This is a genomic window from Nostoc sp. UIC 10607, from assembly GCF_047228265.1.
Classification (GTDB): Bacteria; Cyanobacteriota; Cyanobacteriia; order Cyanobacteriales; family Nostocaceae; genus Nostoc; species Nostoc foliaceum_A.
Genome location: NZ_JBIQNW010000006.1, coordinates 57672 through 115342 on the forward strand (window position 1 = coordinate 57672; position 57671 = coordinate 115342).

The window sequence follows — 57671 nt, forward strand, 5'->3', positions numbered from 1 at the left end:
TGTTTTACAGTTTCTAAAACTTCCTGGCGATCGCTTTCCATTTGTTCAGCGATTTCTTTCACCCTAGCTTCGCTAATATCACCCCGTTGGTTTAGCAAGTTGGCGAAATATTCTTGATTCAGTTCTTCCAACTCACGTTTCACGGTTGTCAGATCTGCATTCACGTCATAGATGACTTCTTTAAATTCATCTCTTAGGGTAATGCGGTTAAAATGCCAAGGAAAGGAATTTAATATGTAGTCTTCTACATCTGCCTTAATCGTGTTTTCAAGCGATATTGGCAATCTTGCAGATACTTGCTCAGTTGCTTGCTCTCTAAGCTTCTGAAGTTGTTCTGTGATTTGATCGACATCGACATCTTGAACTTTTTCTTTCAGCTTTTGCAACTGAGTTGTAATTTTGTTCACATCTATATTGGAAAGGTTGACCCGATCCAAGACTGCTGGTACAGCAGCACTCAAGCCATATCGCATAGCTTGCTTCATTACACCATTACTTTGCTTGCCATTACCACCTCCGACTGTAACCAGTTCTTGAAGCCGTTCCCCTAATTGCTCTGAATTCAGTTCTTCGGGAGTAGCAGACTTGAGCAAATTAATTACTTGTTCTGTGGGATTTTTGCGGTTTAAAGCTTGTTGCCAAGCGCCTTCAAATTGATCAGCAATGCGATTTATATCTTCTTTAGATAAATCTGTACGATTGCTGATTAAATCAACAAATGTTTGGCGATTAATGTTTTGCAATAGGTCGCTATTAGCAACAGATTGCAAATCTGTATCTTTAAGCAACTGGTCAAATTGACTCCGAATTTCTTTGATGTCCAGCTTTGGCAATTGCAAAGAACCTAAGGAACTTTGGAGCGTATTTCTAATACCTTCAGGATCAAAACCTGAAGTTAATTCCCGCCGGACTGCGGCTGTAATATCTTCAGCAGTAGAAACCAACTGTTTTTTTGCAGTATTAGCACCGATACCAGCAGTTGCTGTACCCATCAGAGCTTGAAAACCTGAAGTAACAGTATTAGCGATAGAACCAATTAAAGAACCTACTGCCGATGAACCTAACCAAATTACCAGTGAGAAATAGGTAGACCAGATGACTACACCAATAATTGCTCCTAAAAATGCACTTTCGATTAAGCTAAGTTTTACCGCTAGAAAACAAGCAATAAATAATGCAATGCTAGCGGTTATTAATGCCCAAGAACCAACCTTGGTTTGAACATCACGAATTTTACTACCCAAGCTTTCTGATTCATCATCAGAATCTGAATCAATTTCCCAAGATGAAATTCCTACAGCGACTGAAAAGTTTGTGAATAACAATTGAAAGGCAAATGCCATTAAGACCCCAGCCACCAATGCTACCAAAAATTTAGGGCCAGAAAAAAGAACTGATGTTTCTTCTGGCGTTAGTACTTCCTGGGCTAAAGTTATTGGCGCTAATCCCAAAGGCAGCCAGTTCCATCCCCAAATAGTTAAAACATTTTGAAACATAGAATTTTCTCACTTGCTATCATTTAAATAACCATTGATAAAATGGCTTACCTATCAATTTAGTTCTCAGTTATATAATCTGGCACTTTCTTAGGTAAGAAGTTTGTTTGCCAAAAGTCGTATTTTAGAAAAAAACATATTGTTTTATTAGTTAAAAATAAAATAAAACAATATATGTCTTGGTAACTTTTTCACAATTTTATGAAATTAGCTAAATTGGAATTGGTGTTATTTTTTACCTAAAAAAACCAAAGTCTGTTTTATAAAGTGGAGCTTAACCCAGCTTTATGAAGAGAAGTAAGGGGTATAAAGCCTGAAGATATCAGCTTTTTCGGTCAATATCCAACCTAATTCTGCTCGTTAAATTAAATTTTATTTTTATAAAGCATTTTCTCCATAAAGTTAAACCTAGATATAGTTGAACGCCTTTGTTGTAACTTATATTCAATAAATAAGTTTTTAGTGGAATTCAATTAGTTAAAAAACTAATAATGATAGTTAAAATTTAATTTTGTAAGACATGATTTATTTAATACTTAAAGCTTTCTACTAACTTTAGATAAAAACACCTATGTCTAATGATAGAGATAAAAATTCTTCCAAGCGATTGATGAAAATGAAATAAAAACATGTATAAATAAGGGTTATTAGGAGCTATAAATTAGTGAATAATTGATTTTTGCTGAGGAGACAAAATAATGGTTGTAGGTGTACATAAACGTGCTGTAGGTGTATTTTCTCATCGCCGAGATGTTGAACATGCGCTACATGAATTAAAAAAAGTTGGCTTTGACATGAACAGAGTCTCTGTCATTACGCAGGATGGGGACAAAGATGATATTGCTGGTGCTGAAGTGCGCGATCGCGTTGGTGATAAATCTGACGAAGGCGCTAAAGTCGGAGCAGCTACAGGTGGTGCTTTGGGCGGATTGACTGGCTTATTAGTCGGTCTTGGTACTTTGGCAATTCCTGGAATCGGGCCAATTATGCTGGCTGGAGCCGCAGCAACCACCTTAGCTACTACTCTCGCGGGAGCAGGTATTGGCGCAGTAGCTGGTAGTTTGCTTGGTGCATTGATTGGTTTAGGAATTCCTGAAGAACGAGCCAGAGTTTACGACGAACGCGTGAGACGAGGACACTATTTAGTGATCCTAGATGGTACAGATACAGAAATTGCCAGAGCAGAAGCAATTTTGCATCAGCGGGGTGTCGAAGAGTTTGGCATTTATGACAACCCAGATGCTAGAACTGCAAATGCTGATTATGTTGCTCCAACTTCTAATGTTGCTCATAGTGGTGTTGCTAGACGCGCGATTGGAGTCTTTTCTCATCGCCGAGATGCAGAAGCAGCACTAACAGAATTACGAGATGCAGGTTTTCCTTTAAATAGAGTCTCCATCATTGCCAAAGATACAAGCGGTCATGGGATCGCTGGTGTAGATGTAGATAAAAATGTCGGGACAGGAAATAAAGCAGACGAGGGTGTAAAAGCTGGAGCTGCTACAGGTGGCGTACTAGGTGGCTTGACTGGTTTATTAGTTGGTCTTGGAACTTTAGCAATTCCTGGAGTCGGGCCTGTGATTGCAGGTGGTGCAGCAGCGACCGCTTTGGCATCAACAGTGGCTGGCGGTGCGATTGGTGCAGCGGCTGGGGGTCTTGTTGGCGGACTCGTTGGCTTGGGAATTCCTGAAGACAAGGCGCGAGTATATAATGATCGCTTCCAAAGAGGCGACTACTTGGTAATTATCGATGGTACGCAAGCTGAAATCCACCAAGCTGAAGCAATTCTCAACCGTCGTGGTATTGAAGAATTTGCCACCTATGATGCTACTGATTTAGGCGAACATCGCTCAGGTTTAGACCGAGTGACGCATCATGATACCGCAGTTAGCGATCGCACCAATTACTCAACAGACCTTCATAGAGACGATCCTGCTGTAGTCATTGTTGACCGTCGGGATGAAACTCTCTAACCCAAGCTAGTTGTCACTCACACCAATTTCCTGAAATTACAGGAGCAAGTAAATAAAAGCTTTGCTCCTCACTTATGCCGTGAATATCAACAAACTCCACAAATTTCACTTTCCGATTCAGAATTAAACATATGCAAAAGCTAACTCCTTTCTTAATTAGTTGCCTTCTAGTTTTTGGTGTTGCGGCTTGTGATAACGCTTCTAAAACAACTGTGACTGCGCCCGCTCCTGACGAAGCTCCACAAGCACCAACTGCACAAACAACACAAGCGGCTCAACAAGACGCTCAAAGTGAAGTTCGCAGAAGACAGCTTGATTCTGATATCCGTGCCCGCGAACAGCGAAATAATGCCACTGGCGGCGATACACAAAGAGCTACAGGTGACCTAGCAAGTGAAGTTCGCTCAAAGTTGGAAGCAAACATACCCAAGGGTCAACTAACAGTTGATGCAGCAGATGATGGAACTGTCACTGTCGCAGGAACTGTGAACAATCAGCAGGAATTGGCTAAAATTGAACGTTTAGCTAAGGAAATTAAAGGTGTTAAAACTGTAGTTGTTAAAGCAACTGTTGCACCTCCACAAAGCTAAGGCAGTTAACAATAAATCCAAGTGAGTATGTAGGCATAAATAAATCATAAATAAATTTAGATGCCCCTACTCAGTTTTAGTGGTCAGTTATACTTATTACTGACCATTAATAATTGACAACTGACGACCTTAATAATTATATTTATTGACGATCAGTCAGTTATAGAAACTCTTGTAATTGCCGAAAATAAAACTATGGAAACTGAACAACAGCAACGTGAATCCATTAATGCCTCCTTCTCAGAAGGTACGCTAGCACTTGAAGGTACAGATACTGCAAACTTGCCAAAGTTACCACCAGCACCTGAACCTGAATCACAATGGCAGCAAATTAGCAGACAAGTTTCTCAATTTTTGGAGCAATTCCCTGAATACTTAGGTCGATTTTTTCAAGATTACAAGCAGCCTCTAACAACTGTTGGTTTAATTTTGGCGGCGATTGTTACGGCCAAGGTAGTACTAGCACTACTGGATGCAATCAATGATATTCCGCTACTATCACCGACTTTTGAGTTAATTGGTATTGGTTACGCCACTTGGTTTATTTCCCGTTATCTACTTAAAGCTTCAACTCGGCAAGAATTAGCTGATGAAATTCAATCGCTGAAAAACCAATTTGTAGGCGAATAAATTTCCAAACTATTAAACTAGTTCACTGGGATGGAAGTTTGTCTATTTGTCTACTTTGGCAAGGGGCTTAATGCCCCTTGTTTTGTTAATTAAGGTAAATTACAAGTATTTAACCGGACTTAATCTTAATCTTTCGGATACATCAAAAGATAGAGAACATAACATTATATTTAGTTTAAAATCCCTTCTAAAGATAGTAGAACGGAAATGAAAAACAGCCTAATCTAGGTTTTGAAGTTATTTAATAGATTCTTTAACGAGGACATAAATTATGGCTAATGAAGCAGTTAAGAGAGATATAGATTCATCTGACCGAGCTGAAGTAGATACATACGATCGCGGCATTATCCCAGCCGAAACAGCTGCTCGAATGGAAAGAGAGGGAAATCTCTACAAAACACTCCCCACAGAAGAAAGGGAGGCAGATGCCCCTACGGATGACCAAACTGATCCAGGAAGTGTACGCACCACTGATGGATATACCGTGGACAAAGAAGGTTTGTTGAACAACTATGCAGTTGAACCGGAAATGTACTACGAAGAACCGGGCGATGCACGCAAACAAGCAGCAGAAGATACCGCCCAACGCGTTGAAGAACTCGGAGAAGTAAATCAGGACGAGGAAGGGAAGTTGACCGATAAAGGTGACAAACGCGGTAGAGGCCCAGGAATAATTTAATTAACATCATCCTTTTTGTTGGATGCAATTAACACTTCAGAAGGCTAAATAGGCGATTTGTAGAGACGCAATGATTGCGTCTCTATTTATATTTATGGGGCCAATATTTCGAGAAGTATGTTACTAGATAATCAAGGGTTCAAGTTCACGATGATGCCATTGCCGCTGATACCATTCGGCAACCAAGGGACGGACAATGAACTTGGGTTGACCATCGCCTTTAACGTCAATGCGTAAACCTGAGTAAGGTCGTCGCTTCTGAGAACCTTCACCGTTGCGACCAATGAAGAGATGCGATCGCGCCACTAATCTATTTTCATTGCCAAAAGTCTCCATCAAATCTGCTCCCTCAGTCCGCTGGCGGCGCAAACTAAAGCCGCTACCGCCACAAACAATCCAGTGGATATGAGAATCAGCGTGTCCTGTATCCATTGTCTCTAGATGTTCCAAGCAGTGGGCGTGACCGTTTAATACCAAATCGACCAAAGAACGCCCCTGTGTTAGGGAACCTATTTCTTTAGCTACCGCATCCAGCACACCACGGAGGCGATCGCGAATTATCAGAGTTTGTGCTTGTTGCCACTTTGTCGCTTCAGTTACATAGGGAGGATGATGGAAATAAATCACTCTTCCCCGAACTTCAGAATTATTCCAAGATTCAATTAATCTTTGCTTGAGCCAGTCTAGTTGTTCAGTGTCAGTCAGCGTGGTTTTATCAACAGCTAATTGCTTGTCGATATCAACAATAATTTCTTCAATTTGTGACAGTTTGGCGTGAAAGTCGTCTAATTGGTCGGCTTCGCTGGGGTTTTCTGGACGAAGCTTGGCGGAAGTTTCAATGATTTGCAGCTTTTCTTGCTCTAAATCTTCACGACGTTTTTCTAAGATTCTGCGATCGGCGTTACCTTCTTTTGTTTTAGGTAGGGGCGGTGGATCGTTAAATGTATTAGAATCCAAGGCAAAGAAATCAATCCCGTTATAGCGAAAAGTGTAGTAGCGATTGGGAAGGCGGGTAAAATGCCCAGGTTCATAGCAAAGACAACGACCTGTATCTGTCTTGGCTGTGTAGTACTGATCTAAGTGGCTGGCTAACTCTTCTGGAAGTTGAAACGCTTTAAGATAGTCCAGAAACGCCCGTGCATATGCCTTACCAGTTCCTGAGCCATGCAATCCCACATCTAGGTCTAACCGCGATCGCAACAGGCGACGAATGGGTAATGTTGTTAGCGAGGCCAAGCTCAAGAGAATCGGCAAATTATAGTAATCGTGATTTCCCGGTACAGGTAAAATGGGCAGCTTAAAAACCATCTGGTCATAGGCAATTCCTTTGGGATGGTTTCCTCCCAAAATAAACTCTCGATAGGGCTGGATGAAGTTCTGCTGGTAGTATTCACTCGACCCCACTAAATAGATCACATCCCCCATATGCAACATAAAACGGGATTCGTTGTGATGGGGCAGCATCATTTCAGCCACCTGTCGCTGAGGATTGTGTCCCCGGTGCTTGCCGGAACCACTATCACCTACAACTAAAAATGAGAACTCAGAATTGTCTGTTTGCCCATCTTCCAACACCAGCCGAGTTTGGTCGATACCCCGTTCTACAATTAACGGATCTTGCCAGCGTACCCGCTGGTTCATTTTACGAATTTTGTTAGCGATCGCTGGATCAGATACAAGTTTCAATGCAACCTACTCCTGAGTTTTCAATTAGGAATCGGGCAAGAGTCATTTCTCACTTGTTATTCTCGCCCTGCTTCCCCTGCTTTGTTTCACTCCTCTACTGTGTCTTTCATTTCAACAGTCAAATTGGGGAGTCCTTCCAGTTTTTCTGTAGGCTCAACTTCTTCTACTAATGGCACAAAAATTTTCAAACCTGCTGGTACACACTTAATTTCTACTGGTGTTGTGCCTACGATTTCACCATCTAGAACAACTTTTTGTGGTGGCTCAGTCGTAATTTTAAATTGTTTGGCTCGTAGAAAGCCAATATCATTCCGTTCTACGGCGTTACCTGTAGAAGCCGTTTGAAATAGATGAAATGTAGCTGCGATCGCTCCTGCTTTGTTAGCTGGAGCTACAATCGTTAAATCTAGTAACCCATCATCATAAATCAGACCTGCTGGCCCTTGAGCCAAGACTGAAGTGGGAGGCGCAGCATTTGCTACTGTGACTGCACAGGCACTAGTTTTAATGATCTTGTCTTCAGTTTCAATTTCAACATCAAAGTTTTTTAAGTTTCTTAGTTGCTGGATTCCTGCCAAAACGTAGGCCATCATTCCAAAGCGATTCTTGGCATCTCGGTCTGCCAATTCTACAGTTTCAGCTTCAAAGCCAATACCTGCCAATAGCACCATTGGCCGATCGTTGCAATAGGCTACGTCTACATGGTGGGTTCCTCCCTGCAAAATTGTCTGACATGCACCTGCGATCGTGTCAGGAATATTTAAAGCTGTAGCAAAAGCGTTTGCTGTTCCTCTAGAAATGATCCCAAATGGAATGTCACTACCCACTAGAGCCGCCGCCGCCGCCGAGAGGGTTCCATCTCCTCCCGAAGCAATGATTGCATCTACCCCTCGCTCTACCGCTGCATAGGCCAGTTCGTCAGCGTCGATTTCTTCAGTTGTCAGATAAATATCTAGGTCAATTTCTGGCTCTAATATTGCTCGAATTTCTGCCAGTTCTATGTCTGGGTCACCCTGACCGGCAACTGGATTGAAGATGAGACAGGCGGAACGATTCATAAAATATAAAAGCTAAACTTAGATCACTAAAATACCAAATTCTTTCTAGCATTCTTGTGAAATTTCGACTTCCTTCTGCCGACTGGTTTATCTTTTGTAAGCAGGTCAGAAGTCTTTTGTGTCGTAACTTAACAATGCTGACGTGTATTTTAGTATTTTTTGTCCTTACTTAAACAATAAAATTTTTGCCATGCGTCAATTTTTACTAGTTTTAGCAAGTATTCTAACTCTCAGCAGTTTAGATACCCCCACCATGACAATAGCAGGCACAACGCCTAATTTATCCGATATGCGCTTAGTTCAAAAGCTCAACTGCAATAATCCTCAAACTCAAAGAGCAATTAATGAATGCACGAAGTTATCTTATCAAAATGCAGATAAAAAACTGAATCAAGTTTATCAACAATTGCTACCTACCTTAGAAAGGTCTAGAAAACAGAAATTGATTGCTGCACAGCAAGCATGGATTAAGTTTCGGGATACCAATTGTGAGTTTGAAAGAAGCAGATATGAGGGAGGAAGTATTGCCCCTACCATTTATTTTGGTTGTCTAGAAAATACTACTAAACTGCGTACCCAAGAATTACAAGAATATCTCAAATCCGACCCTTAAGTAGTCTAAATACATTATTTCAAAAATTTTTAGCGAAAAAATCGGAAAACTCTGCGTTGAAAAAGTTAATGTTTTTCAACTCAGAGTAAATGCATAGGGCTTCGCCTTCCCACAGGGTAGGAACGCAGAGTTTTGCTAATAGCTGAATTCTTCTGAGGAGGGCTAAATACAACATTTTAGTTGAGTTGTTTAAGACGGTAGCCAATACCGTGAACTGTTTCAATAAAATCTTCAAAAGCTCCGGCTGCTTTGAGCTTTTGACGCAGACTTCTGAGATGAACTTTCACCGCATGTTCTTCTGGAGGAGACTCTAGCGACCAAATATGTTCAATAATCACGCTGCGACTAAGGACACGACGACCATTTCGCAGCAATAACTCTAATATTCCGTACTCTTTTGGGGTTAAATGTAGCATATTTTCGCCGTAATTCACTTCATAAGTGCTGGGGTTGAGGTGGAGATTGCCCCATTCTAAAATCGGCGGCGATGAAACATTACCTCGACGAAGCAAGGCGCGAATTCGTGCAAATAGTTCTTGCAAATCCACAGGTTTAACGACATAATCATCTGCTCCCGCATCGAGTCCGGTGATTTTATCGCTAACGGTATCACGAGCAGTCAGCATGAGAACAGGCATACTGTAGCTGTGCGATCGCAACCGATGGCATAAACTAATTCCATCGAGTTCTGGCAACATCACATCCAGCAGCAGCAAATCATAATCCAGCATTTTAGCTTGATTCCATCCTGCCTCACCGTCTGTCACCACATCAACCATATAACGTTGGTCTGTAAGAGCTTCTGCTAAAGTTTCGGCAAGGCGTACATCATCTTCAACTAAGAGAATTCGCATAGCATTTTTTTTAACTATACAAGTTATGTTTAAAACTATTTGCGAACTCTCCTTGAGAAAATATTGCAAAAAGTAACAATTTCTAGTTTTCGTTGCTTCTTTCCGATTTCTTTACCATTTCCTGAGCGATTTCCTTACTTTTAGTATGTAATTTTCTATTCTATGTAGGTTTCTAATAACCTCCTTTAGACGTTCCTAAAGAACTCTATGTTTAGCCAGGAGATTTTCAGAAAATGGCTTTTAGACCAAGTTCACGTTTAGGTGTCAGCCTGTTTGAAGACACTCACTCAACTGGAGGGGTACCTGGTTATTCGGCAGAAGAACTTGAAGCTCTCATCAGGGTTATATACAGACAGGTTTTGGGAAATGCGTATGTGATGGAAAGCGAACGGCTCACTGTTCCTGAGTCGCAGTTTAAGGGGGGTGAAATCAGCGTCCGCGAGTTTGTCCGTTTGGTAGCGAAGTCTGAGTTGTATCGTTCCCGGTTTTTTAGCAGTTGTCCTCGTTATCGGGCAATTGAGTTGAATTTTAGGCATTTGCTTGGTCGCGCTCCTATTGATTTGGAAGAAATGCGATCGCACAGTACTATTCTGGATGAAAAAGGCTTTGAGGCTGAAATTGATTCCTACCTTGATAGCAACGAGTACCAAGATACCTTTGGGGAAAACATTGTGCCTTATATTCGAGGCTACAAAACCGAAGCCTGTCAGAACATAGTGCAGTTTACCCATATATTCCAATTAGTCCGAGGTGCCTCTAGTAGCAGTCTCAAAGGCAACTTGGCAGGTAAAAAACCTCGGTTGAATAGTTTGGTAATTCAAAGTACCCCTACCCCTGTGGTTTCACCTGCTAGCGATGGTGCAACATTCCGTAATCCACCACTTGGCTCCAGAACCCTTCATGGTGTAGCAGCTAGTGATGAAGGTAAGGTGTATCGATTGGAAGTCACTGGTTATCGGGCAAATACAGTAAACCAGATTTCTCCATTTCGCCGCAGCAACCAAGTCTATCTTGTGCCCTTTAATAAACTATCGCAAGAGTATCAGCGGATTCACCAGCAAGGCGGTGTGATTGCCAGTATCACCCTTGTTAACTAGTAAAATGCCCCATGCCCAATCCCTTTAAATCTCTAGCTTTAATATGCCTATACCTTTGTTAAATTACTCCCCTTCATCTCGAAATCACCGTGTATCTGGATATGAGATTCTTGGCGACGAGCAACCTAGAATTTATACAGCCGAACATCTGCCATCATCAGTAGAAATGGATGCCTTGATTACGGCAGCCTATCGCCAGATTTTCCACGAACAACAGATGCTAGATTGCAACCGCCAACCCTTTTTAGAATCCCAACTGAGAAATGGTCAAATCACAGTCAGGGATTTCATTCGAGGGTTAGCAATATCTGATGCATTTCGGCGACTTAATTACGAAAGCAATAACAACTATCGCTTTGTGCAGATATGCGTGCAGCGCTTCTTGGGCCGTGAAGTTTACAATGAACGCGAAAAACTAGCCTGGTCGATTGTGCTAGCTACCAAAGGACTAGAAGGATTTATCGACGCTTTGGTGGATAGCGGAGAATACATTAGTAACTTCGGTTACAATACAGTTCCCTATCAACGGCGACGGATTTTACAAGGACGCTTTCAAGGTGAATTACCTTTTGCTAGGATGGCTCGTTACGGCGAAGATTATCGTGACAAATTGCCGCTTCCCATCACGAAAAAGGAGATTGAGCCTTTTAATTTACAAACCTTCCTACGCAGTTCTGATAGAGATGTAGTGTTATGGCTATTAGCTTCACTGCTGGGAGTGATTGTCTTGTTTGCTTGGCTAACTGCTTTTGGTTATTTGCCAAAATTCGGCGGATACTAGCTGAGAATTAAGCGGAGTGCGATCGCCGAATATAGCGATCGCACTCAACTTTTGAAAAAGGCAGAATAGGCCATTAAGCGTTTTTCATTGCATCTCTGCATGAAACAAAAATGATTTATGCAAGAAGTTGATTCATATAAAAACCGATGTAAACAATGCATTCATATCAAATTCTTTGAAGCAAAACAATGTTGCCGCCACAAGCGCATAAAAAGCTCCAATGTTGGATAAGAAGTCGCCATTTAATTTGTTCAGGCCATTTTTTTATATTTGAAACTATAGACTATTCTTGCGTTGAGAGATTTACTGAGTGTATAGTCGCGCTAGAAGGAACATTAATTTCTGTTGAGCCGGTTGACAAAATTTGGATGGGCGATCATCGTCAAGTTTTTCTTTATCGTGTCAAAGCCAGCTTATTTACACCTTGTCATCAGTTAAGGCAATACTGGTTTAAGTATGGTGGTTTCTATACTAGATTTGATAAAAATTGTTAAAATTTTTTGATGTCTCGCAACTTCTATACGATTTGCCAAACAACCACTTGATGCGTTGCTGACTCTGATTTCATCTTTAACCAGCTAAAGGCCTGTTCAACTGCCAACTCTAAATCAATACCATCTAAAACAGCCAAGCTATATTCTTTATGACAAAATTCTGGTTGTTGATGTGGTTTAAATACAATAACTGATCGGTCATCAGTATCAATCAACCATCCTAGCTGACAACCATGCTCATGCCGGATTTTAGTACTATCAATCTCGCTCCAATCTGTATTGGCTTTAGCGTTGTTGCATTAGGGACAATTTACTATTTTCTCAACTTAGAAGTAACTAGACGGCAACGGGCAGAAGTGGTGCTGCGGCAACAAACTGAGCGAGAGCGACTAGTAAACCAGATTGCTCAACATATCCGTGAGTCTTTGGAGTTAGAAGAGGTTCTTACTACCACCGTTGCCGAAGTGCGCGAGTTTCTCCAAGCAGATCGGGTGCTAATTTATCGCCTTTGGGAAGATGGCACAGGTAGCGCAATTACTGAAACAGTTCTACCTGAATATACAAAAATTTTAGGAGAAACCTTTCCACAAGAAGTGTTTCCTAGAGAGTATCATCAAGCTTATTCATTAGGAAAAACCCGTGCGATCGCTAATGTTGAACAAGCAGATGTAGAACCATGTTTAGCAGACTTCCTGAAACAGTTTGGTGTCAAAGCAAAGTTGGTAGTGCCAATTCTACAAGAGAATCGGCAAGCGGATAAACAACGAGATAGTAAAACACCTGCTTCTCCCCCTTATCTTTGGGGCTTATTAATTGCCCATCAGTGCGATCGCACCCGCATATGGGAATTTTGGGAAATTGAGTTGATGAAGCAACTTGCAACCCAGGTTGCGATCGCCATCCAACAATCCGAACTTTACAAACAACTGCAAACACTCAACGCTGAATTAGAACACCGAGTTCAACAACGGACTCAAGAGTTAGCTAAAGCCAATGTCTCACTCCGAGCAGAAATTGCTGAACGTCAGCGCACCCAAGCCGCGCTGCAAGCTCTAATTACTGCCTCTCCTCGGGCCATTTTCACACTTGATTTAGAAGGGAATGTGAAAATCTGGAATCCTGCTGCGGAACGCATGTTTGGCTGGACAGAGGCAGAGGTGATCAACCGTCCTAACCCAATTTTTTTAGATGACCAATTAGAGGAATACAATACTCTCCAACAGAGCATATTACAAGGAACAACTTATACCAGAGTGGAATTGCGCCGTTTTAAAAAAGATGGCACTGCGATCGATATAATTTTCTCTGCTGCTCCCTTGCATGATAGTGACGATAGTATCAATGGGATGGTGGCAGTAATTGCTGATATTACACACCAAAAGAAGCAGGAAGAACAGGTACGTTTGCTGCAATCTGTGGTTGTAAATACCAATGACGCTGTAGTTATCACTGAAGCCCAACCCATTGGCGAACCTGGGCCGAATATTATTTATGTTAATGAAGCATTCACCCGAATCACAGGTTATAGCCTGGAAGAAGTTTTAGGTAAAACGCCCCGTATCCTTCAAGGAGCGAAAACAAGTCGGGCTGAACTTGATAAAGTTTGGACAGCGCTATCTCGTTGGGAAACAGTCACCGTTCAGGTAATTAACTACCGCAAAGATGGCTCTGAATTCTGGAATGAATTTAGCATTGTCCCCGTAGCCGATCAAACCGGCTGGTATACTCACTGGATATCAGTACAACGTGACATTACCGGACGCAAGCGGTTAGATGAAATTCGGATGGCACTAGAGCGAGAGAGAGAACTCAGCGTCCTCAAAACACGGTTTTTCTCAATGGCATCTCACGAGTTTCGCACTCCTCTAAGTACTGCCTTAGCAGCTGCTCAATTGCTGGAAAACTGTCAGGATGAATGGGATGACTCTTCTAAGCGACTGAGGAACTTGCAGCGAATTCAACTCTCTGTCAAAAATATGGTTCAAATGTTAGATGATATTTTGACCATCAATCGAGCCGAAACCGGAAAACTAGAATTTAATCCCAAACTCCTAGATTTAGAAGAATTCTGCGGTTATTTTGTGGAAGAAATGCGCCTAAGTACAGATGAGAGACACACACTGAGTTTTGTTTGCCAAGGAAAAGCTGTTCCTGCCTTGGTGGATGAAAGGTTGTTGCGTTCCATTCTGTCTAATTTGCTGCTGAATGCAATTAAATATTCTCCTCAAGGAGGGAATGTTCATCTGGGTTTGGAGTTTAAATCAGATACAGTGATTCTCCAGGTTCAAGATCAGGGTATTGGAATTCCGCTAGCAGATCAAAAGCAGCTGTTTGAGCCGTTTCATCGTGGTAAGAATGTCAGAAGCATTCCTGGTACAGGATTAGGATTGGTTGTGGTGAAGAAGTGTGTAGATTTACACCAAGGTGATATTAATATCACTACTGAAGTAGGAATTGGTACAACTTGTGCGATCGCTCTTCCGTTAGAAGGTAAGTCTAATTAGTATTGTTTGAGATTCCTAAAACCAGCTTTTGGTAAAGAATTGTAATCCAAAATCCAAAATCCAAAACCCAAAAATAGTATGAGTCCCTGACTACGGTAGTCTAGATGAGAGTGAATTTATCGCCTAGTTTGATATATTGTTTTATGACTTCAGTTGTTTCTCCCCCACGCACTATTCGGATTGGTTCACGCAAAAGCCAACTTGCTCTGGTTCAGACCTACTGGGTACAAGAGCAACTCCAGCAAAGCTTTCCTGATATCACTTTTGAAGTCCACACCATGTCTACCCAAGGCGATAAAATCTTGGATGTAGCATTAGCTAAGATTGGCGATAAAGGACTTTTTACTAAAGAACTTGAACTCGGAATGCTCAATCAGGAGATTGACTTTGCCGTTCATTCTCTCAAGGATCTACCGACTCACTTACCAGAAGGCTTAACGCTGGCAGCAATTACTGAACGGGAAAATCCAGCAGATGCATTAGTAGTGCATGAAAAGCACAAAGATAAACAAATCGATACCTTGCCAGAGGGTGCAGTAATTGGTACATCTTCACTGCGGCGGTTAGCACAGTTACGCCACCACTTCCCCCACTTTACTTTTAAAGATGTGCGGGGAAACTTGATTACACGGTTGGCAAAACTGGATGCAGGTGAGTACGATGCTTTGATTTTGGCAGCAGCAGGGTTAGAAAGATTGGGCATGAGCGATCGCGTTCATCAAGTCCTCCCCAAAGAAATCTCCCTCCACGCCGTTGGACAAGGTGCTTTAGGTATAGAATGCCGTGCTGATGATAGTGAATTGCTATCTCTACTCAAAGCGATCGAACATCCCGAAACACGCGATCGCTGTCTCGCCGAACGCTCTTTTCTACGCTCTCTAGAGGGCGGCTGTCAAGTACCTATTGGTGTAAATACAGAAATCTCTGGTGAGAATTTAACCTTAACAGGGATAGTTGCCAGTGTAGATGGTCAAAAGCTGGTAAAAGATACCGTCACAGGGAAAGCTAACAATGCTGAAGGGCTAGGTAAAGAACTAGCAGAACTGTTGCGGCAGCAGGGAGCGCAAGAAATTTTAGAAGAAATTTTTGCAGTGATTCAGCGCGGTTCCTAAGCAATTGGGCAAGCCGATGTGATTAGATAAGAATTGATCGCCGTTGCACCAAAGACGCGACAAATCGCCTTGGTCGGGATCAGAAAGTTAATTTGACAAATATAGAGAGAATCGGGGAAGCAAAAATTACCATGCGGATTCTATTTGTTGCAGCAGAGGCAGCACCCATTGCAAAAGTAGGAGGAATGGGTGATGTCGTCGGGGCATTACCCAAAGTCCTGAGAGAAATGGGGCATGATGTGCGGATATTCTTGCCTTACTATGGCTTCCTGCCAGACAAAATGGAAATTCCCAAAGAACCCATCTGGCGAGGAGCTGCGATGTTCCAGGAATTTGCTGTTTATGAAAGCGTTCTGCCTGGTACTGATGTTCCCTTGTACTTATTTGGACATCCCGTTTTCCTACCCCGCCGGATTTATTCTGGAGATGATGAAGACTGGCGGTTCACCTTTTTTTCCAATGGTGCAGCGGAGTTTGCCTGGAATTACTGGAAGCCAGAAATTATCCACTGTCATGATTGGCATACGGGGATGATTCCCGTGTGGATGCACCAAGATCCTGATATCACCACAGTATTTACCATTCATAACCTGGCTTATCAAGGGCCGTGGCGTTGGTATTTAGAGAAAATCACTTGGTGTCCCTGGTATATGCAAGGACACAACACAATGGCTGCGGCGGTACAATTTGCCAATAAGGTGAATACAGTTTCGCCCACCTATGCCGAGCAAATCAAGACACCTACTTACGGTGAAACATTAGAAGGTTTGCTGTCCTTTATTAGCGGTAAATTATCTGGGATTATCAACGGGATTGATACTGAAGTTTATAATCCAGAAAATGACAAATACATTACTCAAACCTTCACTGCTGATACTTTAGAGAAACGCAAGGCTAACAAAATTGCTTTGCAAGAAGAAGTAGGATTAGAGGTCAATTCCAAAGCCTTTTTGATTGGGATTGTCACCCGATTAGTAGAACAAAAAGGCATTGATTTGATCTTGCAAATCCTCGATCGTTTTCTATCTTATACAGATGCACAGTTTGTGCTGTTAGGGACAGGCGATCGCTACTATGAAACTCAGATGTGGCAATTAGCATCTCGCTTTCCCGGACGCATGGCAACTTACTTGCTGTATAACGATGCCCTGTCTCGCCGGATCTACGCTGGTACTGATGCCTTCTTAATGCCCAGTCGTTTTGAACCTTGCGGTATTAGCCAAATGATGTCTTTGCGCTACGGTTCTGTGCCCATTGTCCGCCGCACAGGTGGATTAGTTGACACCGTAACCCATCACGACCCCGAAAATGCAGCAGGCACCGGTTATTGCTTTGACCGCTATGAACCCCTAGACCTTTTTACCTGTATGATCCGGGCTTGGGAAGGCTTCCGTTTCAAACCGCAATGGCAAGAACTACAAAAACGCGGCATGAGCCAAAATTTTAGTTGGTATCAATCTGCCAAAGAGTATGTGAAGTTATACAGGTCAATTTACGGCTTGCCAGAAGAAGAGGAGACACCACAACCAGAGTTAGTGTTAAACGAAGCAGTCACTAATAGCAAGTCATAAACCTCTGTAGAGGTGTACAGATGTATGCACCTAATTTTTTGGACTCGTGATAGCATTGTTCAGATTAGCCTAATATCTGAAGATGCTAATCATGAGTTTTTTTTGTTTCTGAAACAATCCAAAATCTAAAATCTAAAATTGAATGACTTCTAACTATTGATTACTTGTGGCTTTCGCCCTAATTAACCAGTCACTATCGTGAGCGCAAATTTCCTGACCGGACGAGTCTCCTAAGCGGTCTAATGCCCATAAACAAGCATATTTTAAGTCCCAAATCGGCGTATTTAGGCAAATTTTGAGTTCAGGAATTGCTCGTGAATCACCCAATTCACCAAGAGCGATCGCACAAGCCGCACGGGATTTCTGAAACTGAGGTTCACGGTTGTGCAGGTTTTCTATTAACAAATCATAGGCGGGAGTATATTTCAGCCAACCGAAAAGTTTCATCACATGATAATGAGCGCCATAATCGTTATATCCCTTGTCCAAATAAGTTGCTAGAAGTGCTTCGGGTGCTTCTTGTGCATAGATATCCAGTAAGGTTTTTGTTGCTAAATAACAGCGTCCAAAATCGGTTTCGTAGAGTTCGTTAATCACAAAATCCAGAACAGGGTTAGCATCATACTCATGTACTAGATCCAGGTCATTGGGATGGTCATAGAGTACTTGCTCTAAGTAAGGTTGAATTTCTGTAAAGGTAATTTTACCACTAGGAACGCCTGCATCCAAAAGCATTCGCAATCCTCGCAGCCGGAACACCAGAGATACAGGACAACGGGCAATTTCTGGGATGGCTTTGTAGTAACGTGAATCAATCAGGTCTTGAATGCAACCGCGCCGTGCATTGACGCTGGAACTTTGCAGCAGCGCCATCACCTCAGTGATTTGAGAGTAATCACCTGTGAACCGACAAACTGTAGCGATCGCAGCACTACGGGTAGGTTCATCCTCAACTTGGGTAAATTTCCGTACACGTTCTAGAGACGGTTGATAGTCAGCATTAGCTAGGGTATGAATTATTACTCGATATATTTGACCTGGTTTATCCAGCAATTGCGCCATCTCTTCAAGGATTTCTGGATCTTTAGTCCCGATTTCTCCGATCGCCCACACGGTATTTTCTACAGTATAAATATCATCATCTTTAAGACACTGCCGAATTACAGGTAAAGCTGATTCGGCCTGCAATCGCCCCAGACTTTCTACAGCTTTGCGTCGGACAATCCGGTGATCTAATTCATCAGGGTTACTGGTTTCAATTGCCCGTACCAAAGCTGCGATCGATTGCTCAGTGGGATAATTAATCAGATGGGAAACAGCAATATACTTATCAGAAGCGTCTTCGAGTTGTTCTAATGGTGTATCGATAATTGCGATCGCTTGTTCTTCTGTTAGCCCAAACATTTTAAAAAAACGTTTATCCATTGATCTGTAAATTGCTCTTGGATAATTGCTCAGATGTCACCTTTACTATCGTACTAGGGAGTGGGGACTGGAAAATAGCGGTAAATTATGTTTGGGGATTGAACTACTAAAAAATGCAGTTGCTAGTTAGGTTGGAGTTTACACCAAAATAAAATTCGCTCACTGAGCTAGTCAGTTGTTATTGTGATGTCTAACAACAAGCCACTTTGCGTCTACGCAACCATTTGAGGATGAGAAGAACAAATATGAGTGATTACTTAGATGACTACGAATTTAATAATCTCGATTTTTACAGAAAAAATCATGGGTTACAGCTTTATTACAACTGGTCTGGGGAAATTTTGTGGCAAGAAACACCAGACAAGCCAAAAGAAAAGTTATTTTCTATTATTGGAATGAATGCTACCAAAGTATTTATCAAGCCTGATTCTGAGTACGGCGAAGTCGGGTATCGCATTAATAGAGAATTGGGTTTATTTTGTGACCCGGATACTCAAGAGATTCTCCACTTTTGGAAGCCACCAACAGCAAGTCAATCAGTACCAGTAGTCCACATTGCTAACCGCATTGTCCAAGGCTCAGTCAAACCAAAGAAAATTGTCATACCCAAAGGCAGTGGATATATTACCTCTGTGATGGAAATTCCTTTAGAATACCCGCATCCCTTAGCAGGAGATAGCAAATATTCAGAGTATTGCCCTGGAGAAAAGTTTAAGGGAGTTGAGTACTTTATATCGAATACTTGCCGACCCGATGCAACTGATGTTCCTCCTGCTAAGTGGGCGCGGGACTGTCCTTGGTTGCCGTGGATGAAGTTAGGATATGCCCATCCAGCTAAATTAAGATTTGAAACAACAATATTTAGAGTAGATTCTTTTGAGCAGCTTCATCCTAGCTTAGTCAAGCTGGTGAGGGAAAAAGTCCCTATTTATGAATTCACGCCAACAGAAAGTGATGAACCGAATGTAACGAGCATTCAATACTTTAAGAAAAACTTTGAGTCTTACTTGCGGGGAGATATTTTTCCATTAGAGGAAAGCTGTTGAGCAGTTTTTGTATAGTGCTAGACCATGCTGTGCGATGTCTACGACGGGCTACGCCTACGCGCTTCAATCAAAAAAGCCTAAAATACTTATCAAAACTTGGTTTGATGGCTGTGGTTGAGTTCTATTTTTGAAGATTTCCGTCAAAAGCTTTACCAGTGGTTACGCGATCTGAGAAGATCGGAATATATGCATTTGTCAGCTATTTAGTTAGTTGCCTCTTGCCAATTGTTCAGTTTTATGTAAAGGCTAAGTGCTGGTCTTTAGCAAGTAACCAAATACAAATGATAGTGGAACACTGACCACACATCATTCATATAAACACGCATTTAGGAAACAAAAGTTATGGATGAAACCTCAGAACTCACAACAACCGATAACGTAACCGCTCAAGATGTAGCAGAGGTTATTGCAGAACTTGAGCAGTATCGGGAACGTCTAGTTCAAGAAACTACAGAAACAGCAAAACGGGCTAAGTTGATGAGAGTAAATGTTGTGGCAAAACTGGAGCCTGAGCTTGCTAAGATTGATTCCGCTCTCCAAGAACTCCGTAATCAACAGGCTGCCCTCAGTGCTAGTAATTAGTCATTTATCTTGATAATTTAGCTATAAGTCACATGCTCAACTCCGAAACTCAATCCGGGGCGGATTCATTAAATCTGTCTCAGGCAGAAACTGATGCTTTACTTGCAGCAGTCAGTGAGCAATTAGGCTTAAAAACCTTTAACCCTAATGACCAAGAGCTAGTCAAGCGAATGGTTGAAAGTATGGGAGACTCACGAGGGATGGTTAGGTTGAGTTTTGCAGAGGCATTGGGTAAAATCGGTAAACCAGCGACCCCTTTATTGATGGAAGCTGTGGCAAATCACCCAAACCCAGTTGTACGCAGAGCCAGCGCCAAAACCCTAACACTTATCGCTGACCCGATCGCAGTTCCCACCTTGGTCAACGCCCTGTTAAATGATGAAGATACGGTGGTCAAAACCTCGTCGGTGGGGGGGCTTGCCAAGATAGGTGAGGCAGCTGTGCCAGCATTGCTGAAAATCTTAGCGTCAACCGAATATCCAGAAAGTGCCAAAGGACATGCGGTATGGGCGTTGGGATTTATTGGGGCAGAGGCAAAAGAGCATTTATATCGAGAGATTAACTCAGACTCGGCTGAGGTTCGGGCTGCGGTAGTGGGTGCGATCGCTAAAATTGCTCAAGAAAGCACTGAAGAAGCAGCATTTAATATTTTAGTTAATGCCCTCACCGATCCATCTGAAATTGTGAGGTGTGAAGCAGCATCTGCTTTGGGTAGCCTTAGCTATCAACCCGCAATTCCTAACCTCGTTGAGTTACTGCATCATGCCGATTGCGATACTCGAAAAGCAGCAGCTCTGGCATTAATGAAAATTGGCGATCGCACTGCCTTAGAACCCCTGCAAGCCGCATTAACTGTGGAAGAAGAAGCAGGGGTTCAAGCGGTGATCAAGTTGGCAATTTCTCAAATTGAGAAACAGTTAGAGGAAGATGCTTGGGAATAGGGCGATACACGCTTACAACTTGACATACTCCTCTCGTTTTGAGAGTATTTAATTAGCAATTAGTTTTTTGTTGATTGATAAATATGGACAAAGAACCTAGAGACAAATGCATCTGATTGCGATTCGTAACCTCCGCATTGATGCTGCCCAGTACCCCGATGTCAAAAAGCAAATTAACGAATGGTACGCAATTGTTAAGAAAGTAGAATGGCAGAACTTGGAGGACGTTCGTCAGATTTATCGGGATGCTGAAGCGGTTGGAAATTTTACTGTCTTTAATATCAAAGGGAATGACTATCGCCTGATTGTCGGTATTGACTACGAAAACCAAACGGTTTATTACAAATACTTTCTAATTCATGCCGAATATGACAAAGGTAAATGGAAAAATGACCCTTACTTTTGACCAAGTTGCTTATAGTAGTCTGCTAGCTGAAGTTGCTCCCAAGGTGATTGAGACAGAAGAAGAGTACGATCGCGTCCTAGCTGTAGCAGAGCGCCTAACATTTTGCAAGAACCGCACTCCAGAAGAGCAAGCTCTGCATAAGCTGATAGTAACCCTGATTGAAGCGTATGAGGGACAGAACTATCCAATGGATGAATCTGCACCGCATGAAATTCTCCAGCACATTATGGAAGCCAGCGACACCCGTCAAGCTGACTTAGTGGGCATTATCGGGTCGAGTGGCGTGGTATCTGAGGTTGTAAACGGTAAGCGGTCGATTAGTAAGGCGCAAGCTAAGGCACTTGGAGATTACTTCAAGGTGGCACCCAGTTTGTTCATCTAATATATGCGTCCTACAGGGATTGATAAAGTAATTGTATAAAAGAGCGATCGCTACGTTCTTTTATAGTTAATCACCTGATCTAATCGTGGCAAAGCACTCACTGCGGACTCTCGAACATATGGATCGACGGATTCATCATTTGTCAATGCCGTGAGTAGTTCCACTCCTCGCATATCACCCATCGAACCGAGTGCATTGACGATCGCCACAGCCAGCGCTACATTATCTATAGTTTTCAGAGCCTCTGCCAAAATTTCAAAGGCAGGAGAACCAATTTCACCCAGCGCCATGACTGATGCAATATAAACAACCGCATTTGGATCATTAAGCGCTGTTTTCAATCCCTGTAAGCCTTGATCTGGAAAAGGAACATCTGGATGGTTGGCAGCAACCTGTGCTAACGCCTTAGCACAGCTACCCCGAATAGTCGCATTCTCGCTATTTACTAATGACTCTACCAGTGGTGGTACTGCATCTATACCAATAGCACCTAGTGCTTTTACCGCAGCTCGACGGTAAGTCACATCTTCTTCATCCAAAATACCCATCAGGCGAGGAATGGTATTTTCATCACGAACCTCAGCCAGTTCCCACATGGCTCGTTCCCGCAGATTGGGATTAGGGTGTTTCAACTGTTCAAATAGAGAATCTATGGTCATAAAAGAAAATTTTCCTGTTTCAATCCCCCAAGTTAAATCATGAATTACGAATTACGAATTACGAATTACGAATTAGTAACAACTGAGGGACTCTTGGTCAATCACTCAACCAGATACAGGCAAAGCAACAGACTGAGAGTCCCTGAGTTTTAGAGTATGACTATCGCTCGTCTAGTCAATCCGCGTCACTATGACAGGGAGTTGATTACATAGTCGAGGAGAGCGCGGAACTCACCCAACGCTTGAGGAGACATGTCACGAGGAGAACAAGCGCGATCGCGAGTGTAAGTCAACGCGGTAACATAGGGAGCGGTAGGCAGAGCCAAAGAGCGATAAACTTCACGAGCGCCTGCAATACCCCACTCATCCAGAGGGCCAGTACCGCCCACAACCAAGCTGTAGTTGATCAAGCGTAGGTAGTGCTTGATGTCGCGGAGGCACTTTTCTTGCTTGACTTGGGTGCTGCCAGCTTCGCCTTCTTGGGTCAGGTAAGGATATTTCTTAAAGGCAGCATCATAAGCTTCCTTAGCTACGTTATCGATACCAGCAGCTAGCTTTTCAGCAGCTTCTAGACGAGCACTAGCACGTTGAATGCTACCTTGAACGGATTCTAGGTCAGAGGTGGTTGGAAAACGACCTGCTGCATCAGCAGATCCAATAACCGTAGTGATAACTGATTTCATTGCTTTTTATACTCCAGATTAGATTTGATCGAGTGTTAATTTCAGTGGGCTTGACTAATAGGCTTTAGCCGTTAGGAATTAGCAATTAGCTCAGAGCAGAAATAACGCGATCGAAGTAGCTAGCAGCTTCAGCAGCTAGAGCAGAGCAGTCGCCTTGAGGAGTGTCCAGCTTGCGGAACCTTTTACCAGCGTTAGCTTCAGTGTTGGTGTTGGTGATGTGAGCGACGCTGATAGCCTTCAGGATTTGGAAAGCCCGTACAGATGAGCCAGTGGGTACGCCCAAAGCTGTGTAGGTTTCTTTCAAACCGTTCAAAGCACGATCATCCAATACGGAAGAATCACCAGCCAACAGCGCGTATGTTACATAGCGCAGAACGATTTCAGCATCACGCAGGCAAGCAGCCATCCGGCGAGTGGGGTACAAGTTACCACCAGCTTGAAGCAGACCAGTGTTTTCACAAGCAATCCCAGCAATGGCATCAGAAACTGCACAGCTAGCGTTACTGGCGATCGCATTCACAGCATCAAGGCGCTTGTTGCCTTCAGCAATGAAATTTTTGAGAGCTGCTAAGTCAGCACCACCGATAGGAGCGGTTTTGGCATCAGCCGCAATTACAGCTCTGGAAAAAGCATCAAGAACCATGAGTTCTCCTTAAATATTCACAAATGGCGGATATTATTTCTGGCATGTTCTCGATCAGATTAACTGCGAGTAGCCAAACAAAAACATAGGGGATCAATAGTACCCTAGTCTTTACTATGAGAGACAAAGTAATAATCTGTAATATTTACCTGTAACTTGGCTAGTCTGACAAAAAAGCCAAATTTAGCCTAAATGGGCAAAAAATTAAGACTTACGCGTTTCAATGGAACTCTGCCACTGCGTAAGCCTTAAGTAAAAAATTTTCTTTTTTAGTTGATCAAGCTTGTTTGAGCAGATGTTTAACCAAATTATCTTTCACCATCATCTGCCGCAAAACTTCTAACAAAAATTCCTGAGCCTCTTCTTGGCTCAAATTTTTTACCTGATCTTTCAAATTTTGTAAGCGAAACTGTTGTTCTAAAGTTAGTTCAATTGGAAAGTCCATCATTCACTCCTCGGATTGACTGAATCGAAGGGTATTTGTTTTTACCACTAGTGTGAAGGCGTAGGCTGTCGTAGACATTGCTTTCTACTATTTTAGCACTGAGATATTAAAACGTCTACATTGTCAAGCCATAAGAAATTACGTCCATAAAAGTTTACAATTACATAACAACATATCAATCTCTCCCTTTGTAGGGAGTTTATTGAAGCTGATCACTAATCGCTGTAATGTTTAGAATGTTTATATACCAATAACTTTAAAAAGAAAGAACGCGTAAAACATCATCCGCAGGAGTAATAAGTAGGAGTCAGAAGATTGATAGACGCAATGGAATTTTTTCAGCTAAGTGCTGGTAAGTGGCGATCGCAACGTGCAACTCATCACCTGGCGTTCAAACGCTCAGAGACGGGAGAATCGGATATACAGGTAGAAACTTTAGATGCCAATCATCCAGAAATCATAGAACTGTGCCAGTATCATCAGATTGACCCCAGCCTTTCAGTAGGAGGGTCACGGGTGCGTTGGCTAGGCACAATGGCTTGGGATAGAGAGGATGAAGAGAACCATCAGGGGAAAACCATATTTGCGATCGTGCCTGATGGCGATAACCCAAGGGCTGGCAAATTACTCCGCGAAAGAGGCTATGCCGAAATTGTGCCTGTAGTTGGTCTTTTTCACATGGATGATGAAGATGGACTAGTGTTGACAACCGAATACGAAACAATGAGTTCCATTGAGCGATTCTGGTTTGCCAGCCCAAATATGCGACTGCGAACCAGTACAGTAAAACGGTTTGGTGGCTTTAGCACGGCATCATTTTGTACCGAAACCCGCATTGAAACTTCTGTTGAGCCTTCCAGCACAGAAAAAGTAACAGAAAAACTTGGGGAGGATGTTCTGGAAAAAAGAGAGTTTTATTCCGTTTTGGGCTGGTGAATGATTCTTAAGCAGACCGATGCTTTTACTCGTGGCCGAGATTATCTGCATCGGGTACAGGAACTTGCCCTAGAACCGGGTATGGTGGATGTGTTCGATAACCTGCGCGATCGCATCCCCATTTGCACTTGGATCGGCGAAAATATTAACACAGTTAACGCTCAGATCAACGCCTATCTAGAACTTTGTCATGAGTGCTTTCACCCCCAAGAGCGTCGCCATATCCAAATTTTTGCAGTCCCTATAGCTCAATCCTTCGGCATAGATGGGCTGTGCAACATTCTCACAAACCCAATCACTATTCTGGTAGATGTCGGTCGAATAGCACCTAGAGACTGGTTTGGTGTAGTCATCCATGAATACGCCCACGCCCATCTAGGAGATTTTGGTCACAATCAGCAGTTTGCTAACATCCTATCTCATCTATGTTTAGGGCTGGGATTGGAACCACCCTATTGGGGGGAAGGAATGGAAGCAACTTTGCGTAGCTGGCCTCACTGTAAGTCAACTATAGATCCCCTGGAATTTTGGATAGGTCACTGAAGAGGAGAGGGGGCAGGGGAAAATATTTTTGCTTGTCCCCATTCCCGATTAATTTCTTTTGCTAAATGTTAAAAATTATTGCTTCAGTTAAAAAAAGTGAAACTCAATCTCCTAATCTAAAATATGTAAATAAAGTTTTTTAGTCATTTACGTAGTCATTAAGCTGGAAGCCCCACTTAATTTTATTGATTAGCTATGGGTTAAATCCAGCAGACTAATTGTTCTTCCTAAGAATAGTTAAATTACCCTTAGTTAAGTTTCGTGAAATTTTATCAGAATCTGAGGTTCTGATCCTACTACTCCCTTAATATGTGTTTTAAAGTTGTTAACTTTAATTAAGAACATGGAGGCTTTAGAGTGGCAATTCCTCTGTTAACATATGACCCTTCAAGTCAAAACCAGCGTGTAGCTGCATATGAAGTACCGGGTGATGAACAGCCCAGGATTTTTACTACAGACAACATACTGTCCCCGTCAGATTTAGATGTTCTGATCGAAGCAGCATATCGTCAGATTTTCTTTCATGCCTTTGCTGCTGATCGCGAAACATTCCTAGAGTCCCAACTCCGTAATGGACAAATTACAGTCCGGGACTTTATTCGTGGGTTGTTGCTTTCTAATACCTTTAAGAAAAGCTTCTACGACCTCAACAATAATTACCGCTTTGTTGAGCAAGTAATCCAGCGCGTTTTGGGACGCGACCCATACAGTGAGCGGGAAAAAATTGCTTGGTCAATTGTAGTTGCTACCAAGGGTATTAGAGGCTTTGTTGATGAAGTGCTCAACACTGAAGAGTACCTGAGCAATTTTGGATACTCCACAGTGCCTTATCAGCGCCGTCGCATACTGCCATCCCGCGCTGAGGGTGAGTTGCCATTCAACATCAAATCTCCGCGATACGAAGATTACCACCGTGCCAAACTGGGTTTCCCCCAAATCATTTGGCAGGTCGAAGTCCGCAGATTTATCCCACAAGAGCAAAAGCCCAAGGCAGGCGATCCGGCTCAATTCTTGTCTATGGCACAAAGTGTCAATGCTGTTGGCAATCCACCACAAAGGATCTCGTCATTCAACATCGATATCGAAAAGTCTGTACCTTATCGCCAGCTGGCTGGTATTAAGTAACGATTTTTGGTCTGTGGCTAGCTAATACATCGATTTGATCATTTTATAGCGTGCATAAGTCTTGGGTTATGTAGGAGTTTCATTTAGGTATAACTAGTGGAACAGACTCTATCCCATGTCTAATGCACGCTAGTCGTTTGTTTTACGGTGCAGTTCGTCTTTTTAACATCTCCAAAAGTTTTGTAAAGTGGCTGGGAGGGTTTGCTGTCACCTCAATCAACTCTCCAGATACAGGATGCTGCAATTTTAGTCGCCAAGCGTGCAGTGCTTGACCGGGCAGATTTACCCCTACTGAATGACCAGAACTATAAACTGGGTCGCCGACAATGGGATGACCCATTTTGGCGCTGTGGACGCGGATTTGATGGGTGCGTCCAGTTTCTAGTTGAAAGTGGATTAAGGTGAAGTTACCGAGGCGTTCTAGTACTTGCCAATGAGTGACGGCGGCTCGTCCGCCTTGTTCAACAGGCATAATAGCCATTTTTTTGCGGTCTTGTGGATGGCGACCAATAGGCAAGTCAATCGTGCCACTTTCAACTTTTGGCGCACCGTAAACCACGCCCAAGTATTCTCTCCGTGCGGTTTTAGCTTTGAGTTGCGCTTGTAGGTGATGATGGGCAACTTCTGTTTTAGCGATCGCGATCGCTCCTGTTGTATCCTTATCCAATCGATGGACGATTCCCGGACGTTGGACTCCCCCAATCCCTGGTAAATTGGGGCAATGTGCCAATAGGGCATTTACCAAAGTGCCATCTGGATGGCCGGGTGCAGGGTGGACAACTAAGCCTGCGGGTTTGTTAAGAATGAGTAACTGATCGTCTTCGTAGAGGATATCTAAGGGGATATCTTCTGCTAGCAATTCTAAAGGTTGCGCTTCTGGTATTTCGAGAGTGATGCGATCGCCTAGCCTAACATTGATCTTTTTGGATGTACAAACTTTGCCATTAAGTTGGACGTTACCCTGTTCGATTAACTGTTGGATGCGGGAACGGGATAAATCTGGTAATTCTTGGGAAAGATAACGGTCAAGGCGATCATTGCCTTTAGTGTTGACGCAGTGTATCGTATCCCTGAAGGGAAGTAAGCTAGACGCTGCATCCTCCAGTGGAGTTGACAAGGCATCGCTATTTTCTTGGATTTGTAAATTAAATTCGGTCACAATTGCTCTGGATTATTAATTCCCCATTCTTTAAGTAAAGCGCGGAATCCTTTTAGTTGGGCTTCTAAACTTATCTAAGTCAATTAATACAGCATAATTCAGGAGTCAAACAGGCTTTATATCTTACTTGTGTACTGAACCAAACTGAAATCTGCTGTAAAGTTTACTAGAATCTTCGCGCCATTCGCGTAGCGTTAGCGAATCCTTGACTATCTGACTCGCTAAAATCCTCTATCCTTCTTAGGTCACCCTTTGGGCGTTTGCGTAGCCTACCGCAAACTATTGATGTAGATTTTATGTGGTAACTAGCAATTCCCTCAACAAATATAGGATTTTTAGTGATATTTCTGTAACATTTTGCTCATATAATTTACGGTTATGAGATAATTTTCTACTATTGTTTTACACAAAGTAAATTACTGAATATTCGTATGCCGCAAGTATCAATCCCTAGTGTGGAGTTACCAATTCATCTCTGTGCTAAAACAATTGCTCGACGTTTAATAGTTATAGTTATCAGTCTCACTTTTGCAGGTGTCTTAAGTAGCTATTTTTGGCTTTCAGAGTTTACTTTCCCATCTAGCAAATGGTTTTACGAACTATTTAGCCTTGATAGAGAATTGAATATTCCTGCTTGGTATTCTGCATTCTCTCTATTATTTTGTTCGGGATTACTTAAAGCAATTTCTGTTATTAAGAGGAAAGACAGCTATTCCTCTTACTGGAAAACCCTATATTTTATATTTGTATATTTGAGTTTGGATGAAGCATTTAGTTTTCACGAAATTTTGATCATACCGTCAGTACGGCAAGCGCTTAACCTCAATCCTATATTTTTCCAAACCTGGGTTATTCCTGGTGCAATTTTAGTAGCAGTTTTTGCATTTAAATATCTAAAATTTTGGCTCGATCTACCTCATAAAACTCGATATTTATTTTTTATTGCCGCAGTTGTTTATGTGAGTGGAACATTAGGTATGGAAATGATCGGTGGGCTTTTGATAGAATATTTTGGTCGTCGCAGTTTCATAACATCAACAGGTATAGTTATTGAAGAATTTTTAGAAATGATAGGAATTGTGATTTTTATTTATGCATTGATAACTTACCTTAGCAGCTTGAAAAAAAATATTAAATTGAAAATCTATATATCTGAGAAATAAATTTATACATGCGTAGCAAATATACTGAATACAAAAAATATTAAGCGATCGCTCTACAACATTATTCTTTAATATCTCACCCCCAGACACAGATTTTTTCTGTGAGCCTTTACGCCTTCGCGCGAGTTAATCATTCTATAAATTAGGTGGAATACAAACATCCGGTGCATATAATCCAATCAATTCCAGCGTTGTCACTTCAAGAGTATTCAAATCTACACGGCGGATAGCGTGGTTATTGGTATCACTAATATATAGATATGAATTCATAGCACTCAATCCCGAAGGTTCAAAAAACCGAGTTTTTTTACCCTGGCCATTTTGTAAACCAGCAGAACCATCTCCTAAAACTGTTTGACAATTCCCTGTACTGGGACTCACTAATTTAATTTTGTGATTGTAAGTATCTGCCACCCACAGAAAATCCTGAACATATTCCACTCCTAAGCAGTGTTGTAAACGGGCATTTTCACCTTGTCCATCTACATCACCAAAACCAAATAAACCCCCATTACCACAAACAGTTCTCACTTGGTAAGGTTCTACAATTCCAACACCACGAATTGAGCTAACTTCACTGTCAGCAATATATAGTTCATTCCCATCTGTGCTGATCCCGCTAGGTTGGGCAAATGCAGATTCGGTAAGTGAACCATCAACGCAAGCTTCTGCACCAGTACCAGCATAAGTTTTAATGATGCTATTTTCTAAGTCCATTTGCCAAATTTGATGCGGCCCAGCCATTGCTATAAACAAAGTATTTCCCACTTTCTCTAAATCCCAAGGGGAATTCAACTCGGTTTCTAAACCAGCACCGCCATGAGGACGAATATTGCGGCTTTGTTCACCAGTTCCGGCGAGAGTTTCCACTAGCTGGCGCTTGAGATCAACTCGCCGTAGAGCATGATTTTCTGTATCAGCAACATAAAGAATTTGATTTTCGGCATCAAATGCCATTCCCTGCGGTGCAAAAAATTGTGCTTCGTTAAAAGCACCATCGGTTAAACCAGATTTTCCAGTACCAATCAAGTGCAGAATCTCACCTTCGAAGCTACTTATAATCAGGCGATTATGTCCAGAGTCAGCAATGAATAAACCCGTTGGAGTAGCTAAAACTTTACCAGGAAAAGCTAGGGGTGTGATTAATGGTTGGCGCTGTTTTTCTAAACTCAAGCTGAGTTCTTGAAAACTAATTGTGCCTTTCTCTTGGTGTTGCTGAATTAACTTTTGAATCAATTCGTCTAAAACGTTACGGTTTCCTTCACCAGAAATCTGGCCAATCACGTAACCTTCTGGATCAATAATTATTAATGTAGGCCAAGCACGCACAGCATACTCTTCCCAAACTCGAAAATTGCTGTCAACTAAAACTGGGTGTTCAATGTCGTAGCGCAGGATAGCTTGACGAACATTTTCTGTTTCCTTTTCGTTGTCAAACTTGGCGGAGTGGATACCGATAACAGTAAGACTATCTTTATATTTCTGTTCTAAATATTTCAGGTTTGGCAAAATATGCAGACAATTGATACAGCAGTATGTCCAAAAGTCTAAAATTACGACTCTACCCCTGAGTTCTTTAAGAGACAAGGGTTTATCAGTATTGAGCCAACAATAATTTTGCGGTAATTCTGGCGATCTGACACGGGGAATCATACTAATTTGTAATTCGTAATTCAGAAATGCAAGCATTATGCTTATTAACTATACGTAATTTAACGTGGCTATATCTGTTGTGAAAGGACTTGAAAAATTAACATTATCCTCTTGGATACAACAAGCTAAAACTAAAGCTGAACAGGGACAAGTTGCCGCTCGCATTCCACAATTGGCTGTAGCTAATCCTCATTGGTTTGCAGTTCACATCTGCTGTGAATCGGGGAAAACTATAAGCTTTGGGGATACAGGTTGTGTCTTCCCGCTAATGAGTGTTATCAAGACATTTTCCCTACTTTATCTGCTCGAACATCTAGAAGCGGAAACAGTTTTTGGGTGGGTCGGGGTGGAACCATCGGATAAACCCTTCAATTCTTTAGAGCAGTTGGTTGCCGATCGCGGCCGTCCCCGCAATCCGATGGTTAATAGTGGAGCAATTACTCTCGCTGATAAATTACCAGGAAAGGATGCTAGCCAACGCACTCTTTTATTTTGTCAATGGCTCAACCAATTAGCAGGTTGCCAACTATATTTAGATGAGGTAATGCTGGCTTCAGTGCGATTAACACGCTCAACAGCCAATCAAGCAATCGCAAACTATCTTGCCCAAACAGGTCATCTACAAAATCTGGAAACAGCACTTGACACCTACGAGCAAATATGCTGTTTATCTGGGCGAGTTGAAGATTTAGCTCTGTTAGGAAAACTCCTAGCTTTTGAAAATAGCTATTTAAAATCACAAAACTGCCGGATTGTCAACGCTGTGATGTCAACTTGTGGGTTATATGAAGCTTCTGCCCAGTTTGCAGTCAGGATTGGTCTGCCAATGAAATCAGGGATTGGTGGTGGACTTGTAACAATAGTACCAAGTGAGGGAGCGATCGCTTGCTACAGTCCCGCCTTGGATACGGTAGGAAATCCGGTAGCAGGGCTTGCTTTTGTTGAGGCTTTATCGCAAAAGTTAGAGTTGAGCATTTTCGGATAAATGCTGCTTTTGAATCGGAAGAGAAATGATGAATTCTGTACCACTACCCACCTCAGATTTGCAGATTAGTTGTCCTCCGTGTTTCTCGACTACAATCTGATGACTAATCGAAAGTCCCATACCAGTACCAACACCTCTGGGCTTAGTAGTGAAGAACGTCTCAAAAATTCTTTCTTGAACATCAGAGGGAATACCAGAACCATTATCAGTAATGCGGACAACTACCCAGTTTTTATCTTGAAGTTCAGTAGCGATCGCAATTCGTGGGTTGTCTTGAGGATTGTGCTCTTCCTCCAATGCATCAAGCGCATTGTTGATAATATTCATGAACACTTGATTAAGTGAGCTAGAAAAACCTTCAATACTAGGAATCTCGCCGTAGAAGCGCTCAATTGTAATGCCTTTTTTGATCCGATTATTGAGGATGAGTAGCGTACTATCCAGGCATTCATGTAAATTGACTGCATGTGCTTCTGCTTCATCCAGCCGAGAGAAGTTTTTCAAGCTCAAGACAATTTGCCGCACGCGATCGGCACCAAACTTCATCGATTGCAAAAGTTTGGGTAAATCTTCTTCTAGAAATTCTGCATCAATTTCAGTGGCATAGGCTTGCACCGTTTCAGTGGCATAGGCTTGCACCGTTAGAGGTGGATTAGGCACTTCTTGACAATAAGTCTGTAGCAATACTAATAAATCGTCTACATATTGAATAGCAGAATCTAAATTCCCATAGATAAAATTCACCGGATTATTAATCTCATGGGCAATACCAGCTACCATTCGTCCTAAGCTAGACATTTTCTCACTTTGAAGCAATTGGGCTTCTTGCATTTGCTGCTGAAGAAAAGCTGCTGCTTGCTGTTCTTCCAGTAGACATTTCACTCTATGCAAAACTTGGTTAAATGCAATAGCAAGTATCCCAATTTCATCTGTAGTCATGACAGGTGCTTGCAGGTCAAAGTTAGATTATTTGGTAACTCGCTGCGCCATGTTCGTCAGCATTTCGACCGGATGGGTAATGGTTCGACTCGTGAATAAAGCAAAAAGAGTAGCAATTACCACCGACAACATCACACTAGCAGCAATAATATAAATCCGCATTTGTGCTGCTGTCTTGAACGTAGCCGTCGCTGCTGTTAATTCCTCATAAGAAACCTTAATGACGGTAAGCAATTCATCAGAGATCCCGTCAAACTTGATTGCTAACTCACTGTTGGTAAACTTCAACAGTAGTTGTTGAGCGATCGCAATTTTCTTTTCACTTAAAGGCGATAAATCAAGTTGCTGAAATAATTCGTCAAGTTGCCGAATATAAGTTTGTGGCAGATCATCATAGGTTTGTAGAAGCAGGGGAATATTCTCAGTATGTTTTTCGCCCGTATAATCAGCACTTTTTGTATATTTTTGGAGTTCAGACCAGACTTGCTCAATTCCAGGTGCATGTATATCAGTAATATGGCTGTATTCCTCTGTATACAAGTTTGGATATGGCACTAATGGAATGAGTTGCTGTTAGTGCGTTCGTGTTTGGAGGATACCTGTCTGGAGGCGATAAAGCAAATTAAGTTCTTTAAAAGCGTTTTGTTGCTCCTGCAACGCCTTTTCTTGATAGTGGTCTCCAAGGATTAATCCAATTGTGGTTCCCAAAACTCCAACACTGAGGGCAAGAGCATAGCCATATTTAATTTTGTTACCAACACTCAGACCATTTGTAACTCTTGAAAACCACCCTTTTCGGTTCGATTGTAGGACAGCAATATCGCCGGAAACTGCCTGAGAATTTGAACCTGGAGTCTGGGAAGCCATAGTAATTCTAAGTAAGAAATAAAAGCCAATCCTTACTTAGAATTCCCTAGTTGTTGTGCAAAAGTAAAAATTTTGCAACTTTTTGCTCCCGATAGTAAACGAGTTATTTCAGTAACGGTGTTGATTCAGGAGTTGGTGTTACCTCTGGTTTAGTTTCTGCTGGTGGCACACTTGTTTCAGGTGCAGGAGACTCAATAATCTCTGGAAGTGTGGGTGGCAAACTAGGAGATGGTGCAACTGGTGCTTGTGGGGTAGTCATCTTGCCTGCTCGACGGTTGAAATAACTGCCCAATCTAGATTTTGTTGCTTGAGGGACAACTTTTTCAGGTAACGGCGTTGATTCAGGAGTTGGCGTTACCTCTGGCTGTGGTTCTGGTATTGGCGTAATTATTTCTGGTGCAGGAGACTCAATTATTTCTGGCAGCGTCGATGGCAAGCTAGGAGATGGTGCAACTGGTGCTTGTGGAGTGGGGACTTTACCAGCTCGACGGTTGAAAAATCCGCCCAATCGAGGTTTTGTTGTTTGAGGGGCAACTTTTTCAGGTAACGGTGTTGATTCAGGTGTTGGTGTTACCTCTGGCTGCGGTTCTGGTATGGGAGACTCAATTATTTCTGATGGTGTCGGGGACAAGATGGGAGATGGTACAACCGTTGGAACTTCCAATTTTGGTTGTTCTGGCTCTTCTGGTTTGGTTGGCTGTGTTTTGAATTCTTTTGGAATTTCAGTTTCAGGAATGGGCTGTTTTTCTACCTTCGGTTGTATCTGGGGTGTTTTTTCAACAGACGGCGTGGGTGTAGGTATGAGTCTATAATTCTGGTCTACAACAGGGCGCACCTCATCTGCTGTGAGTTCTCCTCTCACAATTCTCGACAAAGTGTCTTTACCCTTTGGCTGGTAGTCAATTAGTCTGACTGTGGTATTAAAGGCATTTTTGACAGGATTTCCCTGATTATCAAGAAATTCCAGTTTTACCCAGTTTTTACCAGGTTGGAAACCTTTAAGATAAACTGCTTGCCAGCGATCGAAAATAAAGCTTTCACCATTAATTGTGGAGCGGATGCGCCAATCACTGAATTGGTCGTTAGCGTTTTCCTTCCCAGTGAGGTGCAGGGGAGCGTTAGTTAGATAAAAGTCCAGTAAGATTGGTTCGGCTCCGTAGCTGCTTTGAGGACGGCTGTAAGTTAGCAGTGGTAATTTTGGATCTGGGTTGTTGTCGTCGGTTTTGGTGAAGACGTGAAATGTTGTCTGGGCATAAGCGCCTTCATTCTTAAAGCTTTCATGCCAAGGACGAGAGGCAAAGACGCGCAAGGTATGAGTACCCGGAGACAAGTTTGGCAAAATCAAGGGCTGATTCAGGTCGTAAACAGGTATATAAGGTTGGTTATCCAGAATTACGTGGAGATGTGGCCCCAGTTGTAATTGTGGGTCTTTAAATATTGGTAGATCCTTAACCTGAAAACTGGCAGTGGCTTTGTTGTCTTGGAGAACTTCATCAGCTTGTGGAGTAACAATTGTCACTTGTGGCTGATAAACTTCCAAAATTGTCCGCAGTTCTTGGATAACAGATGGTGGGGAAACTTCCGAAAATTGCTTTGAAATTTGAGAAATCTGTGGAGAGTTTTCTTTATAGCCAATAGATACTTCCTGGCTACCAGCTTTCTCGCCACAGCTGGTCAAGCTTAATACCAGCACCAATGTTATTACCCACCTGAGAATCGGGAACCTCTCAGGGAGGAGCTTCTCTAACACCTTTTTCTGCCACAAGTTCATGCGTTGCACCCAGTGATAGTCTTCGACAATCGACAGATTATTTTGGCTCAAACTGTCCATAGGGAACAATAGCCCAAAAGGTTAAATCTGCCTCACATCCCATAAGTTTTCCTGTGTCTGTCTCAGCAAATTTTCAAATAAGTCATATTCTTTACAGCTTTTTACTTACAACAATGGAAATATGACACAAATGTTCATGAGTAATAGCAGCAAAAGCTGGAACATCGGCTGTATACAACCAAACCATAAATTTTACAAATTGTTATTCTTTGTAAATTAAATGGAGAATCTATTGACTTTTGGACAAAAAGTTTGAAGTTAAAAGGCAGATCAGGCAGGAATTCCAGCAATATTTCAGCAAGTTTGAATTATTGTTAAAATATCTCCAACAATGTACAAGTGAAGACTCTATAATTCAACGAGAAACAACTATCCACATAGGTCTTCATCGCGGCTTCAGTAAAATTCTGGAATTTGCGGTAATGGTTAACTTTGTGGTATTCATGATTCCTCATTCCTTATCAAGAGAGGAGGTCGAATGACAATAAGTCCTCCGGAGCGAGAGGAAAAAAAGGCAAGAGTAATCGTCGACAAAGACCCAGTACCTACCTCTTTCGAGAGATGGGCCCAACCTGGACACTTTGACAGATCCTTAGCCAGAGGTCCCAAAACCACCACATGGATTTGGAACCTGCACGCACTCGCCCATGATTTTGATACACATACAAGCGATTTAGAAGACATATCCCGGAAGATATTCTCAGCCCACTTCGGCCACTTAGCCGTAGTGATGGTTTGGTTGAGCGGGATGATTTTCCACGGCGCGAAGTTTTCTAACTACGAAGCTTGGCTAAGCGACCCGTTGAACGTTAAGCCTAGTGCTCAAGTTGTTTGGCCCATTGTGGGACAAGACATTTTAAATGGTGATGTTGGCGGTGGTTTCCACGGTATTCAAATCACCTCCGGTTTGTTCCAAGTATGGCGCGGCTGGGGTATCACAAACTCCTTCCAGCTTTATGTAACTGCGATCGGTGGCTTGGTATTAGCAGGCTTATTCCTATTTGCCGGCTGGTTCCACTACCACAAACGCGCTCCCAAACTGGAATGGTTCCAGAATGTGGAGTCAATGCTGAATCACCACTTGCAAATATTGCTAGGTTGTGGTTCCTTGGGATGGGCTGGTCACATAATCCACGTATCCGCACCGACCAACAAGCTTTTGGATGCAGGCGTTGCTCTCAAAGACATACCCTTGCCCCACGAGTTCATCTTGAACAAAGACTTGTTGACCGAGCTGTATCCCAGCTTTGCTGCTGGTTTAGCACCTTTCTTCACCTTGAACTGGGGTCAGTATGCTGACTTCCTGACCTTCAAGGGCGGTCTAAACCCGGTAACAGGCGGCTTGTGGATGACTGACATTGCTCATCACCACTTAGCGATCGCAGTTCTCTTTATTATTGCTGGTCACCAGTACCGTACCAACTGGGGTATTGGTCACAGCATTAAAGAGATCCTAGAAAACCACAAAGGCCCTTTCACTGGTGAAGGTCACAAAGGTCTCTACGAAAACCTGACCACATCTTGGCACGCTCAGTTGGCTACTAACCTAGCCTTCTTGGGTTCGCTGACCATCATCATCGCGCATCACATGTACGCGATGCCCCCCTATCCATATTTGGCAACTGACTACGCTACGCAGTTGTGCATATTCACTCACCATATTTGGATCGGTGGCTTCTTGATTGTTGGTGGAGCGGCTCACGCTGCTATCTTCATGGTGCGTGATTACGATCCAGTTGTGAACCAAAACAACTTGCTGGATCGCGTAATTCGTCACCGTGACGCGATTATTTCTCACCTGAACTGGGTGTGTATTTTCCTCGGCTTCCACAGCTTTGGACTTTACATCCACAACGACACAATGCGTGCATTGGGTCGTCCTCAAGACTTGTTCTCTGATACAGGGATTCAATTGCAGCCAGTATTTGCCCAGTGGATACAAAATATCCACGCCTTGGCTCCTGGTACAACTGCACCCAATGCCCTAGAACCAGTTAGCTATGTCTTTGGCGGCGGTATTTTGGCAGTTGGCGGTAAAGTGGCAGCAGCACCCATTGCTTTGGGTACAGCGGACTTCCTAATTCACCACATTCACGCCTTCACCATTCACGTCACCGTCCTAATTCTGCTCAAAGGTGTGCTGTACGCCCGTAGCTCTCGTCTGATTCCAGACAAAGCAAACCTGGGCTTCCGTTTCCCTTGCGACGGCCCCGGTCGTGGCGGTACCTGTCAAGTCTCTGGTTGGGATCACGTATTCCTCGGACTTTTCTGGATGTACAACTCCCTGTCTATTGTAATTTTCCACTTCAGTTGGAAGATGCAATCAGATGTTTGGGGAACCGTAGATGCAGATGGGACTGTAACTCACATCACTGGTGGTAACTTTGCCCAAAGTGCTATTACCATCAACGGTTGGTTACGAGACTTCTTGTGGGCACAAGCTACACAAGTCATCAATTCCTATGGCAGCGCGCTATCTGCCTATGGTCTACTCTTCTTAGGCGCTCACTTTGTCTGGGCATTCAGCTTGATGTTCCTGTTCAGTGGTCGCGGCTACTGGCAAGAACTGATTGAGTCCATTGTTTGGGCGCATAACAAACTGAAGGTAGCACCAGCAATTCAGCCTCGCGCTCTGAGTATTATTCAGGGTCGGGCTGTAGGGGTAGCTCACTACCTCTTAGGAGGAATTGCCACAACTTGGGCATTCTTCCATGCACACATCCTTTCAGTAGGGTAGCAATCAGTTGTGGAGTGCTGAGTGCTGAGTGCTGAGTGCTGAGAAAATACTCAAAACTTAGTACTCAGGACTCAAAACTCAGGACTCTAAACGCTGGTATTTGATGGCTAAAGGTCAGAGGATTTATTAAACCTATGGCGACAAAATTTCCGAAATTTAGCCAGGATCTCGCACAGGACCCGACTACTCGTCGGATATGGTATGCGATCGCTACAGGCAACGACTTTGAAACCCATGATGGCATGACGGAAGAAAATCTTTACCAAAAGATTTTCGCAACTCACTTCGGTCACTTGGCAATCATCTTCCTGTGGGCATCCAGCCTCCTGTTCCACGTAGCCTGGCAAGGTAACTTTGAACAGTGGATTAAAGATCCCCTTCACATCCGTCCCATCGCCCATGCGATTTGGGACCCCCACTTTGGTAAACCAGCGATCGAAGCTTTTACCCAAGCTGGCGCTAGTAATCCGGTAAACATTACCTACTCTGGTCTCTACCACTGGTGGTATACCATCGGTATGCGCAATAACAGTGAACTGTACACAGGTTCAGTGTTCCTGTTATTGTTCGCAGCCGTACTCTTGTTTGCTGGCTGGCTGCACTTGCAACCCAAGTACCGTCCTAGCTTGGCATGGTTTAAGAGTGCTGAACACCGCCTAAACCACCACTTAGCAGGTTTGTTTGGTGTTAGTTCATTGGCTTGGGCTGGTCACTTAATTCACGTTGCTGTCCCCGAAGCTCGCGGTCAGCACGTAGGTTGGGATAACTTCCTCAACACCCCACCCCACCCAGCCGGTTTGACACCATTCTTTACAGGCAACTGGGGTGTTTACGCTCAAAACCCTGACACTCCTGGACATATCTTCGGGACATCGCAAGGTGCAGGAACTGCAATTCTGACTTTCTTGGGTGGTTTCCATCCCCAGACAGAAGCTTTGTGGCTGACTGACATAGCTCATCACCACCTAGCGATCGCAGTTTTATTCATTGTTGCTGGTCACATGTACCGGACAAACTTTGGGATTGGTCACAGTCTCAAAGAAGCCTTGAATGCCAAGAATTTCTTTGGTATTCCTGTTGAAGGACCGTTCAACCTACCTCACCAAGGTATCTACGACACCTACAACAACTCCCTGCACTTCCAATTAGGTTGGCACTTAGCAGCGCTAGGTGTTGTTACTTCCCTGGTAGCGCAGCACATGTACTCCATGCCTTCCTACGCATTTATTGCGAAGGACTACACAACTCAGGCAGCTTTGTACACGCATCACCAGTATATTGCTGGATTCCTGATGCTTGGTGCTTTTGCTCACGGAGCAATCTTCTGGGTACGTGACTACGACCCAGAGCAAAATAAAGGCAACGTACTTGAGCGCGTATTGAAGCACAAAGAAGCGATTATTTCCCACCTTAGCTGGGTATCCCTTTTCTTGGGCTTCCACACCCTTGGTTTGTACGTACACAACGACGTAGTAGTTGCTTTCGGTACTCCTGAAAAGCAAATCTTGATTGAGCCAGTATTTGCTCAATTCGTCCAAGCTGCAAACGGTAAAGTACTGTACGGTTTAGATACATTGCTATCTAACCCTGATAGTATTGCTTACACAGCATGGCCCAACTACGCTAACGTTTGGCTTCCAGGCTGGTTAGATGCCATCAATGCTGGTACTAACTCCCTGTTCTTGACAATTGGCCCTGGCGACTTCTTGGTTCACCATGCGATCGCTTTGGGTCTGCACACCACCACCTTGATCTTGGTCAAAGGTGCTTTGGATGCCCGTGGTTCTAAGCTGATGCCCGATAAAAAGGACTTCGGCTATGCCTTCCCTTGCGACGGCCCCGGTCGTGGCGGTACTTGCGACATCTCAGCTTGGGATTCCTTCTACCTCGCTACATTCTGGATGCTAAACACCCTTGGTTGGGTTACCTTCTACTGGCATTGGAAACATCTAGGTATTTGGCAAGGCAACGTAGCTCAGTTCAATGAGAACTCTACATATCTCATGGGCTGGTTCCGCGATTACCTCTGGGCTAACTCTGCTCAGTTGATTAACGGTTACAACCCCTATGGCGTGAATAACCTGTCTGTCTGGGCTTGGATGTTCCTGTTTGGACACCTAGTTTGGGCTACTGGCTTCATGTTCTTAATCTCCTGGAGAGGTTACTGGCAAGAGTTGATTGAAACCCTTGTTTGGGCACACGAACGCACTCCTCTGGCTAACCTAGTTCGCTGGAAAGACAAGCCCGTTGCTCTATCTATTGTTCAAGCTCGTGTAGTTGGTCTAGCTCACTTCACTGTTGGCTACATCGTGACTTATGCTGCATTCTTGATTGCTTCTACTGCTGGTAAGTTCGGTTAATTCGGCTGCTAGTTTTGTATACAAGTAAGTAGATAAGTAATAAAATTCCCCTGCCGCAAGGTGGGGGATTTTTTCTGAAATCAATTTTGTAGCTGCATGAGGTTATGGATATAGACGGAACATTCGGAATATTAGAGATTTCTTTTCATCCAGACAGGTATGAGAAGGATCAAGAAAAGGATGCTTGGTTTAAATCAGGAATTTTCTGCGTTGAACACTACCCTGCAAAGAAATGCTACAACCAAACAAGGGCAGCAGTAAAAGAATTTTTGAGCTTTCTGTCTAAACACAAAAGGTAGACTGCGATCGCCTAAAATAAACTTTAATTACAATTCACTATAGGAGTTATCAGGTGTCTATTCCCGAAATTACTCAAAAGCTATTAGCCGCTAAACAAGAAAAAAAACTAAGTTTTGCCGATTTGGAAAAAGTTCTCGGACGTGATGAAGTATGGATTGCTACTTTATTCTATCGGCAAGCTAGTGCTTCCGAGGAAGAAGCTAAGTTACTAGTTGAAGCATTGGGGTTAGATGCTACTTGTATTAAAGAGTTGACTGAATACCCTGTAAAAGGATTAGGCCCAGTTGTCCCAACTGACCCACTAATTTATCGTTTCTACGAGATTATGCAAGTTTATGGTTTTCCCATTAAGGAAGTAATTCAAGAAAAGTTTGGTGACGGGATTATGAGTGCCATTGACTTTACTTTAGATATACAAAAAGAAGAAGACCCCAAAGGCGATCGCGTTAAAATCATTATGTCTGGCAAATTTTTACCATACAAAAAGTGGTAGTGTTTCAGTCTTACTTCTTTCAGGAGTATATTCTCATCCACATGGATTACAAAGTTAATATACTCCTCTGCGTTACTTTGCGCTTCCCTCCGTGTCCCTTTGCGTTAAACAATAACTTTTAAAATTAAATACTTGGACAATACCAAAACAAGTTATAAATATAACAAATGAAATAATCTTATCACTCTTGCAAGAAGAACCAGTAACACCACCAAAAGAAATAATTTTTAATCCCTATTATACCCAGCAGAACGGAGCCGCATATTTAGGTGATAGCCTTAAACTTATTAAATTCATTGATGATAATAGTATTAATTTAATTATCACATCACCTCCATTTGCTCTGACACGAAAAAAAGAATACGGTAACGAAACTGCTGAAAAATATATTGAGTGGTTTCTACCTTTTGCCTATGAATTTAAAAGAGTACTGGCAGATAATGGCTCATTCGTACTAGATTTAGGTGGCGCTTACCTTCCTGGCAATCCCGTGCGGAGTATCTACCAATACGAACTTTTAGTTAGATTATGCAAAGAAGTAGGTTTCTTTCTTGCTCAGGAATTTTACCACTATAATCCGGCTCGACTGCCAACCCCTGCTGAGTGGGTAACAATCAGGCGGATTCGTGTGAAAGACTCAGTAAATACAGTTTGGTGGTTGTCTAAAACACCGAATCCTAAAGCAGATAACAGAAAAGTTTTAAAGCCCTATAGCCAAAGTATGAAGCAATTACTCAAAAATGGTTATAAGGCTAAAATACGTCCTAGCGGACATGATATTTCTGATAAATTCCAAAAGGATAACCAAGGTGCAATTCCGCCAAATCTACTAGAAATTGCTAATACTGAATCTAATAGCGCTTATTTACGACGCTGCAAAATAGCAGAAATGAGACCCCATCCAGCACGTTTTCCGCAAGGGTTCGCCGAGTTCTTCATCAAATTCTTAACTGATGAAGGTGATCTGGTATTAGATCCATTTGCAGGTTCTAATACAACGGGTTTTGTTGCTGAGACTCTGCAACGCCAATGGATATCGTTTGAAATTAATGAGAATTATGTAATGGGAAGTCGTTATCGATTTAGTCAATAACTAAATTAAGTGAGGAGTCAGGAGTCAGGAGTTAAAATTTATAACTCATAACTACTCAATTAAATTTCTCCATTCACTTGCATTTGATGAACTTGATCTGCTAGCTCTTGACGACCTTGATCATCTAGTTTGTCAATAGCTAACATCCCCATGAGAATAACTTCTTTCAGGGTCAAACGTGTAGAATGTGCCTGTTTTTGCACAATCTCCTTAATAATGGGACTGACACCAATCGCTGTACTAGCTCTAGCCACGGAAGAAAAGGAAAACATTAATGATTCAGCCTAAATCTTAGCACTTTCAATGAGGTTATTCTATAGAGGTAAAACTTAATTTAAATGTGTTTCAACTCATACTTCAATGAGTAAACATACATTGTAAATTACGTGTAGTGAGTTATGAAATTCTCGGTATGGCAAACCTAATGCTTGCTCTTTGAGGACACACCGTCGTATGATATCAATATTCTAAACAGTTAAACTTTTGCCTATTCCTCTATAATTTCCACTAAATCTTCAATCCTCACATCAAAAGTGCGAGCTAATTTGTGGATAGCAGTAAAGTCAACTGTCGTCATACCAGGACGACGTGCATAACTTCTAACTGTGCTGTAAATTACCCCAGAACGGTCAGAGACTTCTTTTAGTGTCCATCCTTTCTCTTCTGCTAGTTCTCGAATTTTTAATCTGACTAATCCCATATTTGATAAATGATGCATTTGCATCGCTCAATTTCATATGAGAAATTAAAAAGCGTAGACGTGTTCGCGCAGCGTCTCGTAGAGAAACAGCTTGTCGTCAGACATCGCTTCTCTGTCTAGTAAACTCTTATGCGATCGCTACACTTTTCCTGAGATATGGAAACCTGAAAACAAATGCTTATTCACCATACTAGCAACATTAAAAGCAAAAACCTCTGTCCTGAGATACTCAAAAATCACCCATTAATCGCTGAGTTTGCAAACACTTATAATATTTGTGACAACTGAGTTATAGAAACTGGTCAGCTGATGAAAAAAGTGCTTTCAGTAGAAGTATTCTCACAAATAAGATTTGTATACTACCGGAAAAACCGTAATTTAAAGAGATCGTGAATTGTCAAATATAATCTCGTAAACACGCTTTACAGAACTACACAGTTTAAATAAGAATAATAACTTAACCGAAGTAAAATTTTCCTGAATACAGGCAACTAATGCTGTCATAGGGAAAAGCAGTGAGTAGAGGAGAGACAAAGCGATGAAGGACCCTTATCTGTTGGCAGCAGGCTTGTTAACAGGATTGGCAATACCAGCATCGGCTCTCCCACATCTGTCTATTGTCCTGCCAGAAAATTCTAGATTCCTGTGGGATTTAAAACAGGGTTCGCAGGCAATAGTCAGTACAAAAATTATCAATAGCGTTGATCTCTCCTTACCAGAACTCAGCGGTCAAGTGTTGCAACCCCTAAAAAGTTTGCAGCCAACAGTAGGTGAGAAAAACGTCACTAGCGTACCAGAATTCAGCAGTCAGGGATTACCAGCCACAACAGAGTCATCACTCAACCCCAGTGCCCAAGCAGCTGGTGTCTCACTAACATCTGGCAATCAACTTTACTACCAAAGATTGGCGGCTCTGAAAACAGGTCAGATTTATACACGCGTAGATAGTGATAATTTGCAATCATTGTGGGAGTCGATCAAGAAACGTCAACTAACTTATGATGACTGGAAAAGTTTATTAGCTTTAGAAGCTAGAGCGATCGCTCAAGGTCAAGGTGCAAATCATCTGAGTATCTTAGTTGGTGATTCTTTGAGCATGTGGTTTCCTAGAGAAAAACTTCCTGCTGGAAAATTATGGCTCAATCAAGGCATATCTGGAGATACTTCCAGTGGCGTTTTAAAAAGATTGGGGGCATTTTCGACAACGCGGCCGAATGTGATTTACGTTATGGCTGGGATTAACGACTTACGAAAAGGCGCTAGTGATGACACAATTGTGCGTAATTATCGCCGGATTGTCCGTCGTTTACGGCAGACTCACCCAAAAGCTCAAATCATTGTCCAATCAATTTTGCCTACTCGCCTAGCAAAGCTTTCCAATAGCCGCATTCGTCACATCAACACACAACTAACCCAGATTGCCAAACAAGAAGGAGCTAATTATCTAAATATTTATAGCTGGTTTACGGATATGGAAGGCAATTTGCGTCCAGAGTTAACCACAGATGGGTTGCACCTGTCTCAAGAAGGTTATGATGTGTGGCGCTCGGCACTACAGCAGATAGAGTACAAGCTGACTCAGCGTGAAAATTGAGCGATCGCTTCTCCAGAAAACGCTACACCAATGCCGACGCTTGAAGCAATGTCTACGACGGGCTGCGCCTACACAATTTTAAATTTTTTATGGAAGTTACTGACAACGATGCCATCACTATACGTTCTCTAATTGAACGCCAATTGGCAGCCTTTAACAAGGATGATGCCCAAGGCGCTTTTGCCTTCGCCAGTCCGGCAATTCAGGCGCAATTTGGAACCCCAGAAAATTTTATACAGATGGTCAAAATAAGCTACCCAGCAGTATACCGTCCTCGTTCTGTCTTTTTTGAGAAGATAACAACCATCCAGGGAAACATAACTCAGCCAGTGCTACTACTAGCTCCTGATGGAGTTCCCTTTAGAGCTTTATATTTTATGGAAAAACAGCCAGAGAATACCTGGAGGATTAACGGTTGCTTTCTAGTTTCCGTAGAAAGCAAAGAAGTATAAATTATATCTTCATACAACCAAAATTTTATAATTTAACGCTCAAGGCTTCCCGATTCAAAACCTGATTTAACTTGCCGCTGCGATAACCTTCTAAATCCAGGGTTACGTAAAGAAATCCGAAATCCTGAAATGCAGAAACTACTTTCTGTAAATCCGTAGTTAACACAAACTCTTTAATTTGTTCTGGTGCCAATTCAATGCGTGCTGTATCTCCTTCTGATCGCACGCGTAAATTCTGCCAACCTAGCTTTCGCAGGAAAATTTCTGCTCTACCAACTCGTTGTAACTTAGCTACAGTAATCTCTTCACCATAAGGAAACCGCGAACTGAGACAAGGTTGAGCGGGTTTATCCCACCAAGGTAAACCGAGTTGTTGCGAAAGTTGGCGAACTTCAACTTTGGTGACACCCACTTCTGCTAAAGGCGATCGCGCACCTCTTTCTTTCGCCGCCTGAATTCCTGGGCGATAATCATGCAAATCATCGGCATTTACCCCATCCACCACGTATGGATAACCCAACTGCAAAGCTAAAGGTTTGAGAGTGTCGTGCAACTCACTTTTACAAAAATAACAGCGGTTAACAGGGTTAGAAGTGTAATTGGGATTTTCCATCTCGTGAGTCTGGACGATTTTATGAGGAATCCCAATCGTTGCGGCTTGAATTTTGGCATCTTCCAACTCTTCTGGCAAAAGCGAAGGAGAAACAGCCGTGACAGCTAGAGCGCGATCGCCCAACGCATCATAAGCAATTTTGGCAACCAAAGTGCTATCAACGCCCCCAGAGTAGGCAATCAACGCCTGCTCCATTTCTTGAAATAAAGCTCTTAATTGCTCAAATTTTTTTGTCAGCATCATTTCCCAATCCTGCCCAAACCCAATAGCACCCAACAAATTCTATTGTAGTCATTTGTTATAGGGCATTGGGCATTGGGAAAGAGGCACAAGGGTTCAGAGGAGAGGGATTTTCCTTGTGTTCTTTGCTCCCCCTCATCTCGCTTATCTTCCTGCTTCCCCTACTATTGGTGGTTTGCTGTATTTAGCTATCAGACTGGCTAAAAGTGGCAAATCAATCGGTTTAGAAATATAGTCATCTACTCCAGCTGCTAGACAAGTTTCGCGATCGCCTTTCATTGCCATTGCTGTTTGGGCAATTACCGGAATCGTCCGATATTGCTGATTTTCTCGCAGTTGTTGCACCAAATTAAGACCATTTCCATCTGCTAGATAAACATCCATTAAAATCACCGCTGGGTCTAACTGTGTTAGAGCTTCCCACATCTCGCTAGCATTCTTAACCCAAGTGACCTGATATCCCAATTTCTGTAGATAAATTTGCATCAAATTAGCGTTGGGTAAGTCATTTTCTACCAGCAAAATGTCTACAGAAGAACTAGGGGTAAAAGGCAAAGGAAATGAGGAGTATTTTGGTTCCTCATCTCCCTTATCTTCCCTCACTGCCACCTCTTGTTTAAGGGGAAGTACGAGGGTAAAACGGGAGCCACGATCTACTTCAGATTCCACTTTCACAGAACCACCGTGAATTTGGGCGAGTTTCCGAGTTACGGCTAAACCCAAACCAGTGCCTTCAGCACCAGCAGCGACAGCCTTGGCAATTTGGAAATAGGGTTCAAACAGTTGAGCCTGGTCTTCTTGGGAAATGCCAGTGCCAGTATCCCAAACTGTAAAATGCACAAATACACCTTTAGGAGCAACTTTTAAGCCAACACTTCCTTTGCTGGTGAACTTTAAGGCATTGAAGAGTAAATTCAACAGCATTTGCTTGAGTCGTAAGGGATCGGCTACTAGGGTTGTAATATCAGGTTCAAGTTCTAGGCACAGTTTCAAATTTTTATTGGCGGCTTTCTCTTTAACCAGTGCGAAAACATTGCTACACAGCAGTGGCACATCAATTGTTTCCCATTGCACTTCCAGCTGGTTTGCTTCAATTTTAGAGAGATCCAAAATATCGTTAATCAGAGCTAGCAAGTGCTTACCGCTAGATTGAATGATATTTAAATACTCTTGCTGGCGTTCTTTACTTGGTTCGTACCCTTGGGCTAAAAGCAGGTGGGTAAACCCAATAATAGAACTAAGAGGTGTACGAATTTCGTGGCTGGTGTTTGCCAGAAACTGATTTTTGAGTTGATTAGTGCGCTCCAATTCTTGATTCGAGTTACTTAACTGTTGATACCGTTGCTGCCAAGACAGGATCTGTCTAAGTTGTACTAAAGCTGTAGTACAGTGTTTAGCAGACCTTGCCATCAATTGTGACCTGAGTTGAGCCTGTGATTTTATGAGCGACTCACGATCTGAGTTTAGGGGTGCTGCGGCGATAATTAGCCAGCCCATGACGTTGCCAGAATCATCAGCTAACCGCCAAGCGCTCGGTATTTGTTGATTCTCAAGCTGCTGTAAATCTTCGAGTTCTATAACCTCTTGCAGTCTCAACAGCAGCTTTTTTTCTGCTGTCAGCAATTCTAGAAATAAAGGTTGTGAGTTTGGGGATAGAGAACAAGAAACATGGCAAACTGTGGCAACAGTTTCTTGTGGTTGAAACAGAGCGATGCCTACGGCACAATCTGTAAACGCCAAATTACTACTGTGCACAGCACTGTTAATCTCATTGACCACCGTTTGGAGAATTTCTGCTTCTGCGGCTCCTGCATGTGGGACAGTGTTACAAGCAGAAAGCAGGCAATCATTAAGGTGACTTTGCAACTGGTTCAAGCTGCTCTCCAGCCACAACTTGGCGCGAAGTTGCTGAATTGTTGTCAAAAGTTTTGGCGTTGCATCTATCTGTGAGTTCTGGTCTGGTAAGCTTGAGTACTGCTGCATGGTCAACTAGACCGCTGAACAAGTTTAGCTTCGCATAAAAATCCGAAAAGGATTCTATGTATATTAGCGGACAATTCTTTTTTATTTATAAACCATAACTTATGTTGTTATAAACCATAACTTATGATGTTGAATTTAGCAGCAATTCCAAAAAAATTATTATATGAACCACTGACCTAAAATTTGTTAAAGCAACTTAAGGCTTATGGATACACAATTCGCCCAACTAATCGTTAACGGGATTGCGGTGGGGAGCATTATTGCTCTAGCGGCAGTCGGACTCACTCTTACCTACGGGATTCTACGGTTATCTAACTTTGCTCATGGTGACTTTCTAACTTTAGGAGCCTATCTGACTTGGCTGATAAACACTATTGGAGTCAATATTTGGCTGTCGATGATCCTGGCGGCCGCGGGAACAGTAGCAGCAATGCTGTTATCGGAAAAGTTACTGTGGTCAAAGATGCGCTCTATCCGTGCTACTTCCACTACGCTGATTATTATTTCTATCGGACTTGCCTTATTTCTTCGTAACGGCATTATTTTTATATGGGGTGGCAAGAACCAAAATTATAATCTACCTGTTACGCCAGCTTTAGACATCTTTGGCTTAAAGGTACCGCAAAATCAATTATTAGTATTGGGTTTGGCGGTGCTAGCAATTTTGGCGCTGCATTACTTGCTGCAAAATACTAAAATTGGTAAAGCGATGCGGGCAGTTGCTGACGATCTGGACTTAGCCAGGGTCTCAGGTATCAATGTTGACCGAGTAATTTTCTGGACTTGGCTAATTGCCGGCACTCTTACCTCATTGGGCGGAAGTATGTATGGGTTGATTACAGCCGTGCGTCCAAACATGGGATGGTTCTTAATTTTACCATTATTTGCCTCAGTAATTCTTGGTGGGATTGGCAACCCTTACGGTGCGATCGCAGCAGCTTTTATTATTGGCATCGTCCAGGAAGTCAGCACCCCTTGGCTGGGTTCACAGTATAAACAGGGTGTAGCACTGTTAATCATGATTTTGGTGCTGCTCATTCGTCCCAAAGGTTTATTTAAAGGAACGATTTGAGCAGCACCATTCCACTTCTAACTATTCAATAATGTGGAAATAGTAGGCTGCCACCAAAAAATTGATAGCTAACAATAACACTGCCCAGGCTGTGCGATAGGCGTAGGGAGGTTTAGCTCCACTGTCGGCAACTGGGGAATTCTTCGTTTTAGCAGTCATAATGCGATTCTCCTAATGTCAGGACTTTTTAAGAAATACCAAACTGGTGTACCAAATACCCAAATTCTTTAAGAATATTTGTGTGAAGTTGGGAATTGGGCATGGGACATTGAGCATTGGGAAGATTTTATCCCTTGTCTCCCGTCTTCCTCATTCTCCCACTCTCTACTCCCCACTCCCCACTCACTCCTCTCCAGCATGATAGGAACTGCGAACCAGAGGCCCAGAACGGACATGGTTAAATCCCATTTCCCATGCTAATCTGCCGAGTTGCTCAAATTCCTCTGGAGTCCAATATTTTTGGACTGGCAGATGTTCTAGAGAAGGACGCATATACTGCCCGATAGTCAAGCGATCGCACCCCACAGACCTTAGATCAGCCATTGCTTCAACGACTTCATCAAGTGTTTCTCCGTGTCCCAGCATCAAACCTGATTTAGTGGGAATTGTCGAATCGATTTCTTTGACCATAGCCAATACCGAGAGCGAGCGATCGTACTTAGCTCCCCGGCGCACTGGCCCAGTTAGCCGCCGCACTGTCTCGATATTGTGATTAAAACAAGCTGGTTTGGCTTTAACAATTATGGCTATCCGCTGGCGCTGACCTGACTCCCCAACACCAGCACCACCCCAAAAATCTGGGGTCAGCACTTCAATTTGAGTCTCTGGGTTCAACTGGCGGATAGTCGCGATCGTCGCCACAAAGTGCCCTGCACCCTGATCGGGCAAGTCATCACGCGCTACAGAAGTCAGCACCACATAACGTAATCCCAAAAGCTGCACTGCCTGTGCTACCTTTTGGGGTTCCTCTAAATCAAGAGCCATTGGTGCATGACCTTTATCTACTTGACAGAAAGCACAAGAGCGTGTGCAAGTAGGCCCCATTAGTAAGAAAGTTGCAGTTTTTTGGGCATAGCACTCCCCCCGGTTGGGACAGCGTCCTTCTTCACAAATCGTGTGAATTTGGCGCTGCTTAATAATGCGTTGTACGGTAGATATTTCACTGGCTTTGCCAATAGAGCGACGTAACCAGCTGGGCATTGCCCTAATTTCAGACTTTAGTTCGGCTTGTTGTGACGAAATCATAAACATCCAAGCAAGATGCGGATATAGAGTACTGGTCTGTCAATTAACAAATGATAGATAAGAATAGACGCAGGGAGCGGGAGACACGGGGACACTCTTGATGAAATCACCATCTCTCAGTATCCTTATGCTCTAGAGCAAAGCTAAAGCCTTAAATATCACCATGACATAAATTGAAAAGAGCGCAAGCAAAAGTTTTGTAAAACACCTCTAGGAATGCCATTTATACCGAAATATACTATCCCCCAATTCCTCGAAATTTTGTATATAGTGGGAGGATTCTCAAGGACAATCAGCAAAACTGCTATTTACACTTAAAGTTTCTGTTAGAGCAAACAGTCGTGGCAAGCAACAAGATTTTAGTTATCGATGACACTACAGTTGTCAGGGTAAAAGTACGAGAAATGTTGCCTCCGGGCAATTTTGAGGTACTGGAAGCAAAAGACGGTTTGGAAGGACTAAATTTCATCCTTCAGGAAAAACTCAGCCTGATTATGCTGGATTTCCTGTTACCTAAAATGAGTGGCTGGGAGGTTTTCCAGAAAGTTCAAGCCGATCCGGAGTTAAGGAAAATTCCTTTGGTGATCATGTCTGGTCGCAAGGAAGAGGTGACTGAGAAAATCACAGAACCCTTTGAATACTTTGAATTTCTGGGTAAGCCTTTTGATCAAAAGCAACTAATTGGCGCGATTAAGTTAGCTATGGCCAAGGCGAAACAGCCACGCCCAGAACTAGTCGCAGTAGGAGCAACATCTGCTGTCAAAAATAGCACAGCTACAACCGCTAGTGTCGCTAATATTACAGTAGCAACCCCTAGTGCTGTAAATACTGCGATGCCTACGGCGGCAAGCAACGCAACCCCTAGTAGCGGAGGAGTCTCTGACACAGACATTAATGCGTTGAATGAGAAAATTGTCAAAATGCAAGCTGAAATCGATGGCTTGAAGAAACAGCTAACTCAAGTTGTGACTTTTATTAAACAAAAAATCAAGTAGCATTTGTACTCGTTATTATTATCGCAGCCGAAAATACCCCGTCTCTAATAACGGGTGTCCGATTAAAAGCGGGTAAAAATAGTTAGTTCAAAAACACTTATGTTCACAAATCATCATTGACAACAAAATTCAAAATAGGAAAAATAACTAGCAATTATCTGCGCCTATATAAATTTTGAATTTTGAATTCCCTGATCGCGCAGTTTCTTCGCAAAAGAAGAGGTTGACAGTCTAGCAAAGCAGTTATAAACCCAATAAACCTGCCGCAGTTTGCTCTTAAGCTAAGGAAAACGGCAGGCTTTTTTGTTGTTTGATCTGCTATATCCAAAATCTACTTCACAACTTGATAGCTACTCCATAAATCTAAAGCAGCAAGAGCAAATATTTACCAAAGTAATTTGGTAGAAACGCGCTTGAAAACCTTATGTTTTTATACCAAAATTAGCCTTTCCAGAATTATATAGTTCAAGATCGCATATTTAGTCAAAAATTCTATCTTCTGATATAAATTCCAGAAAAAATCCTATTTCATGATACCGATAATCTCCATACGGGAATACTAAGCCATAGAAACAAGAATTATGAGCATAGTCTACAATGTTAGTAGTATTAGATACATTATATGCATTTCCTGGCTATCGCATTACCGAGCAAATCTACTCCGGCAGTAAAACCCTAGTTTACCGGGGTATTAGAGAACAAGACCAAAAATCGGTGGTTCTCAAATTGATGCGGAATGAATATCCTACGTTCGCGGAAATCGCTCAGTTCCGCAATCAATATATCATTATCAAAAACCTTGATCTTCCTGGCATAGTCAAAACCTATAGCTTAGAAAGCTACCGTAACAGCTACGTCCTGGTAATGGAAGATTTTGGCGGCATTTCCCTCCAAAACTGGCGACTGGACGATAAGGGGAAAGATGAAAACAGGGTTTCCCTAGATGAGTTTTTCCACATTGCCATTAAAATTGCTTCTACCCTGGAAGGATTGCATCGCGATCGCATTATTCATAAAGACATCAAGCCTGCCAACATCCTGATAAACCCTGGTACAGATGAAATAAAACTCATCGACTTTAGTATTGCCACTCTGCTACCAAGAGAAATTCAATCTATCACGAATCCCAACGTTTTAGAAGGCACCCTAGCTTACATTTCCCCAGAACAAACCGGAAGGATGAACCGAGGTATTGACTACCGCACTGATTTTTATTCCCTCGGTGTCACCTTTTTTCAACTCCTTACCGGAGAGTTACCTTTCACCACGAAAGATCCGATGGAGTTAGTTTACTCTCACATTGCCAAACAACCGCTAAAAGCCTGCCGGATTAATTCCAATATTCCGCCAATTTTGTCTGACATGATCAGCAAGCTGATGGCAAAAAATGCCGAAGACCGCTATCAGAGTGCTTTGGGATTAAAGCATGACTTGGAGGTGTGCCAAAATCAGTGGAAAGAAACAGGAAATATTGCACTCTTTGAACTAAGTGTGAGGGACATCTCAGACCGTTTTGTAATCCCTGAAAAACTCTATGGTCGCCAAAGTGAAGTTGAAACCCTACTCGCTGCTTTTGGGCGCGTAGCAGATGGGGCAACAGAAATGATATTAGTTGCAGGTTTCTCTGGCATTGGCAAAACTGCTGTAGTCAATGAAGTCCAAAAACCTATTGTGCGGCAGCGTAGTTACTTCATAAAAGGAAAATTTGACCAGTTTCAACGTGACATTCCCTTATCAGGATTGGTGCAAGCTTTTCGAGACTTAATTGGGCAACTACTCTCAGAAACTGATGCCCAAATTCAACAATGGAAAGTCAAAATACTGCGGGAATTGGGTACACAAACTCAGGTGATTAGTGATGTTATTCCTGAACTAGAACAGATTATTGGTAAGCAGCCTCCAGTTACAGAAATCTCTGGCAGTGCTGCCCAAAATCGTTTCAATTTATTGTTTCAAAAATTCATCAAAATTTTCACAACTAAAGAACATCCCCTAGTTATCTTTCTCGATGATTTGCAGTGGGCAGATACGGCCTCTTTGAAATTAATTCAGTTATTAATGTGCGAAAGCACGTTGTCTTCTCTTTCAGAAGAGGCAGAACATATGCGGGAAACTAAAGGGAGTTTATTGTTAGTTGGTTCGTATCGAGATAATGAAGTTTCAAAGGCACATCCGCTTTATTTGACACTACAGGAGATTAAAAACGCAAAAGCAGTTATTAATACGATCACTCTTACACCCTTAAATCAAGGCGATTTAAATCATCTAATTGCTGATACTCTCCATTGTCCTGAATTAATTGCTGTTCCTCTGACCCAGATGGTGTTTGCCAAAACTAAAGGCAATCCCTTCTTTTCTGTCCAATTTCTTAAGTCTTTACACGATGACGGGCTAATTGTATTAAATTATGATGTTGGTTATTGGCAGTATGATCTTTCAAAAGTCAAAGAATTAGCTCTCACAGATGATGTAGTAGAATTTATCGCCCTACAAATAGAAAAATTGCCAATATCTACCCAAAAAGTTCTGAAACTGGCTGCCTGTATTGGGAATCAATTTGACTTAAAAACTCTGGCGATCGTCAATGAAAAATCTGTAGTAGATACAGCATCAGATTTGTGGCAAGCATTACTTGATGGGCTAGTTCTACCACAGACTGAAAATTTCAATATTTTTTCAAAAGATAATACTAATCAAGAATTCATTGTTCATGGAATAGAATCTACACAATTTTCAAATTCTAATTTACAGTTACCAAAGTATAAATTCGTACATGACAGAGTACAGCAAGCCGCTTATTCTTTGATTCCTGAAGAACAAAAAAAGCCAATTCACTTAAAAATTGGGCTACTGTTATTGAACAATATTCCAGTTGCAGAACAGGAAGAAAAGATATTTGAGCTTGTCAATCAGTTTAATATCGCAGTAGAATTCATCTCTCCTCAAGCGAAACGAGATGAACTGGCCCAGATGAATCTAATTGCTGGACGTAAAGCTTTAGCTTCAACAGCTTATCCCGCGGCCGTTAAGTATTTAACTACTGGCATCCAATTACTGGCAGGTAATAGCTGGGAGACAAAACATCATCTTACCCTGGCTTTATATGAGACTGCGACAGAGGCAGCATACCTAGCTGGCAACTTTGAACAGATGGAGGAATTGGCGGAGGTGGTGTTGGTACGTAAAACACTGCTAGAAAAAGTGAAAGTTTATGAAGTCAAAATCCAGGCTTATGGGGCGCAGAACCAAGCACTGGAGGCTGTGAATACTGCCCTAACCTTTTTGAAACTTTTGGGTGTGGAGTTTCCTCAGAATCCAGGACAGTCTCATATTCAGCTAGCAATGGCGGAATTAGCGTTAAATCTGAACGGCAGGTGCATTGATGACTTAATGAACCTACCGGAGATGACAGATGCCCAGCAGATAGCAGCTATGCGTATCCTATCAGCTGTAACTGCTGTGACCTATTCAGTTACTCCCGAACTATTTCCGCTGATTGTTATTAAACAAATCAACTTATCACTCAAATATGGTAATACTTCCTCGTCTGCTTATGCCTATGTTGCTTACGGAGTAATTCTCTGCGGAGTAGTGGGAGATATTGAATCTGGCTATCAATTTGGCAAATTAGCTTTGAGCCTTTTAGTTAAATCCAATGTTAAAGAAGTTAAAACTAAGATCATGATGGTATTTTATACAGCTATCTGGCATTGGAAAGAGCATACTAGGGAAATATTAAAACCTTTACTTGAGGCTTACTCTGCCGGGCTAGAAACTGGAGATTTAGAACATGCAGCCTATTGTCTTAACAATTATTGCTACTCTACATATTTCATCGGTAAAGAACTGACAGAGTTGGAACGTGAGATGGCAACTTATAGCAATGCCATCAGACAAATCAAGCAAGAAACAATATTTAACTGGAATAGCATATATCAGCAGAGTACTTTAAACTGGCTGGGAAATGTTGTAAATCCCTGTTATTTGATCGGTAAAGCATATAATGAGGGGATAATACAGCCGCTTCATCTTCAAACCAATGATGGCATAGGACTTTTATATTTATATTACAATAAATTACAGTTATGCTACTCATTTCATGAGTTTACTCAAGCGGTTGAAAATGCTGCTTTGGCAGAAAAGTATTTAGATGGTGGAATAGGACAGCTAGTTTTTCCTCTTTTCCATTTTTACGATTCACTGGCTAGACTCGCAGTGTATTCTGAGGCATCCGCTTCTGAACAAAAGCTTATTCTTGATAAAGTACAAGCTAATCAGGAAAAGATGCAAAAATGGGCACATCATGCCCCTATGAATTATTTACACAAATATTATCTTGTAGAAGCTGAACGGCATCGAATTAGAGATCAATATATTGAAGCAATGGAATCGTATGATCATGCTATCTCCCTTGCGAAAAAACATGAGTATATCAACGAAGAAGCTCTTGCTAATGAACTTGCGGCTAAATTTTATCTAGAGTGGGACAAAGATAAGATTGCCCAAACTTACCTAACTGATGCCTACTATAGCTACGTTCGCTGGGGAGCTTTAGCTAAGGTTGACGATTTGGCAAAACGCTATCCCCAATTACTGGCTCCTATATTTCAGCAAGAAAAACTGAGTATCCATTCTAGCGAGGAAAACACTTCTTTTAATAACACATCTATATCATCTTTATCTACCCTGAGTAATCAACAAACCGTTATTGGCTCGAAAACAAGTATTTCTGACTCTCTGGATTTAGCTGCATTCATTAAAGCATCTCAAGCACTCTCTGGGGAAATCGAGCTTGAGCGACTACTTTCTACTTTGATGGAAGTTGTTATGGAAAATGCAGGAGCCTCTAAATGCGCTTTAATTTTAAGCGAAGGTGATAACTTAGCATTAACTGTCACGGCGATTTGTTCAAGTTCAAATTTTGAGCATACATACACTGAGTTTCCATCAACTTGCCTTGAGTCAAGCTATGATGTTCCCATTACTTTGATTAACTATGTTAAACGCTCTAGAGAAATCTTAGTTATTGATGATGCAATGGCTGTTTCTTTTCTAGTAGGTGATAGCTACATTATTAGTGAAAAACCTAAGAGTTTATTGTCTATACCTCTTCTAAATCAAGGTAAATTGATTGGGATTCTTTACCTAGAAAATCATCTGACAACAGGAGCATTTACACGCGATCGCGTAGAAGTTCTTAAACTCCTCACCACTCAAGCAGCAATATCACTAGAGAATGCTATTCTTTATAAAAATTTGGCACAAGCTAAAGAAAGTTTGGAGGAATACAATCATAGCCTGGAAGAAAAAGTCCAGGACAGAACACAGGAACTTAACCACAAAAATCACTGTTTAGAAGAAGCTTTACAGGAATTACAGCGTACTCAGATTCAATTGATTCAAAGTGAAAAAATGTCTTCTTTAGGACAAATGGTTGCGGGAATTGCTCATGAAATAAATAACCCTATTAACTTTATTCATGGCAATATTAATCATGCTGGTGAGTATGTTCAAGACTTGCTAGATTTGATAGTTGTTTATCAGCAGGAATATCCCCTTCCTTCGCCTTTAGTTAAGGAGAAAGCTGAGGAGATTGATATAGATTTCCTAGCAGAAGACTTGCCAAAGATTCTAGATTCAATGAAAGTGGGGAGTTCGCGTATCCGGAATATTGTTTTGGGCTTACGCAACTTTTCTCGCCTAGATGAATCTGAGATGAAGCCTGTAGATGTTCATGAGGGAATAGACAACACTTTAATGATTTTGCAGCACCGACTTAAAGAAAAGAGTAATTTACTGGAAATTGAAGTCATCAAAGAATACGGAAAATTACCGGAAGTTATTTGTTACCCTGGTCAACTAAATCAGGTGTTTATGAATATACTGAGTAATGCGATCGATGCTTTAGAAGATTCATTTGTCATTGCTCATCCATTATTGGGAAATGACAAAGAACAAATAACAAAGGACATAGAGGCGTCAGCAGCTTCTCATAAAGTAGGAAAAATTCATATCTTTACTGAAATCACAGATTCTAATACAGTGATAATTCGGATTGCAGATAATGGTTCTGGTATGACAAAAGCAGTTCAGCAGAAAATCTTTGACCCATTTTTCACCACTAAGTCGGTAGGAAGTGGTACGGGGTTGGGTTTGTCGATTAGCTATCAGATTATTGTGGACAAACACAAGGGTCGTTTAACCTGTGATTCCTCATTAGGAAAGGGGACTGAGTTCGTGATT

51 protein-coding genes (2 of these 51 cut by a window edge) are annotated in these 57671 nt (G+C 42.3%); 29 read left to right on the forward strand and 22 right to left on the reverse strand.

Annotated features, from left to right (window positions below):
- Positions 1–1496: the 5' portion of an MFS transporter gene (locus ACEYW6_RS07660; RefSeq protein WP_412979245.1), read on the reverse strand. It extends 1636 nt beyond the left edge of the window; only the first 1496 of its 3132 coding nucleotides appear in the window; it begins with the start codon at positions 1494–1496; its stop codon lies off the left edge, out of view.
- Between the two features lie 698 nt (positions 1497–2194).
- Between ACEYW6_RS07660 and ACEYW6_RS07665 the strand changes: the two genes are divergently transcribed.
- The 4 genes from ACEYW6_RS07665 (at position 2195) to ACEYW6_RS07680 (ending at position 5368) form a co-directional block, all read left to right on the forward strand.
- Positions 2195–3469, forward strand: a complete 1275-nt coding sequence (locus ACEYW6_RS07665) for a histidine kinase (RefSeq protein WP_412979246.1) — start codon at positions 2195–2197, stop codon at positions 3467–3469.
- A gap of 131 nt (positions 3470–3600) precedes the next feature.
- Positions 3601–4059 (forward strand): BON domain-containing protein, encoded by a 459-nt coding sequence (locus tag ACEYW6_RS07670; RefSeq protein WP_412979247.1) that lies wholly within the window; start codon positions 3601–3603, stop codon positions 4057–4059.
- Between the two features lie 195 nt (positions 4060–4254).
- Positions 4255–4689: a CAAD domain-containing protein gene (locus ACEYW6_RS07675; RefSeq protein ID WP_412979248.1), complete on the forward strand. Its 435-nt coding sequence runs from the start codon at positions 4255–4257 to the stop codon at positions 4687–4689.
- Positions 4690–4960: 271 nt separating this feature from the next.
- A complete protein-coding gene (locus tag ACEYW6_RS07680) occupies positions 4961–5368 on the forward strand; it encodes a hypothetical protein (RefSeq protein ID WP_196510548.1) in 408 nt (135 codons plus the stop codon).
- A gap of 123 nt (positions 5369–5491) precedes the next feature.
- On the opposite strand, the gene ACEYW6_RS07685 is transcribed toward ACEYW6_RS07680, so the two are convergent.
- Together ACEYW6_RS07685 and ACEYW6_RS07690 are read right to left on the reverse strand one after the other, a co-directional pair.
- Positions 5492–7054: a metallophosphoesterase gene (locus tag ACEYW6_RS07685; RefSeq protein ID WP_412979249.1), complete on the reverse strand. Its 1563-nt coding sequence runs from the start codon at positions 7052–7054 to the stop codon at positions 5492–5494.
- Between the two features lie 86 nt (positions 7055–7140).
- Entirely contained in the window at positions 7141–8112 is a 972-nt protein-coding gene (locus ACEYW6_RS07690; protein ID WP_412979250.1) for a YegS/Rv2252/BmrU family lipid kinase, read from the reverse strand.
- A 190-nt stretch (positions 8113–8302) separates the two neighbouring features.
- Here ACEYW6_RS07690 and ACEYW6_RS07695 point away from each other — a divergent pair, with 190 nt between their 5' ends.
- Positions 8303–8725 (forward strand): lysozyme inhibitor LprI family protein, encoded by a 423-nt coding sequence (locus tag ACEYW6_RS07695; protein ID WP_412979251.1) that lies wholly within the window; start codon positions 8303–8305, stop codon positions 8723–8725.
- Between the two features lie 176 nt (positions 8726–8901).
- On the opposite strand, the gene ACEYW6_RS07700 is transcribed toward ACEYW6_RS07695, so the two are convergent.
- On the reverse strand, positions 8902–9579 hold the full coding sequence (locus ACEYW6_RS07700; RefSeq protein WP_412979252.1) for a response regulator transcription factor: 678 nt from the start codon (positions 9577–9579) through the stop codon (positions 8902–8904).
- Positions 9580–9812: 233 nt separating this feature from the next.
- On the opposite strand from ACEYW6_RS07700, the gene ACEYW6_RS07705 reads away from it, so the two are divergent.
- Both ACEYW6_RS07705 and ACEYW6_RS07710 read left to right on the forward strand, forming a co-directional pair.
- On the forward strand, positions 9813–10676 hold the full coding sequence (locus ACEYW6_RS07705) for a phycobilisome rod-core linker polypeptide (RefSeq protein WP_412979253.1): 864 nt from the start codon (positions 9813–9815) through the stop codon (positions 10674–10676).
- A gap of 43 nt (positions 10677–10719) precedes the next feature.
- Positions 10720–11457, forward strand: coding sequence for a phycobilisome rod-core linker polypeptide (locus ACEYW6_RS07710; RefSeq protein ID WP_412979254.1), 738 nt, complete (start codon positions 10720–10722; stop codon positions 11455–11457).
- Positions 11458–11974: 517 nt separating this feature from the next.
- On the opposite strand, the gene ACEYW6_RS07715 is transcribed toward ACEYW6_RS07710, so the two are convergent.
- The gene (locus ACEYW6_RS07715; RefSeq protein WP_412979255.1) at positions 11975–12166 is read right to left on the reverse strand and encodes a hypothetical protein; all 192 of its coding nucleotides are present in this window, start codon (positions 12164–12166) and stop codon (positions 11975–11977) included.
- Between the two features lie 24 nt (positions 12167–12190).
- Here ACEYW6_RS07715 and ACEYW6_RS07720 point away from each other — a divergent pair, with 24 nt between their 5' ends.
- The 3 genes from ACEYW6_RS07720 to glgA all read left to right on the forward strand — a co-directional run bounded on the left by ACEYW6_RS07720 (position 12191) and on the right by glgA (position 17138).
- A complete protein-coding gene (locus tag ACEYW6_RS07720; RefSeq protein WP_412979256.1) occupies positions 12191–14455 on the forward strand; it encodes a PAS domain S-box protein in 2265 nt (754 codons plus the stop codon).
- A gap of 143 nt (positions 14456–14598) precedes the next feature.
- The gene (gene hemC, locus ACEYW6_RS07725) at positions 14599–15567 is read left to right on the forward strand and encodes a hydroxymethylbilane synthase (RefSeq protein ID WP_190892720.1); all 969 of its coding nucleotides are present in this window, start codon (positions 14599–14601) and stop codon (positions 15565–15567) included.
- 131 nt (positions 15568–15698) lie between these two features.
- Positions 15699–17138 carry a glycogen synthase GlgA gene (gene glgA, locus ACEYW6_RS07730; protein WP_412979257.1) on the forward strand — a complete coding sequence of 480 codons (1440 nt, stop codon included), beginning with the start codon at positions 15699–15701 and terminating at the stop codon, positions 17136–17138.
- Positions 17139–17291: 153 nt separating this feature from the next.
- On the opposite strand, the gene ACEYW6_RS07735 is transcribed toward glgA, so the two are convergent.
- Positions 17292–18563 carry a HEAT repeat domain-containing protein gene (locus ACEYW6_RS07735; RefSeq protein ID WP_412979258.1) on the reverse strand — a complete coding sequence of 424 codons (1272 nt, stop codon included), beginning with the start codon at positions 18561–18563 and terminating at the stop codon, positions 17292–17294.
- A gap of 245 nt (positions 18564–18808) precedes the next feature.
- Here ACEYW6_RS07735 and ACEYW6_RS07740 point away from each other — a divergent pair, with 245 nt between their 5' ends.
- The 5 genes from ACEYW6_RS07740 to ACEYW6_RS07760 all read left to right on the forward strand — a co-directional run bounded on the left by ACEYW6_RS07740 (position 18809) and on the right by ACEYW6_RS07760 (position 21920).
- Complete coding sequence (locus ACEYW6_RS07740) at positions 18809–19609, forward strand: DUF1838 family protein (protein ID WP_412979259.1); 801 nt, start codon at positions 18809–18811, stop codon at positions 19607–19609.
- Between the two features lie 342 nt (positions 19610–19951).
- Positions 19952–20191, forward strand: coding sequence for a hypothetical protein (locus ACEYW6_RS07745; RefSeq protein WP_412979260.1), 240 nt, complete (start codon positions 19952–19954; stop codon positions 20189–20191).
- A gap of 32 nt (positions 20192–20223) precedes the next feature.
- Entirely contained in the window at positions 20224–21132 is a 909-nt protein-coding gene (locus tag ACEYW6_RS07750) for a HEAT repeat domain-containing protein (protein WP_412979261.1), read from the forward strand.
- A gap of 106 nt (positions 21133–21238) precedes the next feature.
- Positions 21239–21538 carry a type II toxin-antitoxin system HigB family toxin gene (locus tag ACEYW6_RS07755; protein WP_412979262.1) on the forward strand — a complete coding sequence of 100 codons (300 nt, stop codon included), beginning with the start codon at positions 21239–21241 and terminating at the stop codon, positions 21536–21538.
- The gene (locus ACEYW6_RS07760) at positions 21522–21920 is read left to right on the forward strand and encodes a helix-turn-helix domain-containing protein (protein WP_412979263.1); all 399 of its coding nucleotides are present in this window, start codon (positions 21522–21524) and stop codon (positions 21918–21920) included. The genes ACEYW6_RS07755 and ACEYW6_RS07760 overlap by 17 nt, the downstream gene beginning before the upstream one ends.
- A 50-nt stretch (positions 21921–21970) precedes the next feature.
- On the opposite strand, the gene ACEYW6_RS07765 is transcribed toward ACEYW6_RS07760, so the two are convergent.
- The 4 genes from ACEYW6_RS07765 to ACEYW6_RS07780 all read right to left on the reverse strand — a co-directional run bounded on the left by ACEYW6_RS07765 (position 21971) and on the right by ACEYW6_RS07780 (position 24353).
- Positions 21971–22579: a HEAT repeat domain-containing protein gene (locus ACEYW6_RS07765; protein ID WP_412979264.1), complete on the reverse strand. Its 609-nt coding sequence runs from the start codon at positions 22577–22579 to the stop codon at positions 21971–21973.
- 188 nt (positions 22580–22767) lie between these two features.
- Positions 22768–23262, reverse strand: coding sequence for a bleomycin hydrolase (locus tag ACEYW6_RS07770; RefSeq protein ID WP_196513167.1), 495 nt, complete (start codon positions 23260–23262; stop codon positions 22768–22770).
- 85 nt (positions 23263–23347) lie between these two features.
- Positions 23348–23905, reverse strand: a complete 558-nt coding sequence (locus ACEYW6_RS07775) for a bleomycin hydrolase (RefSeq protein ID WP_412979265.1) — start codon at positions 23903–23905, stop codon at positions 23348–23350.
- Positions 23906–24182: 277 nt separating this feature from the next.
- Positions 24183–24353 carry an NblA/ycf18 family protein gene (locus ACEYW6_RS07780; RefSeq protein WP_230966908.1) on the reverse strand — a complete coding sequence of 57 codons (171 nt, stop codon included), beginning with the start codon at positions 24351–24353 and terminating at the stop codon, positions 24183–24185.
- A 324-nt stretch (positions 24354–24677) separates the two neighbouring features.
- Between ACEYW6_RS07780 and ACEYW6_RS07785 the strand changes: the two genes are divergently transcribed.
- From ACEYW6_RS07785 to ACEYW6_RS07795, 3 genes are all read left to right on the forward strand, one after another.
- The gene (locus tag ACEYW6_RS07785; RefSeq protein WP_412979266.1) at positions 24678–25286 is read left to right on the forward strand and encodes a phycobiliprotein lyase; all 609 of its coding nucleotides are present in this window, start codon (positions 24678–24680) and stop codon (positions 25284–25286) included.
- Complete coding sequence (locus tag ACEYW6_RS07790; protein WP_412979267.1) at positions 25287–25829, forward strand: hypothetical protein; 543 nt, start codon at positions 25287–25289, stop codon at positions 25827–25829.
- A 357-nt stretch (positions 25830–26186) separates the two neighbouring features.
- The gene (locus ACEYW6_RS07795) at positions 26187–26954 is read left to right on the forward strand and encodes a phycobilisome rod-core linker polypeptide (RefSeq protein ID WP_196513163.1); all 768 of its coding nucleotides are present in this window, start codon (positions 26187–26189) and stop codon (positions 26952–26954) included.
- Positions 26955–27096: 142 nt separating this feature from the next.
- Here the strand turns inward: ACEYW6_RS07795 and ACEYW6_RS07800 are convergent, their stop codons facing one another.
- Positions 27097–28017 (reverse strand): RluA family pseudouridine synthase, encoded by a 921-nt coding sequence (locus ACEYW6_RS07800; protein ID WP_412979364.1) that lies wholly within the window; start codon positions 28015–28017, stop codon positions 27097–27099.
- 527 nt (positions 28018–28544) lie between these two features.
- Here ACEYW6_RS07800 and ACEYW6_RS07805 point away from each other — a divergent pair.
- Positions 28545–29276, forward strand: a complete 732-nt coding sequence (locus ACEYW6_RS07805; RefSeq protein WP_412979268.1) for a hypothetical protein — start codon at positions 28545–28547, stop codon at positions 29274–29276.
- Between the two features lie 135 nt (positions 29277–29411).
- On the opposite strand, the gene ACEYW6_RS07810 is transcribed toward ACEYW6_RS07805, so the two are convergent.
- Positions 29412–30929: a thioredoxin-like domain-containing protein gene (locus ACEYW6_RS07810; RefSeq protein WP_412979365.1), complete on the reverse strand. Its 1518-nt coding sequence runs from the start codon at positions 30927–30929 to the stop codon at positions 29412–29414.
- Between the two features lie 64 nt (positions 30930–30993).
- Here ACEYW6_RS07810 and glsA point away from each other — a divergent pair, with 64 nt between their 5' ends.
- A complete protein-coding gene (glsA, locus tag ACEYW6_RS07815) occupies positions 30994–31914 on the forward strand; it encodes a glutaminase A (RefSeq protein ID WP_412979269.1) in 921 nt (306 codons plus the stop codon).
- On the opposite strand, the gene ACEYW6_RS07820 is transcribed toward glsA, so the two are convergent.
- The 4 genes from ACEYW6_RS07820 to ACEYW6_RS07835 all read right to left on the reverse strand — a co-directional run bounded on the left by ACEYW6_RS07820 (position 31891) and on the right by ACEYW6_RS07835 (position 35491).
- Positions 31891–32853 carry a sensor histidine kinase gene (locus ACEYW6_RS07820; protein WP_412979270.1) on the reverse strand — a complete coding sequence of 321 codons (963 nt, stop codon included), beginning with the start codon at positions 32851–32853 and terminating at the stop codon, positions 31891–31893. The two genes, glsA and ACEYW6_RS07820, sit on opposite strands and share 24 nt — an antisense overlap.
- A gap of 27 nt (positions 32854–32880) precedes the next feature.
- Positions 32881–33408: a hypothetical protein gene (locus ACEYW6_RS07825; RefSeq protein WP_412979271.1), complete on the reverse strand. Its 528-nt coding sequence runs from the start codon at positions 33406–33408 to the stop codon at positions 32881–32883.
- Between the two features lie 18 nt (positions 33409–33426).
- Positions 33427–33720 carry a hypothetical protein gene (locus tag ACEYW6_RS07830; RefSeq protein WP_412979272.1) on the reverse strand — a complete coding sequence of 98 codons (294 nt, stop codon included), beginning with the start codon at positions 33718–33720 and terminating at the stop codon, positions 33427–33429.
- A 103-nt stretch (positions 33721–33823) separates the two neighbouring features.
- On the reverse strand, positions 33824–35491 hold the full coding sequence (locus tag ACEYW6_RS07835) for a hypothetical protein (RefSeq protein WP_412979366.1): 1668 nt from the start codon (positions 35489–35491) through the stop codon (positions 33824–33826).
- Between the two features lie 538 nt (positions 35492–36029).
- Between ACEYW6_RS07835 and psaA the strand changes: the two genes are divergently transcribed.
- The 4 genes from psaA (at position 36030) to ACEYW6_RS07855 (ending at position 42534) form a co-directional block, all read left to right on the forward strand.
- Positions 36030–38288, forward strand: coding sequence for a photosystem I core protein PsaA (psaA, locus tag ACEYW6_RS07840; protein ID WP_190892749.1), 2259 nt, complete (start codon positions 36030–36032; stop codon positions 38286–38288).
- A gap of 134 nt (positions 38289–38422) precedes the next feature.
- On the forward strand, positions 38423–40648 hold the full coding sequence (gene psaB, locus ACEYW6_RS07845; RefSeq protein ID WP_190892751.1) for a photosystem I core protein PsaB: 2226 nt from the start codon (positions 38423–38425) through the stop codon (positions 40646–40648).
- 352 nt (positions 40649–41000) lie between these two features.
- The gene (cynS, locus tag ACEYW6_RS07850; protein ID WP_412979273.1) at positions 41001–41441 is read left to right on the forward strand and encodes a cyanase; all 441 of its coding nucleotides are present in this window, start codon (positions 41001–41003) and stop codon (positions 41439–41441) included.
- A gap of 187 nt (positions 41442–41628) precedes the next feature.
- Complete coding sequence (locus tag ACEYW6_RS07855; protein ID WP_412979274.1) at positions 41629–42534, forward strand: DNA-methyltransferase; 906 nt, start codon at positions 41629–41631, stop codon at positions 42532–42534.
- Positions 42535–42593: 59 nt separating this feature from the next.
- Here ACEYW6_RS07855 and ACEYW6_RS07860 read toward each other — a convergent pair whose 3' ends face one another.
- Both ACEYW6_RS07860 and ACEYW6_RS07865 read right to left on the reverse strand, forming a co-directional pair.
- Positions 42594–42806 (reverse strand): hypothetical protein, encoded by a 213-nt coding sequence (locus tag ACEYW6_RS07860; protein ID WP_190728355.1) that lies wholly within the window; start codon positions 42804–42806, stop codon positions 42594–42596.
- 215 nt (positions 42807–43021) lie between these two features.
- Positions 43022–43234 carry a helix-turn-helix domain-containing protein gene (locus ACEYW6_RS07865; protein ID WP_190893017.1) on the reverse strand — a complete coding sequence of 71 codons (213 nt, stop codon included), beginning with the start codon at positions 43232–43234 and terminating at the stop codon, positions 43022–43024.
- A 538-nt stretch (positions 43235–43772) separates the two neighbouring features.
- On the opposite strand from ACEYW6_RS07865, the gene ACEYW6_RS07870 reads away from it, so the two are divergent.
- On the forward strand, positions 43773–44828 hold the full coding sequence (locus tag ACEYW6_RS07870) for an SGNH/GDSL hydrolase family protein (protein ID WP_196513157.1): 1056 nt from the start codon (positions 43773–43775) through the stop codon (positions 44826–44828).
- A gap of 89 nt (positions 44829–44917) precedes the next feature.
- Positions 44918–45280 (forward strand): DUF4864 domain-containing protein, encoded by a 363-nt coding sequence (locus ACEYW6_RS07875; RefSeq protein WP_190892756.1) that lies wholly within the window; start codon positions 44918–44920, stop codon positions 45278–45280.
- A 25-nt stretch (positions 45281–45305) separates the two neighbouring features.
- Here the strand turns inward: ACEYW6_RS07875 and larE are convergent, their stop codons facing one another.
- A complete protein-coding gene (gene larE / locus ACEYW6_RS07880) occupies positions 45306–46136 on the reverse strand; it encodes an ATP-dependent sacrificial sulfur transferase LarE (protein ID WP_412979275.1) in 831 nt (276 codons plus the stop codon).
- Between the two features lie 141 nt (positions 46137–46277).
- Positions 46278–48116 (reverse strand): hybrid histidine kinase/response regulator HrmK, encoded by a 1839-nt coding sequence (hrmK, locus tag ACEYW6_RS07885; protein WP_412979276.1) that lies wholly within the window; start codon positions 48114–48116, stop codon positions 46278–46280.
- A 205-nt stretch (positions 48117–48321) separates the two neighbouring features.
- Between hrmK and ACEYW6_RS07890 the strand changes: the two genes are divergently transcribed.
- Complete coding sequence (locus tag ACEYW6_RS07890; protein WP_190892760.1) at positions 48322–49188, forward strand: branched-chain amino acid ABC transporter permease; 867 nt, start codon at positions 48322–48324, stop codon at positions 49186–49188.
- Between the two features lie 21 nt (positions 49189–49209).
- Here the strand turns inward: ACEYW6_RS07890 and ACEYW6_RS07895 are convergent, their stop codons facing one another.
- Positions 49210–49347, reverse strand: a complete 138-nt coding sequence (locus ACEYW6_RS07895) for a photosystem I protein PsaX (RefSeq protein ID WP_190892762.1) — start codon at positions 49345–49347, stop codon at positions 49210–49212.
- A 183-nt stretch (positions 49348–49530) separates the two neighbouring features.
- Positions 49531–50433, reverse strand: coding sequence for a lipoyl synthase (gene lipA / locus ACEYW6_RS07900; RefSeq protein ID WP_412979277.1), 903 nt, complete (start codon positions 50431–50433; stop codon positions 49531–49533).
- Positions 50434–50774: 341 nt separating this feature from the next.
- On the opposite strand from lipA, the gene ACEYW6_RS07905 reads away from it, so the two are divergent.
- Both ACEYW6_RS07905 and ACEYW6_RS07910 read left to right on the forward strand, forming a co-directional pair.
- Positions 50775–51428: a response regulator gene (locus tag ACEYW6_RS07905; protein WP_412979278.1), complete on the forward strand. Its 654-nt coding sequence runs from the start codon at positions 50775–50777 to the stop codon at positions 51426–51428.
- A 597-nt stretch (positions 51429–52025) separates the two neighbouring features.
- On the forward strand, positions 52026–57671 hold the 5' portion of the coding sequence (locus ACEYW6_RS07910; protein WP_412979279.1) for an AAA family ATPase. Its footprint extends 30 nt past the window's final position; the window shows 5646 of its 5676 coding nt (coding positions 1–5646); the start codon lies at positions 52026–52028; its stop codon lies beyond the right edge, outside the window.

Excerpts from the sequence above, each read along its gene's own strand:
- ACEYW6_RS07665 (WP_412979246.1), top strand. The coding sequence starts at position 2,195 with ATGGTTGTAGGTGTACATAAACGTGCTGTAGGTGTATTTTCTCATCGC.
- ACEYW6_RS07670 (WP_412979247.1), top strand. The coding sequence starts at position 3,601 with ATGCAAAAGCTAACTCCTTTCTTAATTAGTTGCCTTCTAGTTTTTGGT.
- ACEYW6_RS07675 (WP_412979248.1), top strand. The coding sequence starts at position 4,255 with ATGGAAACTGAACAACAGCAACGTGAATCCATTAATGCCTCCTTCTCA.
- ACEYW6_RS07680 (WP_196510548.1), top strand. The coding sequence starts at position 4,961 with ATGGCTAATGAAGCAGTTAAGAGAGATATAGATTCATCTGACCGAGCT.
- ACEYW6_RS07690 (WP_412979250.1), bottom strand. The coding sequence starts at position 8,112 with ATGAATCGTTCCGCCTGTCTCATCTTCAATCCAGTTGCCGGTCAGGGT.
- ACEYW6_RS07695 (WP_412979251.1), top strand. The coding sequence starts at position 8,303 with ATGCGTCAATTTTTACTAGTTTTAGCAAGTATTCTAACTCTCAGCAGT.
- ACEYW6_RS07700 (WP_412979252.1), bottom strand. The coding sequence starts at position 9,579 with ATGCGAATTCTCTTAGTTGAAGATGATGTACGCCTTGCCGAAACTTTA.
- ACEYW6_RS07705 (WP_412979253.1), top strand. The coding sequence starts at position 9,813 with ATGGCTTTTAGACCAAGTTCACGTTTAGGTGTCAGCCTGTTTGAAGAC.
- ACEYW6_RS07710 (WP_412979254.1), top strand. The coding sequence starts at position 10,720 with ATGCCTATACCTTTGTTAAATTACTCCCCTTCATCTCGAAATCACCGT.
- ACEYW6_RS07720 (WP_412979256.1), top strand. The coding sequence starts at position 12,191 with ATGCCGGATTTTAGTACTATCAATCTCGCTCCAATCTGTATTGGCTTT.
- hemC (WP_190892720.1), top strand. The coding sequence starts at position 14,599 with ATGACTTCAGTTGTTTCTCCCCCACGCACTATTCGGATTGGTTCACGC.
- glgA (WP_412979257.1), top strand. The coding sequence starts at position 15,699 with ATGCGGATTCTATTTGTTGCAGCAGAGGCAGCACCCATTGCAAAAGTA.
- ACEYW6_RS07735 (WP_412979258.1), bottom strand. The coding sequence starts at position 18,563 with ATGGATAAACGTTTTTTTAAAATGTTTGGGCTAACAGAAGAACAAGCG.
- ACEYW6_RS07740 (WP_412979259.1), top strand. The coding sequence starts at position 18,809 with ATGAGTGATTACTTAGATGACTACGAATTTAATAATCTCGATTTTTAC.
- ACEYW6_RS07745 (WP_412979260.1), top strand. The coding sequence starts at position 19,952 with ATGGATGAAACCTCAGAACTCACAACAACCGATAACGTAACCGCTCAA.
- ACEYW6_RS07750 (WP_412979261.1), top strand. The coding sequence starts at position 20,224 with ATGCTCAACTCCGAAACTCAATCCGGGGCGGATTCATTAAATCTGTCT.
- ACEYW6_RS07755 (WP_412979262.1), top strand. The coding sequence starts at position 21,239 with ATGCATCTGATTGCGATTCGTAACCTCCGCATTGATGCTGCCCAGTAC.
- ACEYW6_RS07760 (WP_412979263.1), top strand. The coding sequence starts at position 21,522 with ATGACCCTTACTTTTGACCAAGTTGCTTATAGTAGTCTGCTAGCTGAA.
- ACEYW6_RS07765 (WP_412979264.1), bottom strand. The coding sequence starts at position 22,579 with ATGACCATAGATTCTCTATTTGAACAGTTGAAACACCCTAATCCCAAT.
- ACEYW6_RS07770 (WP_196513167.1), bottom strand. The coding sequence starts at position 23,262 with ATGAAATCAGTTATCACTACGGTTATTGGATCTGCTGATGCAGCAGGT.
- ACEYW6_RS07775 (WP_412979265.1), bottom strand. The coding sequence starts at position 23,905 with ATGGTTCTTGATGCTTTTTCCAGAGCTGTAATTGCGGCTGATGCCAAA.
- ACEYW6_RS07780 (WP_230966908.1), bottom strand. The coding sequence starts at position 24,353 with ATGATGGACTTTCCAATTGAACTAACTTTAGAACAACAGTTTCGCTTA.
- ACEYW6_RS07785 (WP_412979266.1), top strand. The coding sequence starts at position 24,678 with ATGGAATTTTTTCAGCTAAGTGCTGGTAAGTGGCGATCGCAACGTGCA.
- ACEYW6_RS07790 (WP_412979267.1), top strand. The coding sequence starts at position 25,287 with ATGATTCTTAAGCAGACCGATGCTTTTACTCGTGGCCGAGATTATCTG.
- ACEYW6_RS07805 (WP_412979268.1), top strand. The coding sequence starts at position 28,545 with ATGCCGCAAGTATCAATCCCTAGTGTGGAGTTACCAATTCATCTCTGT.
- ACEYW6_RS07810 (WP_412979365.1), bottom strand. The coding sequence starts at position 30,929 with ATGATTCCCCGTGTCAGATCGCCAGAATTACCGCAAAATTATTGTTGG.
- ACEYW6_RS07820 (WP_412979270.1), bottom strand. The coding sequence starts at position 32,853 with ATGACTACAGATGAAATTGGGATACTTGCTATTGCATTTAACCAAGTT.
- ACEYW6_RS07830 (WP_412979272.1), bottom strand. The coding sequence starts at position 33,720 with ATGGCTTCCCAGACTCCAGGTTCAAATTCTCAGGCAGTTTCCGGCGAT.
- ACEYW6_RS07835 (WP_412979366.1), bottom strand. The coding sequence starts at position 35,491 with ATGAACTTGTGGCAGAAAAAGGTGTTAGAGAAGCTCCTCCCTGAGAGG.
- psaA (WP_190892749.1), top strand. The coding sequence starts at position 36,030 with ATGACAATAAGTCCTCCGGAGCGAGAGGAAAAAAAGGCAAGAGTAATC.
- psaB (WP_190892751.1), top strand. The coding sequence starts at position 38,423 with ATGGCGACAAAATTTCCGAAATTTAGCCAGGATCTCGCACAGGACCCG.
- ACEYW6_RS07860 (WP_190728355.1), bottom strand. The coding sequence starts at position 42,806 with ATGTTTTCCTTTTCTTCCGTGGCTAGAGCTAGTACAGCGATTGGTGTC.
- ACEYW6_RS07865 (WP_190893017.1), bottom strand. The coding sequence starts at position 43,234 with ATGGGATTAGTCAGATTAAAAATTCGAGAACTAGCAGAAGAGAAAGGA.
- ACEYW6_RS07870 (WP_196513157.1), top strand. The coding sequence starts at position 43,773 with ATGAAGGACCCTTATCTGTTGGCAGCAGGCTTGTTAACAGGATTGGCA.
- ACEYW6_RS07875 (WP_190892756.1), top strand. The coding sequence starts at position 44,918 with ATGGAAGTTACTGACAACGATGCCATCACTATACGTTCTCTAATTGAA.
- larE (WP_412979275.1), bottom strand. The coding sequence starts at position 46,136 with ATGATGCTGACAAAAAAATTTGAGCAATTAAGAGCTTTATTTCAAGAA.
- hrmK (WP_412979276.1), bottom strand. The coding sequence starts at position 48,116 with ATGCAGCAGTACTCAAGCTTACCAGACCAGAACTCACAGATAGATGCA.
- ACEYW6_RS07890 (WP_190892760.1), top strand. The coding sequence starts at position 48,322 with ATGGATACACAATTCGCCCAACTAATCGTTAACGGGATTGCGGTGGGG.
- ACEYW6_RS07895 (WP_190892762.1), bottom strand. The coding sequence starts at position 49,347 with ATGACTGCTAAAACGAAGAATTCCCCAGTTGCCGACAGTGGAGCTAAA.
- lipA (WP_412979277.1), bottom strand. The coding sequence starts at position 50,433 with ATGATTTCGTCACAACAAGCCGAACTAAAGTCTGAAATTAGGGCAATG.